The sequence below is a fragment of the Desemzia sp. FAM 23990 genome (assembly GCF_045528485.1).
GTDB lineage: Bacteria > Bacillota > Bacilli > Lactobacillales > Carnobacteriaceae > Desemzia.
In genome coordinates this window covers 1-57671 of sequence record NZ_JBGQQW010000021.1, presented here as the reverse complement: position 1 = coordinate 57671, position 57671 = coordinate 1, and the positions used below count along the sequence as shown (strand labels likewise).

At 32.8% G+C, this 57671-nt stretch carries 58 protein-coding genes and 2 pseudogenes (1 of these 60 running past the window's edge); 35 read left to right on the top strand and 25 right to left on the bottom strand.

The annotated features are described in order from the left end of the window. Window positions 1-97, top strand: the 3' end of a protein-coding gene (locus tag ACEN4I_RS09345) for an IS30 family transposase (RefSeq protein ID WP_400886959.1). It extends 905 nt beyond the left edge of the window; the window shows 97 of its 1002 coding nt (coding positions 906-1002); the start codon falls outside the window, past its left edge; the stop codon is at window positions 95-97. A gap of 34 nt (window positions 98-131) precedes the next feature. Here the strand turns inward: ACEN4I_RS09345 and ACEN4I_RS09340 are convergent, their stop codons facing one another. The 5 genes from ACEN4I_RS09340 to ACEN4I_RS09320 form a co-directional block, all read right to left on the bottom strand. Beyond that, window positions 132-689 (bottom strand): DUF6075 family protein, encoded by a 558-nt coding sequence (locus ACEN4I_RS09340; protein ID WP_407123643.1) that lies wholly within the window; start codon window positions 687-689, stop codon window positions 132-134. Window positions 690-771: 82 nt separating this feature from the next. Beyond that, window positions 772-954: a hypothetical protein gene (locus tag ACEN4I_RS09335; protein ID WP_407123645.1), complete on the bottom strand. Its 183-nt coding sequence runs from the start codon at window positions 952-954 to the stop codon at window positions 772-774. A gap of 73 nt (window positions 955-1027) precedes the next feature. Then, window positions 1028-1579: a tyrosine-type recombinase/integrase gene (locus tag ACEN4I_RS09330; RefSeq protein WP_079650528.1), complete on the bottom strand. Its 552-nt coding sequence runs from the start codon at window positions 1577-1579 to the stop codon at window positions 1028-1030. 312 nt (window positions 1580-1891) lie between these two features. Beyond that, a complete protein-coding gene (locus ACEN4I_RS09325) occupies window positions 1892-2938 on the bottom strand; it encodes a bifunctional transcriptional activator/DNA repair enzyme AdaA (protein WP_407123647.1) in 1047 nt (348 codons plus the stop codon). Window positions 2939-2956: 18 nt separating this feature from the next. Continuing rightward, window positions 2957-3748, bottom strand: coding sequence for an isocitrate lyase/phosphoenolpyruvate mutase family protein (locus ACEN4I_RS09320; protein WP_407127727.1), 792 nt, complete (start codon window positions 3746-3748; stop codon window positions 2957-2959). A 464-nt stretch (window positions 3749-4212) separates the two neighbouring features. Here ACEN4I_RS09320 and ACEN4I_RS09315 point away from each other — a divergent pair, with 464 nt between their 5' ends. From ACEN4I_RS09315 to ACEN4I_RS09290, 6 genes are all read left to right on the top strand, one after another. Beyond that, window positions 4213-4536: a type II toxin-antitoxin system Phd/YefM family antitoxin gene (locus ACEN4I_RS09315; RefSeq protein WP_192987817.1), complete on the top strand. Its 324-nt coding sequence runs from the start codon at window positions 4213-4215 to the stop codon at window positions 4534-4536. Further along, window positions 4536-4850: an addiction module toxin RelE gene (locus tag ACEN4I_RS09310; protein WP_131832565.1), complete on the top strand. Its 315-nt coding sequence runs from the start codon at window positions 4536-4538 to the stop codon at window positions 4848-4850. Before ACEN4I_RS09315 ends, ACEN4I_RS09310 begins: the two co-directional genes overlap by 1 nt. 274 nt (window positions 4851-5124) lie before the next feature. Next, complete coding sequence (locus ACEN4I_RS09305) at window positions 5125-5322, top strand: hypothetical protein (protein WP_092093158.1); 198 nt, start codon at window positions 5125-5127, stop codon at window positions 5320-5322. 296 nt (window positions 5323-5618) lie between these two features. Next, window positions 5619-6632, top strand: coding sequence for a replication initiator protein A (locus ACEN4I_RS09300; RefSeq protein WP_407097028.1), 1014 nt, complete (start codon window positions 5619-5621; stop codon window positions 6630-6632). Between the two features lie 122 nt (window positions 6633-6754). Continuing rightward, the gene (locus tag ACEN4I_RS09295) at window positions 6755-6967 is read left to right on the top strand and encodes a hypothetical protein (protein ID WP_131832539.1); all 213 of its coding nucleotides are present in this window, start codon (window positions 6755-6757) and stop codon (window positions 6965-6967) included. A gap of 3 nt (window positions 6968-6970) precedes the next feature. After that, the gene (locus tag ACEN4I_RS09290) at window positions 6971-8326 is read left to right on the top strand and encodes an ArdC-like ssDNA-binding domain-containing protein (RefSeq protein WP_079650421.1); all 1356 of its coding nucleotides are present in this window, start codon (window positions 6971-6973) and stop codon (window positions 8324-8326) included. 120 nt (window positions 8327-8446) lie between these two features. On the opposite strand, the gene ACEN4I_RS09285 is transcribed toward ACEN4I_RS09290, so the two are convergent. The 4 genes from ACEN4I_RS09285 to ACEN4I_RS09270 all read right to left on the bottom strand — a co-directional run bounded on the left by ACEN4I_RS09285 (window position 8447) and on the right by ACEN4I_RS09270 (window position 10181). After that, window positions 8447-8731 carry a hypothetical protein gene (locus ACEN4I_RS09285; protein WP_079650423.1) on the bottom strand — a complete coding sequence of 95 codons (285 nt, stop codon included), beginning with the start codon at window positions 8729-8731 and terminating at the stop codon, window positions 8447-8449. A 12-nt stretch (window positions 8732-8743) separates the two neighbouring features. Then, complete coding sequence (locus ACEN4I_RS09280) at window positions 8744-9523, bottom strand: hypothetical protein (protein ID WP_131832540.1); 780 nt, start codon at window positions 9521-9523, stop codon at window positions 8744-8746. A 123-nt stretch (window positions 9524-9646) separates the two neighbouring features. Further along, window positions 9647-9874 carry a hypothetical protein gene (locus ACEN4I_RS09275; protein ID WP_079650425.1) on the bottom strand — a complete coding sequence of 76 codons (228 nt, stop codon included), beginning with the start codon at window positions 9872-9874 and terminating at the stop codon, window positions 9647-9649. A gap of 25 nt (window positions 9875-9899) precedes the next feature. Next, window positions 9900-10181 (bottom strand): hypothetical protein, encoded by a 282-nt coding sequence (locus ACEN4I_RS09270; protein WP_131832541.1) that lies wholly within the window; start codon window positions 10179-10181, stop codon window positions 9900-9902. Window positions 10182-10432: 251 nt separating this feature from the next. On the opposite strand from ACEN4I_RS09270, the gene mobQ reads away from it, so the two are divergent. The 15 genes and pseudogenes from mobQ (at window position 10433) to ACEN4I_RS09195 (ending at window position 25464) form a co-directional block, all read left to right on the top strand. Next, window positions 10433-12424 (top strand): MobQ family relaxase, encoded by a 1992-nt coding sequence (mobQ, locus tag ACEN4I_RS09265; RefSeq protein ID WP_407123672.1) that lies wholly within the window; start codon window positions 10433-10435, stop codon window positions 12422-12424. A 19-nt stretch (window positions 12425-12443) separates the two neighbouring features. Next, window positions 12444-13061, top strand: coding sequence for a hypothetical protein (locus ACEN4I_RS09260; protein ID WP_131832573.1), 618 nt, complete (start codon window positions 12444-12446; stop codon window positions 13059-13061). Between the two features lie 138 nt (window positions 13062-13199). Further along, complete coding sequence (locus ACEN4I_RS09255; protein ID WP_407123674.1) at window positions 13200-13769, top strand: hypothetical protein; 570 nt, start codon at window positions 13200-13202, stop codon at window positions 13767-13769. Further along, window positions 13769-14098 carry a CagC family type IV secretion system protein gene (locus tag ACEN4I_RS09250; protein WP_079650757.1) on the top strand — a complete coding sequence of 110 codons (330 nt, stop codon included), beginning with the start codon at window positions 13769-13771 and terminating at the stop codon, window positions 14096-14098. Before ACEN4I_RS09255 ends, ACEN4I_RS09250 begins: the two co-directional genes overlap by 1 nt. 35 nt (window positions 14099-14133) lie before the next feature. Then, on the top strand, window positions 14134-14478 hold the full coding sequence (locus tag ACEN4I_RS09245) for a hypothetical protein (RefSeq protein ID WP_131832570.1): 345 nt from the start codon (window positions 14134-14136) through the stop codon (window positions 14476-14478). A 15-nt stretch (window positions 14479-14493) separates the two neighbouring features. Next, window positions 14494-15162: a TrsD/TraD family conjugative transfer protein gene (trsD, locus tag ACEN4I_RS09240; protein WP_079650575.1), complete on the top strand. Its 669-nt coding sequence runs from the start codon at window positions 14494-14496 to the stop codon at window positions 15160-15162. A gap of 16 nt (window positions 15163-15178) precedes the next feature. Further along, a pseudogene (locus ACEN4I_RS09235) lies at window positions 15179-17174 on the top strand (VirB4 family type IV secretion system protein). Further along, entirely contained in the window at window positions 17158-18495 is a 1338-nt protein-coding gene (locus ACEN4I_RS09230; RefSeq protein WP_407123650.1) for a hypothetical protein, read from the top strand. The pseudogene ACEN4I_RS09235 and the gene ACEN4I_RS09230 overlap by 17 nt, the downstream one beginning before the upstream one ends. Before the next feature lie 36 nt (window positions 18496-18531). Further along, window positions 18532-19506, top strand: coding sequence for a bifunctional lytic transglycosylase/C40 family peptidase (locus ACEN4I_RS09225; protein WP_079650451.1), 975 nt, complete (start codon window positions 18532-18534; stop codon window positions 19504-19506). Window positions 19507-19517: 11 nt separating this feature from the next. Continuing rightward, window positions 19518-20066, top strand: coding sequence for a hypothetical protein (locus ACEN4I_RS09220; RefSeq protein WP_131832546.1), 549 nt, complete (start codon window positions 19518-19520; stop codon window positions 20064-20066). A gap of 21 nt (window positions 20067-20087) precedes the next feature. After that, window positions 20088-20522, top strand: a complete 435-nt coding sequence (locus ACEN4I_RS09215) for a hypothetical protein (RefSeq protein WP_131832545.1) — start codon at window positions 20088-20090, stop codon at window positions 20520-20522. A 9-nt stretch (window positions 20523-20531) separates the two neighbouring features. Beyond that, a complete protein-coding gene (locus tag ACEN4I_RS09210) occupies window positions 20532-22091 on the top strand; it encodes a VirD4-like conjugal transfer protein, CD1115 family (protein WP_407123653.1) in 1560 nt (519 codons plus the stop codon). Window positions 22092-22107: 16 nt separating this feature from the next. Next, entirely contained in the window at window positions 22108-22947 is an 840-nt protein-coding gene (locus ACEN4I_RS09205) for a conjugal transfer protein TrbL family protein (RefSeq protein WP_092093205.1), read from the top strand. Between the two features lie 17 nt (window positions 22948-22964). Next, window positions 22965-23321 carry a hypothetical protein gene (locus tag ACEN4I_RS09200; RefSeq protein WP_092093208.1) on the top strand — a complete coding sequence of 119 codons (357 nt, stop codon included), beginning with the start codon at window positions 22965-22967 and terminating at the stop codon, window positions 23319-23321. A 22-nt stretch (window positions 23322-23343) separates the two neighbouring features. Further along, a complete protein-coding gene (locus tag ACEN4I_RS09195) occupies window positions 23344-25464 on the top strand; it encodes a DNA topoisomerase 3 (protein WP_407123656.1) in 2121 nt (706 codons plus the stop codon). Between the two features lie 207 nt (window positions 25465-25671). Here the strand turns inward: ACEN4I_RS09195 and ACEN4I_RS09190 are convergent, their stop codons facing one another. From ACEN4I_RS09190 to ACEN4I_RS09175, 4 genes and pseudogenes are all read right to left on the bottom strand, one after another. Beyond that, window positions 25672-25860 (bottom strand): hypothetical protein, encoded by a 189-nt coding sequence (locus tag ACEN4I_RS09190; RefSeq protein WP_407123657.1) that lies wholly within the window; start codon window positions 25858-25860, stop codon window positions 25672-25674. 191 nt (window positions 25861-26051) lie between these two features. Then, window positions 26052-27131 carry an IS30 family transposase gene (locus ACEN4I_RS09185; protein ID WP_079650439.1) on the bottom strand — a complete coding sequence of 360 codons (1080 nt, stop codon included), beginning with the start codon at window positions 27129-27131 and terminating at the stop codon, window positions 26052-26054. 223 nt (window positions 27132-27354) lie between these two features. Further along, window positions 27355-28315, bottom strand: a pseudogene (locus tag ACEN4I_RS09180) (IS30 family transposase). Window positions 28316-28798: 483 nt separating this feature from the next. After that, a complete protein-coding gene (locus ACEN4I_RS09175) occupies window positions 28799-29824 on the bottom strand; it encodes an AraC family transcriptional regulator (protein ID WP_407123658.1) in 1026 nt (341 codons plus the stop codon). 203 nt (window positions 29825-30027) lie between these two features. Between ACEN4I_RS09175 and ACEN4I_RS09170 the strand changes: the two genes are divergently transcribed. The 3 genes from ACEN4I_RS09170 to ACEN4I_RS09160 are packed head-to-tail and all read left to right on the top strand — an operon-like array spanning window position 30028 to window position 34788. Further along, window positions 30028-31401 carry a PTS transporter subunit EIIC gene (locus tag ACEN4I_RS09170; protein WP_079650441.1) on the top strand — a complete coding sequence of 458 codons (1374 nt, stop codon included), beginning with the start codon at window positions 30028-30030 and terminating at the stop codon, window positions 31399-31401. Between the two features lie 60 nt (window positions 31402-31461). Continuing rightward, complete coding sequence (locus tag ACEN4I_RS09165) at window positions 31462-34122, top strand: glycosylhydrolase-like jelly roll fold domain-containing protein (protein ID WP_407123661.1); 2661 nt, start codon at window positions 31462-31464, stop codon at window positions 34120-34122. A gap of 9 nt (window positions 34123-34131) precedes the next feature. Beyond that, window positions 34132-34788, top strand: a complete 657-nt coding sequence (locus ACEN4I_RS09160; protein WP_407123662.1) for a hypothetical protein — start codon at window positions 34132-34134, stop codon at window positions 34786-34788. 75 nt (window positions 34789-34863) lie between these two features. Here ACEN4I_RS09160 and ACEN4I_RS09155 read toward each other — a convergent pair whose 3' ends face one another. The 5 genes from ACEN4I_RS09155 to ACEN4I_RS09135 form a co-directional block, all read right to left on the bottom strand. After that, window positions 34864-35220, bottom strand: a complete 357-nt coding sequence (locus tag ACEN4I_RS09155) for a hypothetical protein (RefSeq protein WP_407123663.1) — start codon at window positions 35218-35220, stop codon at window positions 34864-34866. A 312-nt stretch (window positions 35221-35532) separates the two neighbouring features. Then, on the bottom strand, window positions 35533-36093 hold the full coding sequence (locus tag ACEN4I_RS09150) for a hypothetical protein (RefSeq protein WP_407123665.1): 561 nt from the start codon (window positions 36091-36093) through the stop codon (window positions 35533-35535). 57 nt (window positions 36094-36150) lie between these two features. After that, window positions 36151-37170 carry a hypothetical protein gene (locus tag ACEN4I_RS09145; protein WP_407123667.1) on the bottom strand — a complete coding sequence of 340 codons (1020 nt, stop codon included), beginning with the start codon at window positions 37168-37170 and terminating at the stop codon, window positions 36151-36153. 404 nt (window positions 37171-37574) lie between these two features. Further along, complete coding sequence (locus tag ACEN4I_RS09140; protein WP_407127724.1) at window positions 37575-38264, bottom strand: hypothetical protein; 690 nt, start codon at window positions 38262-38264, stop codon at window positions 37575-37577. A gap of 100 nt (window positions 38265-38364) precedes the next feature. Next, window positions 38365-38928, bottom strand: a complete 564-nt coding sequence (locus ACEN4I_RS09135; protein ID WP_407123617.1) for a recombinase family protein — start codon at window positions 38926-38928, stop codon at window positions 38365-38367. A gap of 345 nt (window positions 38929-39273) precedes the next feature. Here ACEN4I_RS09135 and ACEN4I_RS09130 point away from each other — a divergent pair, with 345 nt between their 5' ends. From ACEN4I_RS09130 to ACEN4I_RS09100, 7 genes are all read left to right on the top strand, one after another. Continuing rightward, window positions 39274-39387 (top strand): hypothetical protein, encoded by a 114-nt coding sequence (locus tag ACEN4I_RS09130; RefSeq protein WP_407123619.1) that lies wholly within the window; start codon window positions 39274-39276, stop codon window positions 39385-39387. A gap of 224 nt (window positions 39388-39611) precedes the next feature. Beyond that, window positions 39612-40433, top strand: coding sequence for a CBS domain-containing protein (locus ACEN4I_RS09125; RefSeq protein ID WP_407123621.1), 822 nt, complete (start codon window positions 39612-39614; stop codon window positions 40431-40433). A gap of 324 nt (window positions 40434-40757) precedes the next feature. Continuing rightward, entirely contained in the window at window positions 40758-40904 is a 147-nt protein-coding gene (locus tag ACEN4I_RS09120; RefSeq protein WP_407123623.1) for a hypothetical protein, read from the top strand. Between the two features lie 39 nt (window positions 40905-40943). Continuing rightward, a complete protein-coding gene (locus ACEN4I_RS09115) occupies window positions 40944-41759 on the top strand; it encodes a DNA/RNA non-specific endonuclease (RefSeq protein WP_407123624.1) in 816 nt (271 codons plus the stop codon). A gap of 338 nt (window positions 41760-42097) precedes the next feature. Further along, window positions 42098-44488: an EcoAI/FtnUII family type I restriction enzme subunit R gene (hsdR, locus tag ACEN4I_RS09110; RefSeq protein ID WP_407123626.1), complete on the top strand. Its 2391-nt coding sequence runs from the start codon at window positions 42098-42100 to the stop codon at window positions 44486-44488. Between the two features lie 110 nt (window positions 44489-44598). After that, on the top strand, window positions 44599-45945 hold the full coding sequence (locus tag ACEN4I_RS09105) for an N-6 DNA methylase (RefSeq protein ID WP_407127722.1): 1347 nt from the start codon (window positions 44599-44601) through the stop codon (window positions 45943-45945). Between the two features lie 105 nt (window positions 45946-46050). Then, window positions 46051-47502 carry a restriction endonuclease subunit S gene (locus tag ACEN4I_RS09100; protein ID WP_407123629.1) on the top strand — a complete coding sequence of 484 codons (1452 nt, stop codon included), beginning with the start codon at window positions 46051-46053 and terminating at the stop codon, window positions 47500-47502. Between the two features lie 1139 nt (window positions 47503-48641). Here ACEN4I_RS09100 and ACEN4I_RS09095 read toward each other — a convergent pair. The 7 genes from ACEN4I_RS09095 to ACEN4I_RS09065 all read right to left on the bottom strand — a co-directional run bounded on the left by ACEN4I_RS09095 (window position 48642) and on the right by ACEN4I_RS09065 (window position 54574). After that, window positions 48642-50159, bottom strand: a complete 1518-nt coding sequence (locus ACEN4I_RS09095; protein WP_407123630.1) for a reverse transcriptase domain-containing protein — start codon at window positions 50157-50159, stop codon at window positions 48642-48644. Continuing rightward, window positions 50159-50332 (bottom strand): hypothetical protein, encoded by a 174-nt coding sequence (locus ACEN4I_RS09090; RefSeq protein WP_407123632.1) that lies wholly within the window; start codon window positions 50330-50332, stop codon window positions 50159-50161. The genes ACEN4I_RS09095 and ACEN4I_RS09090 overlap by 1 nt, the downstream gene beginning before the upstream one ends. Window positions 50333-50757: 425 nt before the next feature. After that, window positions 50758-51753, bottom strand: a complete 996-nt coding sequence (locus tag ACEN4I_RS09085; protein ID WP_407123634.1) for a hypothetical protein — start codon at window positions 51751-51753, stop codon at window positions 50758-50760. Between the two features lie 123 nt (window positions 51754-51876). Next, window positions 51877-52596 carry a Fic family protein gene (locus ACEN4I_RS09080; protein WP_079650710.1) on the bottom strand — a complete coding sequence of 240 codons (720 nt, stop codon included), beginning with the start codon at window positions 52594-52596 and terminating at the stop codon, window positions 51877-51879. 172 nt (window positions 52597-52768) lie between these two features. Further along, a complete protein-coding gene (locus ACEN4I_RS09075) occupies window positions 52769-53284 on the bottom strand; it encodes a DNA-deoxyinosine glycosylase (protein ID WP_407123636.1) in 516 nt (171 codons plus the stop codon). 86 nt (window positions 53285-53370) lie between these two features. After that, the gene (locus tag ACEN4I_RS09070) at window positions 53371-53757 is read right to left on the bottom strand and encodes a DUF5388 domain-containing protein (RefSeq protein WP_131832569.1); all 387 of its coding nucleotides are present in this window, start codon (window positions 53755-53757) and stop codon (window positions 53371-53373) included. Between the two features lies 1 nt (window position 53758). Further along, complete coding sequence (locus ACEN4I_RS09065) at window positions 53759-54574, bottom strand: ParA family protein (RefSeq protein ID WP_407123638.1); 816 nt, start codon at window positions 54572-54574, stop codon at window positions 53759-53761. Window positions 54575-55972: 1398 nt separating this feature from the next. Here ACEN4I_RS09065 and ACEN4I_RS09060 point away from each other — a divergent pair. From ACEN4I_RS09060 to ACEN4I_RS09050, 3 genes are all read left to right on the top strand, one after another. Next, complete coding sequence (locus tag ACEN4I_RS09060) at window positions 55973-56335, top strand: GNAT family N-acetyltransferase (protein ID WP_079650659.1); 363 nt, start codon at window positions 55973-55975, stop codon at window positions 56333-56335. A gap of 147 nt (window positions 56336-56482) precedes the next feature. Then, window positions 56483-56692, top strand: coding sequence for a hypothetical protein (locus tag ACEN4I_RS09055; RefSeq protein WP_407123640.1), 210 nt, complete (start codon window positions 56483-56485; stop codon window positions 56690-56692). Between the two features lie 115 nt (window positions 56693-56807). After that, window positions 56808-57317: a ClbS/DfsB family four-helix bundle protein gene (locus ACEN4I_RS09050; protein ID WP_407123642.1), complete on the top strand. Its 510-nt coding sequence runs from the start codon at window positions 56808-56810 to the stop codon at window positions 57315-57317. Window positions 57318-57671 lie beyond the last annotated feature (354 nt).

Below are 57671 nucleotides of genomic sequence, written 5' to 3'. Positions count from 1 at the left end.
AGGTTGGGCAACGAAATTAAATACACGTCCCAAAAAATGTTTGAATTGGAAAACACCTTATGAAATCTTTTATAAAACTGTGTTGCACTTAATTTGACAATTTAAGGTACAAATTAAAATTTAAAGTTGCTTTATTTATTAAATCTAATATTAATAGCTTTCATTGCTAATCTATAATTATCATTATCAAGAGTGCTGAATAGCTCTAACGGTGCTAGTGCAGAAGAATTATTATATAAATTAAAAGCTAGGTCTACCATTTTTCTATCTCCACTACTAAAATCTACGTTTTCAAAATAGTTAGGTTTAATCCAATGCTCGTCAAAATCATATAAGCTATTAACTTTATTGTATAGGTCACTATTACCACTAATGATAAAAAATAAAGCTATTCGTTCCTTATCTGTAGCACGTGTATTATCTTTTGCAATTAATTTGAATAATCTATCTGTGTGTTCTTTATTTAAGCCTAACTGAATTTCACTTTTTTGTAACGTTGGCGTGTCAACTAACATGGTATTACTATCTTGCTTTATATCCACACGTCCAACTTCTGTACTAGCTCTACAACTATTACATGTTATTGAAATATTATTTTGTTCCATATTGCTACCATAACTAGAAGTAAAAGCTCTACTTCCACAACTACTGCAAATTAACTGGTGAATATTTTTATATTCCATTTCCATTTTATCATCCCCAATTTAGTTATTATTGTTACTGAAAACGATCTTTTAGTAGTGTTAAGTAAAAAAGATAAATATAAAGATATTATTTATTAAAGTAATTTATAATGATTCCTACTACAACTCCAAATCCCATACCTACTACCACATTTGTTACAATGTCTTTTGTTATTACACCGTAAATAAGCCCTATAATAATTCCAATACAAGGAAAAATTGACGAAATCATGGTTGACTGGTTAGATTTAATCTTTTTGTTTTTTGCCATTAAATTAATCTCCTAACTTTTGATTAAGTTTAAAACAATCATAACCTTATTATACTTGATTTAAACTGAAAATTTAAAAACCTAGTCTAAAATTTAATAATGTTTCGCTAATTTCATCTTCATTTATACCAATGTATCTTTTCGTAATTTTTTCACTGCTGTGACCGAATATTTCCATGAGTGTAGCCACGTCTTTTGTTTTCTTATAATAGTGATAGCCGAATGTCTTACGAAGGGTGTGGGTGCCTATATCGTCTCTTCCTAGTAGCTTAGAGACCTTTTGAAACATCTGATAGACCGTATTCACTTCTATATGTCCACCCTTGGTGCTTGGAAATAAATAGTCCTCTGGATCTAAGTCTTTCGTGTACTCCTGGATCAAGTCCTGCAGACTACTCAAATACAAAATACGAGTTTTTCCCGTTTTCTTTTCGATAATACGCGGATTTTTTGAGGAAATCAGGTCTTGTTTCTTCAATTTTACGATATCGGACATACGTAAACCGCTATTAATGCCGATCAAAAACAGAAAAACATCCCGATCTGCGTTTTTATTGCGCCTCAAACAGAATAAAAAGTCGTTTATTTCTTGCTGAGTCCGTAATGGTTGAACGTTGTAACTCATTTAAAAGCCCTCTCCTCTCACAAAAGTGATACATGATTTTGTTTAGTATACCATATAATCATGTGTTGGAAGGCAATGCAAAAAAAGAACCCTATTGGAATAGGATTCCCGATACACGTTTTTATACAATTTCATGTATTGCTAATCTAATATATATTTTTTTACTTATAAATTTATCTCTTTTTACTTATTACAATTACACATATTAGTTGTTGTTTTTGAAATACTTCAAAATGATCTACTAGTGATTTATATATTATCAAAACGTAATTTAATTTGCCAATTTTGAATTTATTGGTTTAATTTTCAAGTTTAATGATGTATTTTTTCTAAACTCAATAAATATTCTTTTCTTTCAAAACCTCCGCCATACCCACCTAAATCACCATTAGCATTTATTACTCTATGGCAAGGAATGAGTATAGAAATTTGATTTGCTCCATTTGCATTTCCAACGGCTCTTACTAAATTTTTGTTACCTAGTTTATTCGCAATTTCTTGATAAGATGTTGTTTTACCAGGTGGAATAGAAATAAGAATATCCCATACTTTTTTTTGAAAAGGAGAACCCTCTTTAAAAAGAGGTATTGTAAACTCTTTTAATTCTTTTTTAAAATAATATTCTAGCTGTTCTTCTAGTTTATCATTAATGCTAGTATTCCCAGGTATAATTCTAGCATTATGCTTGTTGCGGAGTTTTTCTATTTCTTTTTCAAGTCCTCTTCTATCCATAAATTCTAGTAGATATAGATAATTCGAGTCAGATAAACTGATCATTCTACCAATAGGAGTAGATAATATATTCGCATTAATAATAGAAATAGTTGTTTTTTTTGGAGGATTACCTAAAATTTTGGTAAATGCATCATTGAATGCACTGGCAGATTCATATCCTAATGAAAGTTGTTGATCAATAACTTTGGTGCCTGCCAATATTTCTTTGAAAGCCATACCCATTCTACGTGACCGGGCATATTGAACAAATGTCATATCATAAATTTCTTTAAATTTTCTTCTTGCTGTAGCAGAATGAATTCCTAAATTGTGAAAATCTGACTCTTTCCATCTCTTTTCAGGATTTTTTTCTACTTCCGCTATTAAAAGTTTCACTTCATCCGAAATACTATTAGGATAGGTTAATGGATGACATCTCTTACATGGACGAAAACCGGCAAGTAGAGCTTCTTCTGCTGTTAAGTAGAACTCACAATTTTCAAATTTTGGTTTTCTTGCTGTACAAGTCGCATGACAAAAAATTCCAGTTGTTTTTATTCCAGCAAAAAAAATACCATCATAATTAGAATTTTTTTCAATTAATGCTTTATAAAATTCTTCTTTTTTATACTCAGAAGTAATCATATTTAGGCTCCTCTTATGTTAAGCTAGCTTGATTTTACCTTGCTCTTGTAAATTATGAAATAATTCTATTATCTGAGAAAAGTACATTTCTTTTGAAAGACCACTTGTTGTCCAATCTAAATATAAAGAAGGTCCATAGCTAATTCTAGAGATACCAAGGTTTAAATAATCTTCTATTTTATCATTTTTTATATCTAGCATAATATTAAGAGGAATGTTAATTTGCTCAACTATTTTTTCTATAAATTTTTTATTTTTTAGTCCAGGGATAAAAATTCCATCTATTCCTGCGTTTGAATATTCTAAAATCAAAGCTATGGCATTGTCTAATGTTTTAGTAGAGATATTTTTCCCTTCAATATCATCGAAGAAAAAAATATCTGTCCGTGCGTTGATAAATAATTGGTTTAAAGTGTCCACTTTTTTTATAGCTTTTATTCTATCAACAAATAGTTCTTTATTCATTAGATTATGGGTATCTGGAAATTTATCTTCAATATTAATGCCTACTATGTTAGATTCTAAAAGAATCTTTGTATTAGTTTGAAGCTCTGAAATAGTTGAAGCATATCCTGATTCTATATCTACAGACAAAAATTTTCCTGGAATTTTCTTAGCGATTGTAAGTAACTTTTGAAAGCTCAAATTTTCTCCGTCTTCTATACCTATATTTTTTGCGATTGCATAACTACTTGTAGCTATAATATTTATATTATTTTGAACTAGCATATCTGCAGTTTCATTATCCCATATATTTAATAACACTACAGGTTGTTCTCTTTTGTGTAAATTTTTAAATTGTTGAATCATAAATAGCACCTCTTTCTAATTTATTATCTAATTATAGAAAAGTAAATAATAAATATCTTTCGAAAAATGAACAAGTATTTTTTTTAATTACTTAATACTTGTTAGGAGTAGTACTATTTATAATTTTATTAGTTTCAATAAAATAAAGACTATACTGTTTTTAGTTAGCTAATATATAGTAAAAATTAGTAGAGAAAATAGAATATATGAAAATTAAAGAAAGATATTCAAAATGAAATTCAAAAAAAAAACTTTGATTAATCAAGGTTCTCAATACATGAAATTAAGCAATTTCGTGTATTTATATATGAATTTAGCAACTATATAAAGTTACACAGGAATTTGAATAAAAGGTAATAAATCTCAATAGAAAATACAAAAGAATAAAAAGGTCTTTATTAAGGTTTTAATTAAGGTCTTTTTGTGTTATGGTTAAACAAATAATGAAAAGTGAGGTGCTTCGTATGTTGAAAATTTTAGATGTAAAAACAAAATCCATCACAGAAGCCAAAAAAGAGTTCTCAAAAATTATCAAAGACACTCATGAAACTGGGGAACCCACCTTTATTTTTAACCACAATAAACCGGAAGCCGTTATTCTTAGTAACGAAGTGTATGAAAAATTAGTGAAAGAGTACAACGAATTAGAAAACAAACTATTTTATAGTCAGTTGAATGAGCGCGTAGCAGCTGGACCAGGCAAACTCATCCCCGCTAAAGATGTCATCGAATCCAATCCAGAGCATAACCCATTTACTGCTTTCTCCGATGAGGATCTATTTGATTAATGGCTGACGTGTATTTTTGGAAAGAAGCAGAAAAAGACTATAAAAAGTTGGACGGCACGTTAAAAAAATGGGTAAACGCTGCTGAAGAACGGTTAAGAATCCGAGGTTCTGTAATTGGCAAAGACCTTGGAAATACCAGCTATTCAAAACTAGCTGGTTTTAAAGAATTAAAGAACCAAAAACTTGGTATTCGTCTGATCTTCAAACCAACAAAAGACAATCAAATAGAAATTATTGAGATCGTGGCCATTGGTAAAAGAGAAGATGAAAAAGTATTTGTGACCGCAGAAAAAAGAAGAAAAAAATATTGGTAAAGTTAATATACTACTGAGTATGTCAATGATCTCGTGCACGTATATACGTAGCGAAAAGGATTCTACTGCTTATAAGCGGTAGAATCCTTTTTGGTCTTCACCATGATGTTGCCTCTATTTGTGCAGCTACATCGCTTAAATATATAAGGCTAAAGTAAAAAAACGAGAGAAAAGGCGGAAAAGTTTAAAATAAACTCTTCTATTTACGTTTACACGTCGACGTAAAAGTGATATATTTACTCTAAATCATACTAAACACTGTGAGGGATAATAGATGAGAAAAAGAACTTTTGGTGAGATTTTGCCTGAAATTAAAGAAGAAACATTGTCTAAAGAAAAAGTGGAGTTGAAACAAATTCGAATCGGGATAGAAGCTCATGAATATTTGAAGAACGAAGCTTTTAAAAGAGGTGTTTCCATGAAAAATTTGTTAGATGAGATTGTGAAAGAATATAAAGAAAAGAATCAGTAAGAGAAATGATAAATAAATTGAATAGATTTTTATAAGCAGATTATTTTCCTTTTTTTAATTAAACGCTATAATAAATGTGTGTTATTTACAAATTATGTATACATAATAATAAATAGAAACCTGACTATTGGCGTAGTCAGGAAAGGAAATCATCTTGTTTAAACTTTTGGTTGGCGCCAAAAATTTGTTCTTCTCTAAATCTTATTTTATTAGGATTTAAAACAAAAGTAAAGTATTAAACAGCGTGATCTCCTTTCTTGTTGCATGGTCATACAGGTAGTAAAGGAGTTTTTGTAATGTCTGACTTTAATTTTTATAAAGCAGATAAAGCTTATGGAGAACTTTATTTTCAATTTCCTAAAGTTTTACTCTACAGTGAAGAATACTCGAAATTATCAGATAGTGCTAAATTAGCGTATGTTATTTTTCGTGATCGGTTGCAATATTCCATTCAAAACCATTGGATTGACGAAGAAAATAATGTCTATTTTATCTTTACCAATAAAGAGTTGTGCGAATTGTTAAATAAATCAGAAAATACCGTAACAAAAATAAAAAAAGAGTTAGAGAAAGCTGGATTGCTGCTGCAACAAAAAATGGGGTTTGATCCAGTGAAAAAGAAAAACTTTCCTAATCGCTTATATTTAGCGGATTTGGAAGTCAATGCAACGGATATTTATCAATTGCAACAACGAGAAGAAATTCTATCTAATCAAGGAATCGCAAAAAATGCGGCTCGAGAAGAAGTAGTAGAAAAGCCGTTAAATCAAGGAACCGCAAATTTTGAGAGTCGTGAGAATAAGAGTGAAAGTCGATTAAACCAAGGAACCGTAAAAAATGCGGTAAATCTATATCAATCTATTTCTAAAGATATTAAAGACAATAAAGATATCTCAGAACCAGATGAAAACATTCTTATCAACCAAGCCTTCAATCCTAAAATAAAAGATAACGAACAAGAGCAACAACTTATTGACGGTTATATTGATAAGTATGCACTGTATGAAGAGTATGGTGAAGAGTTGATTCATTATTTTAAAACCTATAGTTTTAATGATTTTCAGACCTTTACACTTTACTGTGAAAAAGTCATGTATGCTAAAAAATCAGTAGAAGATGAGAGTGGTATTTACATCTCTATCTTGTCATCTAGTAAATACAGTCCGTTTATTCGGGAAGAATTAAAGCGAACTTTCACTCGCTGCGTGCAGCAATCCAGATTTGGGAAAACCAAAAATATTTCCAGCTACCTATTTATTTCTTTCAAAAATGTCTTTGAAGATTTCGTGAGAAGCCAAGTAAGTAAATAAAGGGGATAAAGCGGTGAATTTACACCTTCAGAAGGGTTTCAAGGTGTAAATAAGGATAAAGTGAGTAAAGATTTTAAAATGCTTTAGAACCGTTTTTTGAGCTATTTAGAAAGGAGCATATTATGATAACTGTTTTATTGTTAGAAATTAGTCAACCTGATAAAGCTATTGTATATAATCCCAACACTAGAAAAGAATTTAGCGTTTCTGTAACACAGGAGCAATTAGACTATTACGAATTATTGCTAAATGAAACGGAAGAAGATATTTTTGTCATTTATAACGAAGAGGAGAACCAATTAAGTTACATTGACGACGAAAAGGAGTTGAGGTAATTGGTGAAACGTAGTAGGGAAGAAAAAAAGAAACAGATTGACGAACTGACAGACAAAATGAACCAGGCTGTTAAAAATTTCCAAGACGATCCTCAAGATGAATTGGAATTATTAAACAGCATGACGAAGTTCAAGAATTATTCCGCTCGAAATGTCTTACTGATTCAATCTCAGTATAAGGGAGCTTATGGCGTAGCTTCTTATAAAGAATTTCAAAAAATGGGTTACCAGGTACAAAAAGGTGAAAAATCTCTTTACCTTTTGGCACCAAAAATTGAAAAAACGTTCAAAAATGAAAAAGGCACTAAACAATTAGTGAAGTATGCAAATACAGAACAACAGGAAAAGATTAAATCTGGCCAAGTAAAAACAAAAAAAGAAATTGTTGGCTATCTAACTGTTCCTGTTTTTGACGTTACTCAAACCAATTGTCCTGTTGAAGATTATCCCAAGCTATATCCCAATCGACCTGAAAATTTTGACTTCAACAATACCGAGATGGAATTTAAAGATTTAAGCAAAGCCTTGAATGAGTATGCGAAAGAAAAAGAGATAACCGTTAAAATGGGGAAAACGGCAAGTGCTGCAAAAGGATTTTATGCTCCTTTCGAGAACGTAATAGTACTGAAGGATAGTTTAAATGATACGGAAAGAACAAAAGTGTTGTTACATGAGTTAGCACATGCTGAAATGCATAATGTTCCTAAAATGAAAGAGAAAGATCATACGCTCCATGCAACGAATGTTTTAGAATATCAAGCGGAAATGACGGCTTATGCTGTCAGTAATACATTTGGTTTGAATTCTGAAGAGTATACGCAATCTTACTTAGCAAACTGGACAAGAAGAGATGTCGAGAAAGAAGTTTATATTAAATCTTTGGAAGAAGTAAAGGAAGTAGCAGCTAATATGATTGAGAAGATAACCGATAAATATAACGAGAAATTACAGTCAAAAGAAAAAACACAAGATGTCTTGAATGCAGAGAAACTAAATTTTTTATCGGATAGTAATGGGAAAAATCATTATGTTGATTTAAAAGATGAACCGTTAATTTGTACTGGAATTGAAGATTTGAATACTTCAAAATTCTTTACCGATTTCAATATTCGATTAGAAGACAAAGAGCAAAATAAATATTATTATTGTATCCGATCAGATAAAAATAGAAAAGAGATTGCTAAAGAGTGGTCTGGTGCATTGACTGGAAAAGAATGGTTAAGTCAGGACATTAAAAATGAGGTTTTAAATCGTAAACCAACTTTAAATATTCAAAATAAGATTCCGGAAGATAAGGGTAACTTTAAGACTATATTAGAATACACTCAGCAGAGAAAAGTCAATGACTTAAGCATATAATAAAGCTAAGACTTAAAAACCAGCGTTTTTGTAAACTTAAAATGCTGGTATATTTTAGATACAAAAACACTTAGGATGACTAAATTCCTAAGTGTTTTTATAATTTACTTGTCTTTAGATTTAAAAAACTGCCTGTACAAATCCTTTATGTGTTTTAAAAATATCATCTAGACTCTTATCTTGCAGTTTTATATTTTTTAACACTTCTAGATTAAATGTAGTAAAATTAGCACTTAATTTTTGGTTCCCGCTCCAGAGAGCACGTCCTTCCTTCTTAGAATTTGAAATAAAGTATTCTACGCCTTCATAAGTAAACTCGATTTCTCTTCCTTGTTCTAAATAAAAAATGAGCTGATCGAAGTCTAGCGGTGTACCCGCAGGAATGTCAGTAAAGTTATCTTCCATAATACAACCTCCTTAATGTCCACTTCTTTTTCCGTTATTCCATGTATGTCTATGAGGAAATTTATACTTACCAGCATGTCTATAATCAATGTCTAAATCTGCATTCCCATTTTTGTCATAATACCTTCTTTGTTTAGTTCCTTTACTGTCTTTTAAATCTTTAGAGGATAATGGAGTTCCCTTGGTAGATAATGAAGTACCCTTAGAAGTAGATTGGTTTGAATGTTTTGCTGCTTTTGATCCATTTTTTTTAGCTGTTTCATATTTTTTTTCTGCAAAATATGCCTTCACTTTGTTGTAAACCCAAGTGCCACCTTTTATTGTTACTCCTGCTACGACAACAACTCCAGCCACCGTAACAACTACCTTTCCAATACCAGGAATCCACCAAGTTCCAGCTAATAATCCAGCAAGGTCAGCAGGATTAGCAGCCATAGGTGAAATGCCATTAGAAGGCGCTGTTTGGTTTAACTGGTATTCTGTTTCACTATAGGTGGCATTAATTAATAAGTCCTCAAACTCATCTTGAGAGTAAAATACACCTTGTACAAAAATACCATCTATGGTGACAACTACAGATTGATCATATTCTTCAATTGAAATTGAATCACCGACATCATCTACAATAAGCGCAGTTTCTTCAATTGAGAGTACATCTTCAGCGTTGATTGCGCTATCATTTTCATCAACTAGATTATCAGCACTGACTACAGAATTTGTTGTGAATCCGAAAATACCAAATATTAATGTAAATATTGTTACTATGGAAATACGATATGTAAATTTTTTCATAGAACAACTCTTTCTTTTTTATAGATATAACTTAGCATATATATCTATAAAAAAGAAAGTTATTTTTAATTTTTAATATTGTAAGATTTAATACAGTATGCTTAGTCTATTTAAATAATTACTTCAAGATGTTTTGTTTCTTATTTTTTTGACTTCAGAAGCAATAATACTTAATACTTTTTCTGTTTCTTCGATGCTCGAATCTCTCATATCAAAGTAAGCTTCTAAAAGAGCGCCTTTTTGAATCAATCGATGTGTTCGTTTTTTTCTTAACCTTTCTGAATCTCTTTGCATTTGTCGTTGTAGTCGTCTGATTTCTTGTTCCTTTTTTTTGATATCTAAATTACTCATAGGGAACACCTAACTTTTCAATTAATTATGAATTTTGCAACTCGTGATCCAATTCAGTAGACTCGTTCTCGTCATGTACATAATCATTGTTTAAATCAGTAAATAGATGATCTGGCAAGTTTTCAACCATTCTATTCACTACAGAATTTATGTCTTTTTTAGAAGAAAGCATTTCATAATCTAATCCTAGTGATTGAATGAACTTTTCTCCAAAGGTTGTATGGATTTCTTTCTTTGCTTCTTCGACTTCTATTTTTAATTTTTCAATCTGTTCCATTTTTGTTTGAATGCTTTTTAGTGAACTCATGTAATTAACCCCTTTCTTATTCAAAATAACCATAGCAAATAGTAAACAAATTGTAAAATAATACGATTACTGATAGAATGGAATTAAATAAAGGGCGCACTTATACACGATTAAATAAATCGTGTGTGCTAAGACCTAAACTGGATTAGGCCAGTTTCAAACAATGAATTGTTTGGGTTGTGAAAAACCGCTCCGCAGTTTTAAAAATTCGCTTCGCTTATGTAGAAATAAAAGAAAGGAGGATTCTCATAATGGCTATCTATCATTTTAATTGTAAGATTATTTCTCGAGGGAAAGGTCAATCAGCAATTGCTAGCGCTGCATACCGAAGTGGTGAAAAATTATATAGTGAACGTTATGGAGAATTCAACTTTTACAGAAGAGAAATTAAACCTGAAACCTTCATCTTGAAACCCAGTCATGCCCCCAAGTGGACTTTAAATCGTGAAAAATTGTGGAATGAAGTAGAGTCTATTGAGAAATCTAGTCGATCACAATTAGCACGCGAAATGAATATTGCTTTACCCATTGAACTCAATAATGAAGAACAAACTCATTTAACAAAAAAGTACGTTCAAACAAATTTTGTAGATGAAGGTATGGTAGCAGATGTGGCTATCCATCGAGATGATATTAATAATCCTCATTTTCATGTCATGGTGACGACTAGACCTTTTACTGAGAATGGAGAGTGGGGTAGTAAGTCAAAACGAATCATCTTAAAAGATAAAAATGGAAATCCACTCTACTATGAAAATGGTGATAAAAAAAGTAGAAAAGCCTACACAACAAATTGGGATAGCAAAGAAAAATTGGCTGAATGGAGAAAAAACTGGGCCGATTTAACGAATCAGTACTTAGAGAAAAATGGCTTCTCTCAACGAATAACTGAAAAAAGTTATGCTGAATTAGGCGAAGGTAGAAAACCAACTATTCATGAAGGATATGTCGCCAGAGAAATGGAGAATAGAGGAGAAACAAGTGATCGAGTTGAGCAAAATCGGGAAATCAAAAAGAGTAATTATGCTAGTGAAGAAAACCGAAAAGAAAAAGTTTCTCAACAAACCACAAATGAAATCTTACCTTTATTATCTCCTCAAGAAAAACAAGATTTAAAACGCCTTGCTAAAGACTTAAAAATATTTATTAATTACGATAATCTAATGGACAAAGAACGCATGGTAAACAATTGGAAAAACGCTGAAAAAGTAAATCAACTGATTAAACCAGATACTTTTGACAAAACCGTATTTGATAAAATTAACGAAACTGAAGAAAGTGTTCAAAGAGGAAAAGAAATATTAAACAAAGAATCTCTCCGTATTTTTAATAAATATTATCCTACTTTGAAGGACGCGAATTTCTCTGACTATGCCAAAATAAATATCGGTCAAGAAACTTTAGCGAAAGACAAAGTATTGGATAAAAAAGAATTGAAACAGATCTTATCGCATGCTCAAGATAATGAGTTAAAAGACATGATGAGAGCTATTATTAAGAAGCCGTATCTAAAAGATATCCAAACGTATCAAAAAGATTTCTATTTTGCTTCCAAAAAAATAGACCAGTTTCTTGACGATAATCAAGTAGATAAAGAAACCGTTCATACTTTAGCAGCTGACAAAAAAGAAACCTTTAAGCAATTAGATAGAACTCAAAAGTTACATTTCAATACGTTAAAAATTGCGGAAAAATATTACGAACAAACTATTCTCTCTAACTACCCAACAGCAAATATTAATGATTTAAACGCTGTTCAAAAAGAAGCTGTCTCGCAACTGCTGTCTTATTATGGCAGTACAATCTCCTACACTAAAATCACAGCTTTAGCACAAAAAGAAGTTGTCAGTAAGTATTCTACGGTCGAACAAAGAATGGGACTTCAGCTGTTAGATAAAATAGAAAAAGGTAAGCTAACAGATGAGGACTTAAAATCTATTGCTGAGGATTATCACAAAAAAGAACTGTTTGAAACTGTCTCTAATCCTGAAACGAGAGGATTATTTCTTAAAGAAGTGGAAGAAAATGGAATTCCTTTACCTTCAAATTGGTCCAGTTATTCCAAGCCTAGTTTATTTGGAACGCTTGCTAATAGTTTAAAAGTATACGATAATTTAATTAAATCAAGCGAAGACAATGCGAGACGAGAAATGCAACAGAAAAGTAAACGTAAGAAGAAAAGTAAATCTAGTCGATCCACAAAACCATCTATTCATAATCCGTCAAATGGGCCAAAAATATAAATGAAAAGGAGTTGAGGCAATGAAAGAACGAATCTATTTAAAAATGAGTGATTCGAATTATCAGAAGTTAATACGAAGAGTAAATTATCTAGGTTCCACTAGAACAAACGTCATATTAATGAGTTTGTTTCTGTACCAGGATTCAGATCTTACAGAGGAGCAAGTTTACGATAACTTAACCGAGATTGATTTTGATAAAGAACAGCACGAATTTTATTTTGAGATTAACAGTTATTTTTTAACTATTTTTAAGAATAAGCAACGATATTTATTTAGTTTAGATGAGTATCTTGCAGCATTCCTTAATGCGTTACTGAATGAAGATGATGATACCTGTAAAGAGACAGATACTAAACAACCTAAAATAAGACGTGTTTATCATATAGATGAATCATTAGAACAATGGCTAAGTAGCTTTTCAGAAGAAACTGGGATTGTTCAAACAACCTTATTAAATTATTCTTTTATGTATAGATTACCTCACTATCAAAAAAGGAGTAACGAGAGTAACAAGATAAAAAAAGGGCTATTTTTAACGCAACCTTCTTTAGATTATTTACAGAGTTTCGAAGATTATTCGGTTGCTGAAATTATAGAAAACCATATTAAAGCTTTAAAGGGAATAGCAGCGACGTAAGCTATCTGGAATTAAGAGAGAGTAGTAAGCACTATTCTTGATTCCAAATAGCTTTTTCCTTACACTTTATATATATAAAATGTATTTTTGTACACTTTATATATATAAAGTGTTTTTTGTGTTTAGGGAGGAGGTACTATGTTAGAGCGTTATAAAGAGGACATTAAAGTTCAGTACGAGAAAGAAGATAGCAAAGAAAAAAGAAATCAAAAACGAAATGAGGCTATTGAAGAGCACGTTAATGACCATTTTATTCTCGATAAGAAATTATTTAGTCACTATATTCAAAAGCACCACTTAGCTGATAAAGATCAAGCATTAACAGAGGAAATTAGGAGAATAGATTTTACAAAAGCCAATCCACGGAATAGTTTTTTTATAAATGAACTCGCTTTTGCAGGTGAGGCTATAACAGAAGGTTTTCTAGATTGTTTCAACATTGAACGTAGCAAAGCGATTGAAAAGTATAAAGCCCAATTACAGGTGATTGAAAGAAAAGAAAGTAGTAAAAAAACAGCCTATTTTATTGGCACATTCGATGAAAACAAATTACTTAGACTATCTCCTTACCAGGAAAGAATGGATAAACTCGCTGAAATTGTCAAAGAGAAAGAACAACAAAGATTAATCGATACTCGTCAAGAAGGTAAACAACAGAATAATGTTAAAAACATAGGATTGATCAGAAAAAGAGAGGAAGAAGAATAATGAAGTTAAAAAACAAACTAACGCAATTTACAGTAGGGGTTTCAGCATTAACAGCCTTAACGTATCCAACCGTTGCCTATGCAAGTGCAACTGAAGTTCAATCTCGCTTAACGGAAGCTGGGAATACTATTCAACAGCTGTTAACGGGGTTAATTGTTATTGTCGGCATTTGTGTGGCGCTATGGATCATTATCAAACGTATGCCCAGCGCTGATGATCCTCAAGAAAAAAGCGAAGTTTATAAAGCAGTTGGACGTGTTCTAGGATTAGTAGCCATAGGAGCTGCAATTGTTTGGGTTGTTCCATGGGTTTACAGTCTATTCCAATAATCACAGGAAAAAATAAAGTAAAGGGGTAACTAGATATGAATGAAACAAAGAAAAAAGACGAAAAGACTTTTTTCTTTCCTGAAAATGTTGAATCTTCATATGGAGTATTTTTAGGATTGTCTGTAAAAGAAATGCTGGTCTATATTTTACCAATGGTTATAGTCGGTCTTATTGTTCTCTTCTTGCCACCTCACACCTTCAAATTCATGCTTTTTAAGGGCATTGTGGTAATTTTCTCTATTACGGTGTTATTAGCTGTCTTGTCTTCTAGACCGGTCTCATATCGCAATAATGTGCGTTTAATGCCACATCTACAGATGAAATCAAAATATAAATCTCGCCAACACTTATTTTTTAAAAAAGCTATGAAAAGAAAGTAAAAAGGAGGTGCTTTTTTGAAATTATTTGGTTTAGCCGCGAAAGAAACTAAAGTCGAACAAGACTTAGAATTTACCTTCGTGCCGAAAAAAATCGGCAAAGGAAAACAAACGATTTTCGATATGAGTTTGATTCAATCGGTATATAGGGATTATTTAGTCACTAAGACAGGCTATTTAGTAGGGATTATTGAAATTTCTGGTGTGAACTTAGAGTTATTAAATGAAAGTGAACAAGCAGACGTTTTTGAGACGTACAATGCGTTTCTGATGACTACTTTAGGAGATGCTTCAGCAGAACAACAACAGTACTTAGATATGACAATTCCAGTGGATTTTGAAGAATTTTTGTTGAGTTACAAAAAGAGATATTTGCAAGAAATCGAAAAAAAAGAGCCAAATCAAGCTCGAGCAAGTTTGATCGCGTCCTATATTGACGATTTAGCCAGCAAAACTAGAACACAAGAAATGAGTACCAAGAAACACTTGCTCATTGTGCGGGAAAAAATTAAAGATAAAACCTTTACTGCATTAAATAAAAAAGTGACTGATTTAGATGAAAAAGCCACACAGTATATCAATCGATTAGAAGATAGTTTTGATAGTTATGACATGCAGGCTAAGAAATTGCATAGTAATGAGATATTAGCGGTGTTGAAAAATTTAATTAATTTTTCGGGACACTAAGAAAGGAGCTGCATTTATGCGTCTATTTTCCAAGAAGGAAGTAGAAGAACAAGATGATACAGATGAATTTGGCGTTGGTAATAGTCAAGATATAAGTAATCTAGATGACTTTCTTGATAGTGAGTCCATTAATGGTGTTTATCCATTCAGTTGGGAAGAATTTCCAGATCATATTGAAAGTGGAGATAACTATATTAGAGTATTAGCGATTGTTGATTATCCAAAAGTGAAAAGTGGAAATTGGTTGGCCCCTTTAAAGCGAAAAAAAGGGAATATCACCATTGTTCAAGACTTTGAAAGTAGTAACGCGCGAAAGATGGTTGAGTACTACAACAATACGATAAAAAATAAAGAAGCTGAAAAAGTGGATACGTATGATCCTTTGAAAAAGAAAAAAATAGTCCAAGCTATTGAAACCGCTAATATGCAGTTGAATAAGTATCTTGATAGCGAAGTCACCTATCTTTACCAACATATGTATGTATTCTTGCAGGCTGAAAGTCTAGAAGAATTAAACGCCCTAACAGATAGTGTCAATAATACGTTATCCAAATTACAGTTGAAATCTATGAACCCAATTAAAGCACAATATCAAGCGTTTTGGAGTGCAATGCCCATTGGAGAGAATCTTTTAAAAGATTATACCTTTAAACAATCGAATACAGAAGTAGCTAGTAGTGTCATTCCATTTGATGATGCAGAGATTTTAGACTTAAATCCTCATAGCGATATTGAAGGTATCAATAAAGATACGAATAGCTTAATTGCCATTGATTATATGGATAAACGCAATGTATTAAACCAAAATATGGTGGTCATCGGAACGAGTGGGGTAGGGAAAACCACTTATATGCAACAAAAGATTTTACGGTATATCGCTAAAGGGGTAAAAGTCTTTATTATCGATCCTGAAAATGAATATAGCGAAATTGTAGAACATTTTTGTGGCCAAGTCGTTCATTTAAGTAGTAACTCAGCGACTAAAATCAATCCTTTGGAGATATTTACAGAAGAATTGGACACTAGTCAAGAAGTAAACATAGATTTGTTGATCAAAGATAAAATTCAACGTGTAAAAGGCTTTTTCCAAGTTTTGAAACCCGATTTAACTCAAGTAGAAAAGAGTGTATTGGATTCTGTTTTACATGATTGTTATCGAAATAGTGGCGTTTTACATTACAAAAACATAAAGAGCATTCACCAAGATCAATGGCCTATCCTTTCAGACGTGTTCCAACAAATTGAACGGTTAAGAGATAGCAAAGAAGGAAAAGAGCGATATGAAATTATTAAAGACTTTTACTTTATTCTAGATAGCTACGTTAATGGATCAAATACCTTATTTAATGGTTTTACAAATATTGATATCAATACAAACTTGTTATCTTTTGATCTGAAGGCCTTACAGAATGATGAAGAGATTCAAGGAGCGGCATACTTGAATACCTTTAGTTTCTTGTGGGACGAAATTACGAAGAATAGAACAGAAAACATTAAATTGTTTGTAGATGAATTCCATTTTTTAACACAGAATCCTGACGCTTCAAGCTTTTTCTATCAAGCGTTCAAACGGTTTAGAAAATACAATGCTGGAGCAATCGCAGGCACTCAACAAATACAAGATGTGTTGGATGGAACGATGGGCAACGGGAAAAACGTTGGTGAAGCCATTATTGGAAATAGTTATACTAAATTATTTTTTGGACTTGATCCAAGTAGTTTAGACGATATTGAAAATAAATTGCGAGTGAATTTTTCAAAAAAAGAACGGAAATTACTAGAGAAGAAAAAACAAGGTGAGGGGTTAATAATCAACGGATCCAAACGAGCCTTTATGAAGGTTACTTTAACGGAAGAAGAATTAAGGTTAATCGATTTTGAACAATATCAAGAGAAATACCCAGAAGCCATTCCCAATTATGAAGAACGGATCAAAATGACCCCTATTGAACAAGAAGAAGCTCGGTCATTCCAGTTTTAAAGGAGGCAGTTGTAATGAACAAATCATTTAAAATTTACAATTTTGAATTTGGTACTCTAACAGATGAAAAAAGTACAGTCAAAATTGAAATGGAAAATAGTCAGTTTACGTACGATAACATTGACGAAATTAAAGAGTTACCAATAAAAAAAGACCCTCTTTTTCTTGATTTTAAAGGGATTAAAGAGTCCGAAACAACAGTCAGTTTTCTGTATGAAAAAGGGAGTGCGTTAAAGAACTTAAACACGATAAAAAAGGAAGCCTATCCTGTTAAAGTTTCTATTGTCGAAGAAATTTTAAAACAGGATATCCTTCAAAAATACAAACATACAGATTTATATATATCATTAAATCCAGCGACTCTCTATTACTATCCAATGAATACCGTCCGTTACACTTATACAGCAAATTGTTTTATGCCTAGAGATATGCGGACCACTTTAGAACGGTATAAAGCTTGTATTGTAAGCATCTTAAGCGGCATTGCTTATGAGAAGTGTTTGAACACGCCTGAAGAGGTTCGCAAGATTGGGAATGATTTTATCAAAGAGATCTATCAGCAAAGAAATGTATCTGAATTATTGACTCTTATCCAACAGAGCAATAACTTTGTGACCTATGATTATATTCGTTCCCAAACCAATAGAGAACGAAAAATACGTCAAAAATCACTAGTAGCTTTGGCAGGTACAAGTGTGATTTTTATTGGTATAAGTGGATTGTTACTTGTGAAACAATTGGATCAAGAAGAAGCCCTTGCTTCACAGTACGAAGAACAACTAGAACAAAAAGATACTTTGCTTTTAGCCAATGAAGAATTTGAAAAAGGGAATTATGATGAAGCTATCCAACTTTATCAAGAAGGGGATTACAAGGACGCTCAGCTATCAGAAAAACTACTCAGCAAGGAACAGTACCAAAAAGCCATAGACGTCCATAATGGATCTCTAGAAGCTATTATTCAACGTCTCTATGAGACCAAAGAGCAACAAACCCTTTTAGATTTGAACAGTGATTCGCTAGACGAAAATGGGGAAACGAAACTTGAAGAGGAAAAAGGAATTGTACAAGGCGATACTAATGCCATGGTTAATACACTCAACTTCTTAGATGACGAAAGTACAGGAATTCGTTTAGCCAGAAAATTCATTGATTTGAATGACGTTAATAATGCTCAAAAAGTATTGGATAAGTATCCTGAAAATGAAAATCTTCAAAAACTCCTAGGTATTGGGAAACAGATTCAAGAAAAAACTAAACAAATGAATGATAGCGATGATGAAAAACAAAAAGAAACCCTTCAAAAAGAAGTCGATGATTTGAAAGAGCAGTTGGGAGAGTTTAAAGGGTAAAGGAGTGATCTTTTGCATGTTTTAAAAGCTAGATCTATGAAAAAGTTCTTTTCGTTTATTCTACTACTTGTAGTCATTATGGTTGTCCTCTTCGTAATGTTCTTTAGTTTATTTCAGCAACAAGAAAATAGCAGCACAGGTACTTACGGAGCAGGTCAAGTGCCACAAGCTGTTTTGCAGTATAAACCAGCTATAGAGGTTGAACTTAAAAAACACGGAATGGAAGAGCATATCAATGTTCTTTTGGCCATTACAACGCAAGAAAGTGGCGGTACAGCTTCTTTAGATGTTATGCAAGCAAGCGAGAGTTTAGGACTTGCACCAAATACGATTCAAGACCCCTTATATTCCATTGAAGTAGGAGTAAATTACTTTGTGAATGTTGTGAACCAAGCTAATAAAGCAGGGGTTGATATGGATACGGCTATTCAAGCTTATAACATGGGCAATGGTTTCATAAATTTTGTTGCTGAAAATGGCGGTAAGTATTCTCAAAAACTGGCACAACAATTTTCAAACAATATGAAAACTAAGTTAGGTTGGGCAGTCTATGGAGATCCGAAATACGTAGATCATGTAAAAAGGTATATGGGTTCTTCTAACGAAGAAACAGTTGAAGTAACAGGAGAACTAGCCGATTTTCAAAAACAATTTGAACAATTCCAGGGTATGCCCTATGTCTTTGGTGGTTCAAGTCCAGCTACGTCCTTTGATTGTAGTGGCTTGTGGTATTTCTTGTTTAATCAAAATGGGATAAACGTACCAAGAACTGCACAACAACAATATGATTATTCCCAAAAAATCACTACAGATGAATTAAAGCCAGGTGATTTTGTGTTTTTCCATAGTACTTATGATACCGCTAATTACATTACTCATTTAGGAATGTATATGGGAAATGGAATGATGTTTCATGCAGGCGACCCTTTGCAATACACCAGTATTGAAACACCTTACTGGCAAGAACATCTTGCAGGATTTGGTAGAATGGTTGACTTTAAAGCAGAATAGAGGAAATGAATATGAAAACAAAGATCATTATGATGGTTGAATCAGTCTTGCTTCTTTTAGCGATTATCTCTATCTATGGTCTTTATCAAGATAATCAGCAAAAGGGAACTGATCTTCAAACCAATCAAGAAGAAATCGCACACTTAGAAGAACAGCTGAATGTACAAAACAGCGGAAATAATACTGCTGATATAGCTAAAAAAACGAAATTTGTTAATAGCGCGTTTGCGGATTACTTAAATTACAATACCGACAATTACCGATCTCGTTTTGAAGATATGGAAAACTATTTTTCGCCTAGCACTATTGAACAACTAAGTGGCGCAGGCGGAACGGAAGCTCCAACCATTTCTATTAACAGCAGTACTCAAAACTATAAAACCTATGTGAATCCATTAGAAGATAATTCGTTTGTATTTGTCACAGATATTCATTACCAAGTAGAAGATAACGAACCTACTGTATTTAAAAATGTTTACTTAATTCATCTAAGCGAAGAAAAAGGGCAGTACTTAATCGATCAAGTAGACGTCTTTAGTGGAACACCAACAAATAGCTAACCAGGAACGAGGAGACTAGATATGAACGATAAGAGCAAGATGAAAGGGATTCTTAAAAAAGTTTTATGGATAGTCGTTACTTTTCTCTTTTTAGAAGCTTTATTGATTGCAGCACTTGAAGTCATTTACACACTTTCAGAATATAAATTAGCGATCAATACTGAAATTATAGGAACTCATTTGAAAGAGACGTTTACCCATTTAGGAGATTATATTCAAACAAATTGGGCACAAAAAAATCCCTTCTTTATTCTAGGAACGGGTGTAGTGTTCATTTATTCCGTTTTTACTCATATGGGAAAGGTAAAAAAAGAGGGTTGGGATACCGAAGAAAGCAATGCTTATCATGGATCAGCACGTTGGGGCAGACCACAAGAAGTGGTGGATAATCAGAACTTTACTAAAAAAAGTAAAAAGCAAGTTCAGAGTGAATTTCAAAAATCGCTAGAAAGGTAGGTTTTCTGTATGACAGGCACTATTTTAGGGAAATTAAAAAGCGACTACATTATTCAACCAACAGAAAGCAAGCCAAACCGTAACATTATGGTAGTCGGCGGACCAGGTTCTTACAAAACACAAGGTTTCGTGATTACTAACGTATTGAACGAAACTAAAAATAGCATTGTGGTAACCGATCCTAAAGGCGAAGTTTACGAAAATACCGCAGATTTTAAAGAAAGACAAGGATATGACGTTCATGTTTTGAACTTTAGCAAAATGGAACATTCTGATCGTTACAATCCTATTGATTATGTGAATAGTGATGTCAATGCAACGAATGTAGCCACAAAAATCGTGGATAGCTCCAATAAAGATGGTAAAAAAGATGTGTGGTATTACTCGCAACGATCTTTGCTCTCAGCGTTAATTCTTTATGTAAAATATGAATTAGAACCTAAAAACCGTAATATGGCAGGACTGGTCAATTTCTTGCAAGAAAAAAATGAATCCGATACAGATGACGAAGAAAGTGATCTAGACAAGGCTTTTTCAGTTCTTGAATTAAATCATCCTGCACGGAAATTGTACGAGTTAGGGTATAAAAAATCTCGTGGGGATATGAAAGGAAGCATTATTGTTTCTTTGCTGACGTCTATTTCGGACTACATTAATAATACAGTGGCTGAATTTACAAGTTTTAGTGATTTCAACTTACAAGATATAGGCAAAAAGAAAACAATGCTTTATGTCATTATTCCAGTCATGGATACCAGTTGGGAAGGGCTAACCAATATTTTCTTTTCACAGCTGTTTGATCAGCTGTATGAGTTAGCGTCCAATCACCACTCAAAATTACCTGTTCCTGTTAATTTTATCCTGGATGAATTTGTTAACTTAGGGAAATTTACGAATTATGAAGAGTTTTTGGCCACTTGTCGTGGTTATGGCATTGGAGTATCAACAATTATTCAAACTCTTACACAATTACAAGACAAATATAATAAAGAGAAAGCAGAAAGTATTTTAGGGAATTGTTCGATTCAAATTTGTATGAACGCTGCGAATAACACTACAGCCAAATATTTTTCCGATTTACTAGGTAAGGCGACTGTTAAGGTAGCCACAAGTAACAAGAGTGCTTCAAAAAACTCTAAACAAGAGGGGAGCAGTACCAGTCATTCAGACAATGAGTCGTACACCGCTCGTGATTTAATGACCGCAGGCGAAGTAAAAAGTATGGCAGATGATACAGAGCTAATTATCTTTGCAAACCGGCCACCCATGAAGGTTAAAAAAGCCTATCAATTCGAACTATTTCCAAAGCCGGAACGATTGCTAAATCAAACTGAATATGAAAAAAATACAAATCCTGCACAGATTGAACGTTTAAATGAAAAGCAAGCTGAATTTGAACGTGAGCACATAGAACGAGAAGAAAATAAAAAGAATAGATTAGCTGAAAAAGCCAAAGAAAAAGAAGAAAAAGAGCATGCAAAAAAAGAAAGACGGAAACAAGAAGCAATGGAACAAACAATGGCAGAATTTAGTGACGGAGAAAGTTATTTTTCAGCATTTGAAGAGTAAAAGGAGTGATTAATATATGCCTAGTTTCGACAATATTGGCGATAAAATTACAGAGGTATTTGTAGACTGGTTAAAAGATTTAATTAACCTCTTTATTGAATTTTTACAAAATTCCTTATTTAATTATGATGGTTTAGCAGGATACGCTTTAGACGCTTATAATTTATTTGTCTTCTTTGGCGGTATTCTACTTGTATCCGTTTGTTTAGGAAAAGTTATTACTCAACTTTTATCGGAATCAGAGGGAAGCGAAGAAGCGAATATCTGGTGGACAATTGTCAGATCAGTTAAAGCGAGTGCTTTACTTGTCATTATGCCTTTAGTTATTTCATTAACTATGAATTATATTGTACAGCCAATAGGAAATTACTTTATTGGAAATATGGGTGAACTGACGACAAGTAGTTTAGTTAATACTTTACAAGCTGACAGTTTACCTGACGTTTTTAGTGCAGGTATTAGCCAAGTTGTTATTTGGCTTTTTATATTTGTTGTTATAGGTTTTTTCGTCATAAAACTGTTTATTGAACAAGCTCAACTCCTCATAGATGAAATTTTATCACCTCTATGCGCTATATCTGTTGTAACAGAAAATTATAATTTTATGGAGAATTGGTGGCGAGATATTTTATCTCATACCGTTACAATCATTGTGTTAACATTGTCCATGCTACTCTTTACAGAGGCAATCACTATGCAAACAGATACGGTTTGGGGTAAATTACCAGCCTTAATCGGTAGCGGTGCATTAGTCATTAGTGGTCCATCTATTGTGAAAAGTATTTGGTATTCAAGTGGAGCAGGTCGAGCAGGTTCAGGGATGGCAAGAGCCGTAGTTCACCGCATGTTACGTTAAAAAGGAGAGGAAATACTATGAAGAAAGTTTTATTTATTTTACTTACTCTAATAGCATTAATTACTTTAGAAGGGTGCGGTACAGACATTCAAAGTGATTTACAATCAAAAGAATGGAATGTTGTTTCAACCAATGGCGAAGCTTATACTGCTCAATTTGGAGAAGAAACTGTTACTTTTGAAATGTTAGGATTCCAACTTGGATATACTTATAAAATTGTAGATAACGTAATTACTTTTCAAGAAAATGGTGAAGAAGAATCATTTTCTTTCGAAGTAACAGAAAATGAAGATGATTATCAATTGAAAGCAGCTAATGAAGATGTTAAGAAAGAAAATGGAGATTTAACTCTTTCGCCACGAGTAAATAAATAAGCATTGAGAAGGGAGTGAGTTGATGGGCAATACAGTTATCTTAGCGGAAAAACCAAGCCAAGCAAAAGCTTATACAGACGCTTTTGCTAAAGTAGAGAAAAAAGACGGTTATTACAATGTAACAGATAACGATCTGCCAAACGCAACCATTACTTATGGTTACGGACATTTAGTATCTTTGTATGAACCTGAGAAATATAATTCTGATTGGAAAAAGTGGCAACTAGATATGCTGCCTATTTTCCCTGAACATTATCAATTTCAAGTTTCTAAGGGAAAATCAAAACAATACAAAATTGTAAAGGGATTGCTAGATAAGGCTGATAAGATCATTATCGCAACGGACAGTGATCGTGAGGGCGAAGCAATTGCTCGTTTGATTATCAATCTATCCGGGAACAGCCATAAGATAATTCAAAGACTTTGGATCAATTCCCTAGAAACAATTGAAATTAAAAAAGGTTTTCAGCACTTAAAAGATGGGGCAGACTTTTATTCTACCTATAAAGAAGCAGAAACAAGACAAATTGCCGATTGGTTGGTAGGGATAAATCTTTCTCGTTTGTACACCTTATACATGCAACGAAATGGCTTAAAAGGCGTTTTTAGTATTGGCCGTGTCCAGACACCAACCCTTTATTTGATCTACCAACGAAACCAAGAAATAAAGAGCTTTGTGAGCAAACCATTTTATGAATTATATGCTACGTTTACTGATCAAAATAGAGAATATCAAGGAAAGTATAGAGAACGATTTGATACTGTAGAGGAATTACAGCAATTTAAAGAAAATCATGAATTGACTAAAGACGTTACTGGTGTGATAGAAGATGTAAAAGTCGAAGAAAAGAAAACCTATGCACCAAAATTGTTTAGCTTATCAGACCTGCAAGCAGCAGCCAATAAAAAATACGGCTATGGAGCTTCAGAATCTTTAGCTATCGTTCAAAAACTTTACGAAAAGAAATATCTCTCTTATCCCAGAACCGACACGAATTATATTGGAACACCAGAATTTAATTACTTAAAAGATCACTTAACTTACTACTTAGATTTAGTAGGAGAAGCGATTAGACATCCGCAATTGAGTGAAAATAAACGCTATGTAAATGGGGAAAAGGTCCAAGAACATTTTGCTATTATTCCAACAAAGACACTCCCGAAATTAGAGAGTTTATCCGAAAAAGAACGGAATATTTATCAACTCGTTTTATATCGGACATTAGCCATTTTTGAAGAGCCTTATGTTTATAACGAAACAACCATTATAACAAAAGCAAATGACGTTTTATTCAAAACCACTGGTAAAGTAGAGAAAAATTTAGGGTGGAAACAATTATATAAAATAATAAGCAAAGAAAGTAAGGACAGCGAAAGTGAACAATTTTTGCCCTCAGTTGAAGCTGGGGAACTCTTTCGAACAGACCCATTTCATAAAAAAGGTGAAACAAAACCTCCAAGTTACTATACAGAAGGTACTCTCATCACGGCTATGAAAAACGTAGGGCGAACCATTGAAGATGAAGATAACAAGGAAATACTAAAAGAAACGGAGGGGATTGGAACAGAAGCCACCAGAGCCAATATCATTGAAACGCTAAAAAAACAAGAATATATCAAAACTCAAAAAAATAAGATTTATGTTACGCAAAAAGGTACGACTCTTTGCGAAGTTATTCAAAATGACGAAATAGCGAATTCTGAAATGACTGCTAAGTGGGAGAAATACCTCAAAAATATTCGGCATGGACAAGGTACACAAGAAGCTTTCTTAAAGAGTATTCAAAATTTTATTACTCACTTGGCCGAAAAAGTTCCTGAAACTTTCGAGCATAGCCATATCAAAGAACACGCTAAAAAGATTGATCAAAATGACGCCATAGGAAAGTGTCCTTCATGCAATAGTAACATTATTGATAAAGGAAAATTTTATGGTTGTACTGGGTATAGTAATGGCTGTAAGTTTTCTCTTCCTAAAAAATGGAGTAGCAAAACATTGACTAAGACAAATATAAAAGATCTTTTATCGAAAAAAGAGACAAGTTTGATAAAAGGATTTAAAAGCAAAAAAGGGTACATCTTTAATGCGAAATTGAAAATACACAATAACAAACTAGAATTTGATTTCTCAGACAGTAAATAAGAAAACAAGGGCACTACAATTCGTTATAAAGTTGTAGTGTCCTTTTTTAGATTAATTTTAATCATTTTAATAAAAAGAGCAGGAATTCCAATTGTATTATGAAATTCCTGCTCTTTTAACTATATATAATATTTTCAAAAGCAATTCTAATACGATTTCAAATTACAAACTAACTATAGGCAAAACGTGCCCAAAACATTTTAAAAATTAGTTTTTATCATTATGTGGTTGTTCATTTGCTTTTTTTAATTCTATTTGTAGGGCAACAATGGCATTTTCGATAATGTCTTGTTGAGTTGCTTGAATCTGTAATTCTGTTTTTAGATATTCTTGGACTTCTTCAACCACCATTAAAATACCGTAATTGATTGAAACATTCACATTTGATGATGACATATTATTCACCTCCTCCTTATTACACTTATAAAAACGAAAAGAAAAGAAAAACTGTTACTCTAATTCAAAAAAACACAAAAAAAAATAACTGTAAAATTCAAGTTTAAGTTAGCCACTTGTAGTTACTCAGTTTTACGTCATAATATCTAGCTATTGAACTGAAGGAGTCCTGCTTGTTAAGGTACCCAGAATCAAGCAGTTGTGAGTTCTTGCTGGAAAGCTTTTACGAAACAGTCATGTGGTGTTTGGTAATCTAAGACTCTTCTAGGATAGTCATTCATCCATTGTTGAATTCGTAGACATTGAGCTTCACTCACATCAGCTATTGACTTCCCTTTGGGAAGGAAGCGGCGGATCAGTTTATGTTGGTTCTCACTTGTCCCACGCTCCCATGAAGTATAAGGATGACTGAAATAAACATCCACTACATCTTGCAGGGCTTCGTTTAATCCTGAAAATTCAGAACCATTATCGGAAGTTACAGTCTTAAAAAACGTACTAAAGTGTTCTCCAGCGCGTTCTCGCAATCCATGGACGGCTTGATCAACTGAATGAGCATCTTTTCCATTCAATTTTAAGATGACTTCAAAACGCGTTTGCCTTTCGGCTAACGTCAGTAAAACGGCATCTGTTTTCATTTTGTTTCCTACGACAGTATCAATTTCCCAATGACCGAATGTTTCTCGCGTTCCAACGACTTCTGGACGTTCGTCTATGGATTTCCCGAATACTCGCTTATTAAGATTCGGTTTATGATCTCGTTTTTTTATTCTGCGAGACAGTTTTTCGAGCAAATCTAAGTTCGTTGTTTTCATAATACCTCGATCAATCCACTGGTATAATGTGGTCGTACAAGGAACAATCGTAGAATGGAACAAGCCTTGTTTCAGGGCAAAACCAACTACAACATCTGGGGACCACTTTTCATGAAGCATCTTGTCATCAGCCCAGTTTATAAAAGCATCTGTTTCGGCCCATTTGGGCCGTCTACCAGAGTTTAAGCGCTCTTTATCATAATGAGCTTGTCCCGCATCAGCACTATAAATAGGGTCATAATAATCATATACTTTGCCATTTTGTTTTTGGCGTTTTAATTGGGTAATGGTCCCTCTTTTGATTTCATTATGAATCGTTTGTGGAGCTCGCTCAAGAACTCCAGCTATCTGTCGGTTTGAATAGTCTTCTCTTTTTAGGACCTCTATTTGGCAGCGTTCGGCATAAGAAAGGTGTTTTCCCTTACGTGAATCTATGTTATTCTTAGTTTGCGTCATGTGAATTCATCCTTGTCTATTGAGAGTTAGTGGTAACTTCAATATAACAGGAAATTCACATGGCGTCTTTTAGTTAGCGGTGGCTAACTTCATTATAAAATCCACCAAAAAAGTTATTGCCAATAATGGTGAAGATTTATCTAATTGAGAATAAGTATTCTTATGAATAAGATTTAGGAGGAGGAACCAATTATCTGGTTTCTCTTTTTCTTCTTTTCGTTTGTCAAATTAAGTTAGACAATTCCCACTCATTAATGTAATTTAAAAATACTTCTAACGGTGTCTGATACTGTAAATATTTTCTTGGGATCTGATTTCTTACTGAAGCGACTGCAGAGACAAAAGATTGATCGACTTGGTTAAAATCCATTTCTTTCGGTAAACCGTCTTTTCGAAGCAGTCCATTAGAATGCTCGTTTAAAGCTCGCTGAGATGGAGTTCCTGGATCAGCAAAGTAAATAGCAACATCATTTAAATTACTAATGGTTTTCCAGTTGGAAAAATCTTTTCCACAATCAAATGTAATGGATTTTGAAGAGATTTCTTGGAATACATTGGAACCAGTTGTTTATAGCTTCTTCAACATCTTGTGCTTTACGCCCATTGGGCTTCAAAGTAATAATGGCTTTTGAAATCCGTTCAACCAATGTGATTACAGCACTTTTATGATGAACGCCAACAATAGTGTCTCCTTCTAAATGACCAAACTCGTCTTCAAATTGAGGATAATCCGTTAATCTTTCAGATATATTTCTTTTGAAAGCTTGTTTCCCTCGTTTTTCTTTATGACCGTTTGGTTTACGTTTTCCTTTCATAGGAAGAGTTGTTTGATCAAAGAACCCTTGTTTGAACTGTCGGTACAAGGTGCGTGAGGAACAAGCGATGAACCTTTCTGCACGACCAATAATCACATCTGGAGTCCATCCTTGAGCAACCATCTTTTGAATACATTCTTGTTGGTCATTGGGTAAGGTAATAGGATGTCTACCGCAGCGCTTCTTATTTTCTTTGTATTGTTTAAAGTAATCAAGAGCCGTGTAGCCTTTCCTTAGGAAAGTAACTACGTTATGAATCGTTTGACGTGAACGGCCAATGTAGATGGCAATTTTCAATACAGAAATTTTTTGATGAAAATAAGCTTCTATCATTACAAGTTCTTCAGTGGTAAGATGGGTGTAGGTCATTCGTGATCACTCCTATGTTTTCTTTGGTCGGAAATACATTTTGAGTGTACCACGAATGACTTTTTTATTTGTCTAGCTTAATTTTACAATCGGCGAATCAAAAAGCTGACAGAGAAGAAACTTGTGTAAATATCATATAGGTTTAATTTATATGTGCAAGAAATTTTTAAAAAGAATTGAATTGAGGCTGGGATAAAAGGTCTCTCAAAAAAATACACTCCCAAAACTGTGAACTATTTTGTTCAGTAGTGGGAGTGTTTTTTTCTATATCTCTATCAAAACAAACGAAAGTGGGACTACTTTTTTCACAAAAGTAGTCTTGTCCCATCCTCTAATTGAGAATAAATAGTCAAAATACGATGTATATTCAAATGACTTATTTGAGATCTTTTTAACTAAATTATATTTTTCTAATGTACAATATGTTACATAATTGGTAAATAATGAATAAAATATATATTCAATGTCAAAAACAAGAAGAATTTAAAACTCTCTAGATTCTTTAAATTTTTTTCTATAATTATTTGGTGTGAGTGAATAGCGTTCTTTGAAAATCTTATTGAAAAATCCGTAATTTTGGTATCCAACTTCACCAATAATTTCTTCAATTGTTAAATCAGTATTTAACAATAAAAAAACAGCCTTATTTAAACGTTGCTCTTGGACTAACTGTTTAAAAGTTTTACCAGTATGCTTAGGGATATAGCGACTTAAATAATTTGGATGGAAAGAAAAATGTTTTGCTGCGCTTTCTAATGTGCAGGACATATAATTTTCTTCTATATATTCAAGAATTTTTCTAGCATCATTTAAAGAATTTTCGTTATGCCTTTCTTGTTGATTTTTTTGGTAGTAATGAAGTAATTCCGAAAAGATTAACACCAAATAAGCATTAATAGTATCTTTCGAAGAAAAGGAAGGGTCATAATAATCACATAATAAGTTTTCTACAAAATAAGGTAGTTTTGTACTCTCTTGGCAATGAAATAAAATGTATCGATTATGTTTTTGACTTTTTGAAATAGCTTCTAACAAAAAATCAGACATGATGCTATTACTTGAAAGACGACTTAACATTGAAGCATTAAAATAACTTTTTTTCATAAGGAAATTTATAATAATATCATCTTTTTCCGCATTTATGATCGTATGTGGAACATTCGTGTCCATTATACAAATATCTCCTTGATTTAGTACAATCTCCTTTTCTTGGATAATTGCAGAACAAGACCCTGAGTAAATATAGTTCATTTCTACATAATCATGTATATGTATGGGAATAACAGAGTACCGAGAGTGTTTTACAATTTCCAATTTTGGATTAAAAGTATAAGGGTTAGGTTTGTCTTTAATTTGTTGATCAAATTTAAAGACATAAATCTCTTTGTCATCGATGAACGTTTTAGAAATCTTACTATAAAATAGAGAATCATCATTTGAATGGTTTTTATACTTCGATTCACTTATAGTCATTTCAAAAAGTTGTTGTTTAATAGTTTCGGTATTCAAATCGTGTCTCCTTAGTTAAGTTTGGTAACTATATTGGTTAATAAACATAATATCATATTACGTTAAAAATTTATATAATACAAATGAAAGCGCTAGTTTTTTTGATAATTCGCTTTTTATTATGAGGGAAGTGTTATAAAAGCGCTTTTAAAATAATAGTACATTTCTTTAAGTAGGTTAAAAAAAGAAAGGGAGGATTCGTTGTGGATTATAAAAAAATAGCAGCTGAAGTTGTTGGGAAAGTAGGAGGGAATTCAAATATTGTTAGTGTTACTCATTGTATGACAAGATTAAGATTTGTGCTAAAAGACAACAAGCAGGCAAATGACGAAGAAATAAAAAAAATTCCTGGCGTGTTGGGAGTAGCTGTATCCGGAGGTCAGTACCAAGTTATAATTGGAACAGAAGTATCGAGTGTTTATACTGAAATAGTCAATACAATGGATGTAACTGGTGGTGGCTCTATCGATGTAGACGAAGGCGATATACCAAAAGAAGATGGAAATTTATTTAATCGCTTTTTTAAATTAATTTCTGGAATCATTTTCCCAGTAATGGGAGTTATGACTGCTGGCGGTATCATAAAAGGAGTTTTAGCAGGTTTAACATCATTTAATGTTTTGTCAGAAGCAAGTGGAACTTATCAAATTTTGTATTCTTTTGCAGATGGATTTTTTTATTTCTTGCCAGTCATTTTAGGTTTTTCAGCTGCTAATAAGTTCAAGTCAAATCCCTATATTGGTGCGACAATAGGTGCGGCATTAGTTTATCCTAGCATTGTTAGTTTTTATAATGAAGGAATTGCACTTACATTTTTAAAAATTCCAGTGGTATTAACAAGTTATGGAAATTCAGTTTTTCCAATCATTGCTGGTGTAGCAGTGGCAGCTTATATTGAAAAGAAAATTGATCATAAAATGCCAACAACTGTTAAATTATTCGCAACCCCGTTAATTACACTAATAATTACAGTTCCGCTTACCTTTTTAGTAGTGGGACCAATTATGACAATTATTAGTGATTTCTTGGCTTCTGGCACTCAATCAATTTATAACTTCAGTCCAATACTAACTGGCGTTATTTTAGGAGCTTTTTGGCAATTAGTTGTTATCTTTGGTTTACATTATGCGTTTATCCCAATTTTGATTAATAATATTGCTACACTGGGAGCCGACCCAATAAATGCAATATTAAATGTTACTATTTTTGCTTTAGCCGGCTCTGCAATTGGGTTTGCCATGAAACAAAAAAATAAAGAAAAAAGAGCACTTGGTTTTTCTACAGGTATAACAGGATTATTTGGTGTTACAGAACCAATTATATATGGAGTAGCGCTCCCATATAAAAAACCTTTTATTGCTGCCTTTATTGGGGGAGGTATAGCTGGTGGTATTACGGCAGGAATGGGTGCAAAAATGTTTGGTTTTGGTGGAAATGCAATATTTGCTGCGCCACTATTCATTAACCCAGAAGGAATTGATAATAGTTTTACAGCGTACATTATTGCTTCTTTAATAGCGTTCTTTGTACCTTTAGTTATTTCTTACATTATAACTATTAAAGAAGAAGTTATATAAATATAAGGGGAAACAGGTAATCTTGTTTCCCCTGACAATTTTTAGATAGGTGGTCTTAAAATGAAAAAATTACAAAAGGTTTTAGAAAATAAAGAAGAGAATTATATTTTTCCTTTTTTGTGGATGCATGGTGAAAAAGAAGAGAAAATAAGAGAATATGTTCAAAAAATAAATGAAGCAGGAATAGGTGCACTGTGTGTAGAACCAAGACCTCATCCAGATTTTTTAGGAGAAGAATGGTGGCAAGATTTAAAGATTGTTCTTGATGAAGCAACGAAAAGAAAGATGAAGGTTTGGCTGTTTGATGATGCTCATTTTCCTACAGGCTATGCAAATGGCGCTATTACTAAAAAGCATCCTGAGTTACGAAAAAAGTATTTAAAAATTGCACAAGTAGACTATCACGGACCACAAGCAGAAGCTGGTATTATCGTAAAATGGCAAGCTGGTGGAGATCGAAATACAATTATAGCTGTTGGAACAGATAATAATCAGTTGAGTTCAACGTTAACTGAAAGTGACGAAAAAATCATTGCAGTACTTGCTGCAAAATTGATTGACTACGAAACAATTGATACAAAAACAATGATAAATATCTCTGATAAACTCCAAGACGGTGTAGTTTATTGGGATATCCCTGAAGATAATTGGCGTGTCTTTATCCTAGTTGAAACATTTAATGGAGGAGAAGAGTCTACTGAAGGGTACTTGAACCCTATAGATCCAGAGGCGACACAGGTGTTGATTGAGGAAGTGTACCAAGCTCATTTTGAACATATTGGGGAATATTTTGGTAATACTATTGCAGGATTTTTTACAGATGAACCAAGATTTGGAAATATCAAAGGACCTGATGCATCTATTGGACGAATGGAGATGGTTCTTCCATGGCGCTCTGATATGTTGGATATTCTGACAAAAAATTTAGCAACAGATCCATTACTTTTATTGCCGTTGCTTATGACCAATGGGAATGAACAGGAAAGTTTTATTCGTTATCATTATATGGATGTTATTTCAAAATTGTATTCAGAAAACTTCAGTGGGAAGTTGGCAGAATGGTGTGCCAATCATAATGTGGAATACATTGGACACTTGATTGAAGACAATAATGCTCATGCTCGTTTAGGATATGGCGCGGGGCATTTTTTTCGAGGAATTAAAGATCAAACACTTTCGGGAATTGATGTAGTATTGCACCAATTGTTACCAGGAATGGATCAAGGGTATTTTAAAACTTTCACATCAACTGGTTGGGATGGAGAATTTTTCCACTATGGCTTAGCCAAACTAGGATCATCACTAGGACACTTAGACGCAAAAAAACAAGGAAGAACAATGGTGGAATTATATGGTGCTTATGGATGGAGTGAAGGATTAAATTTAATGAAATGGATGACAGATCATATGCTTGTACGTGGCATAAATCATTTTGTTCCACATGCTTTCAATATGTCTCCATTCCCTGATGCAGATTGTCCACCACATTTTTACGCACATAATAAAAATCCACAATTTCCTTATTTAGGACTGTTAATGAACTATACAAACCGAGTTGCTGAGCTATTAAATGGTGGACATCACGCTAAAAGTGCCTTTATTTTATACCATGCAGAAGCTGAATGGTCGGGAGAATATATGTTATTTCAAAAGCCGGCTAAACAGTTGATACAGCACCAAATTGATTTTGACATCTTACCAATCGATTTCTTACCAGATTTGACAGTAACTGATGGAAAAATGGGAATGAATGGTGAACATGCAGATGTATTAATCGTTCCTTATGCTGAAAGATTACCAAAAACTTTTTTTGAACAAATCCGCTTGCTCTTATCTAAAGGAGCCTCTATCATTTTTATTGATAATTATCCAAAAGAAACTAGTGAAGAAACGTCCATTTCTACTGAAATTGAAAGGTATGAATTATCTGAAAAAGTAGAGATTGTATCTATTAAAGAATTGGTAACTGTTTTAAGAGAAAAAAAAATATATGATATCTTACCAAAAAATAACTATCAAAGCTTACGCTATTATCATTATCTACAGGAAAATAGCATTTACATGTTTTTCAATGAATCTCCCGATGATAAAGTACTAACGGAAATTGAATTAAGCGAAGAAGGATTTATTTACGAATACGATGCTATGGAAAATAAATTATGGTCCATAGGCACTCAAAAAGATAATAGGATTAGACTTTCTCTGGTGCCGCAAGAAGCAAAAATATATATTATTTCCGATAATAAATTATTAGAGCAAAGTTCCAGTAAATATTTTGATAAGAAGGTAGCTCTTGAAATTAAATCACCATGGAAAGTCTCTTTACACAGTACAAATGGTAATCAAGGTAGCCATGAAAACTTTGAATTAGAAAATTTAGCTAATATTACAGGTCCAAAATTATATCCACGTTTTTCTGGTATTATAAAATACAAAACAACAATGATTCTTGACGAATTTGAAGAACAGGTAAAATATGAATTAGATTTAGGTAATGTTTATGAAATTGCTACTGTTTCAATTAATGGAAAATCAGTAGGAACTAAGATTTCTAAACCATATGTTTTTGACATAACTGATTTTATCAAAGAAAAGAGAAATAATATTGAAATAGAAGTAGTAAATACCTTGGGTACACAACAACAAGACTTCTTGTCTCAATATAGAGCACTTCAACCTAGCGGATTGTTAGGGAATGTACATCTTATAAAAAAATATTAGATTAAATAAATGAAAGGATTGCCCTGTAGCGTTTCAGATTCGCGACAGGGTTTTATATACAATTTAAATCCTGACTTTTTTATTTCAATAGAAAATGATGATCTAACTCGTCATGAAGTAGAAGCTTTAAGTATCGATCAAATAAAAGTACGAATGGGATGGAACCAGTTAAAATTAAAATATAGAAACCTAACGATTAAGTCTCTATTTTTAGTATCCCTTGATGGAGCAAGATACCACACAACTGTTCCCGAGTACGCGTTTATTGCAAGCAGTACAGGTAAGCGACCATTTTTATCTTTATCTTATTATAGAATGCTAGAAGATTCCTTTGAGTACTTAGTCAATCATATGATCAACTTTGCTCCGAATTCATTTACTAGTTATGGTTCTGATTCTAGTGAACAAGCTAGAAATAATATTGTCATTTATCAAAGTAAGGAAGAAGAGTCAGGAGTACAAAATAAAATAGTAAATAAATACCCAGACTTAGCTGAATTAATTGAGCCGTCATCTGAAGAGGTAGACTTTTTTTCTCAAAAAGTAAAATCTGAAATTAACAAAAAAATGGAGTATGATAAAGAGAATATTCGATATATCCTTCGCAAAAGAAATTTAGCTCAATTAATTAACAAAGAGATGCTTACTTACTATAGTGATATTTAAATTTATTACATGAAATATTTGCTCAAAAAAAAGAACCTTGTTCGAAGGTTCTTTTTTGTATGTATGGAGAACAGACTATAAATACTTATGTTTCATACTTTCTACAAGCATTGATAGTACTTTTATTTTTACTTCCATTGGAATGATCGTTTCATCGTTGTCTTCATCATAATGTATATCAGACTCAAATAAGGCGTGGTAGATAAAATCATCACCAATTTTATCTACTACAGACAATAAGAGATCTTCAAGATCTTGTTCATATTTTTCGGTATCTTGGTCATACATGAATTTAGGCTCTAATTTAGAAATCAAAATATTAATGGACTCTATAATTAATTCTCTATTTTCCTTATCTTTTCCAGAGATACTAAGTTCAAGGTTAGCGCTACCATCGTTTAAATTGTGACTAGAATACTTAATTTTATTCATATTTTCCTCCTATATTATAAATCATAATGCATTATACCTTAATAAATTTTTTTTTGAAACTAAAGTTCTTTGTTATCTATCTAGGGTGCACCTAAAAACCAACATTGGATATACGCTAATAATAACAGTCGCATAGTGGAGAGTAAAAGTATCGGACAAAAAGAGAAAATATGAAATACGAGAATAGGCTCTCACTTTGGTGAATACTAGCGAAGACTAGACACTAAAAATAAAAAAAGTAAACATAAAATATAATAACTGGACGTTGACTCTTTTAGAGGTTTCTGTTTATCTAAGCTATACTCTGAGTACTTAAATAGTGCTTCTAAAATATAGATGTAAAAAACTATAGAGATCATGCTTTACCTTTTTATAATTTTTACTAGGAACTCCATATATACCATTGAACTCAAAATGAAATTTAACTAAATCTCCGTTTACACGGCAAGTTATCTTGTTTCCAGGAATAGTTTCTGCAGAATTACATTGTACTAGCAGATATTCGTCTGAATGTATTTGTTCGATTAGGTTTTCTTTCTTTTTATATATTAAACGATTAGTAATATATCCCATGCTCCGCCATTCATAGATCTTAATGTTTCGCATAACTTTTCCAGGAAACCCGATAACGAAAAATTCAGTGGCTGATTCGTCTAGAATAATTATTTTTCTAATTGGGTAATCGCTTTGGATCTCGTCAACGCTAATATTAGCATAATGTCTATAGATGCACTCTACGTATTGATCTTTCTCAGTGAAGTAAAAGAATAAGAAAATAATTGTTTTGATTAAGGCCCATCCACCGAAAATAGTAAGTGTTATATCTATATAGCTAATTATATCTATCCAAGTTGTTACTGTTGTATCAGTCATTTATATCTGCCCTTTTAGTAAAATTTTGGTAAAATGATTAGCTTTTTCTCAATTAAGTTAATCTCTAAAAATCATATATTTAAAGCAATTATCAATTTCTTCGTCTGTTTTAGAAAAAATGCCTGTATGGTGAGAGAAGATTGTTCTTAATACAAAATCAACTTTTTGACAAACTGCTTCTATTGATTCAAGCTTCTCATAATATTTTTTGATAGAATCTCCGTGTACGATTTTTGATCGATAATTGTATGCAGTTTTTATCGCTGCATAATACTGAAGACGTTCGTCAAGATTACCACCTAATAAAATAGCCACTCGTTCAGATATTTGATGTGCTAATTCGTTGGTTGATGTAGTAAATAAGCACTCTAGTGCTGAAATGTAATTAAGTAGTTTAGTAGGAATAATAGACGAAGCTCTAGCAGCCACTGTAAAATACTTTGCCCTGTCAACTCGATTAGAATCTTTTTCTTTGATAAAAATATCAGGAATGGGTAATTTACCACCTATAGTGTCCTCATCTTTCTTATCTATAGACATCCAGTAGTTATCAGAAAAATCTAATTCTGCAGAGTAATCGTTGTACGCTTTCTTAATTTCATAATCAGAAAAAACAACTGGTTCTATTTTTCCGTTCCTGTTTGTAATGACTTCGGATAATGATCCTTTAAAAGAGTGTGCGTTTATATATTCACTATTTATTTTTTTGTCATAGATTAAAAGAAATCCATCTCGAATGTATATGCTATTGTCTTTAACAAACCAAAGTTTATGTGTAAAAGCCTGAATCTCTCTCAGCATTTTAAATACTATTATTCCGTTTTTATTAATATTTATAAATTCTCTAGCCTCATTTATTTCTTCAAATGTTCCTTTGATATATAAGTATGTAGAGTTGTCGCTAAATTCAAGTAAAGAATGTTCCCCCATTGTTTCCATTAAAGGATTGGTATAGATAATATCGGCAAGCGGATCTTTACCATTAGAAATACGTATATTATTTCCTAACTTTATTCCTTTATTATATGTGCGCCCTAACTCTAGGTTATGTAATACAGTTATAAATAGGTATTTCATAAATAACCCCTCTTTATGATCTGGATTTTTGTAAAATAGTTATCTTAATGCGTAGTAACTATACTACTATAACAGAAGTATGACACTAAAAGAAAAGCAGTTTAAACTATATAAAATGCTATCTGATTAATATTTTTATTGTAATATGAACAAATATATATCAGATTCAATGAACATAAAAAAGTTTAGCGTTGTAGAATATAGTCATAACTTAAGACTAATGAACATGAATTAACAAGCGTTACCTAATAAGGTTTGGTTATACTCATTTCTTATAATCATAAGGTGTAAAATCAATCTTAACGAAAGATATGGATATAAAAAACGCATTTTAGTCCAGTTTCGTGGATAGTGATCCACTTTCAAATCTGAAACAGGCTTAAAATACGTTATTTTTCTCTTGATTACTGATTCATTTCATTTATACAGTAGCTTATTAAGCTTAAAATTCTAAAATACAAATATTCTCTAAAATCATCCGAATAAATAGGCTCTTTTCCGTTTTCGAAATGTCTAATATGGTAAGTATTGCCTATCTGTGTTAATTCCTGAAATTCTCTGCTTATCAACTCTTTTGTTACTGGTGATTCTTTACTAACTATATCAATTAGTCTAGTTACAGACTTCTTTTTATTTTCTCCATAAATAGTCTTTAATCTTTCGAAAGTATCCCAAATTTTCTCTAATGCAATTTGCTTCTGTTTAGATTCCTTAGATCTTATATATATCTTCGATTCTTCTATTTTTTCATTAATTATTTCATCTATAGATCGAGGTGTAGTTTGATTTAATTGTTCATTACCTTCATTCTCAATTTCCTCATTGGACTGTTGCTCCGCTGGATTAACAATCATATAAGCTAATATAGCTTCTTTTAATTGTTCAAGTTCTGGACGGTAATCAAATTCCGTTCCAGCGGAAGTCATTTTCCCTGATTCCCTAACATGTTTTGTTAGTCCAGATAATAAAATAGAATATTTACTTCTTAAGTTTCTCCATAACTTCTCGGATCCATTTCGTGAAGATAGACTTTCCTCTATTTTTGGAAGATCAATCTTTATTTGTTCATAGACTTCCTTTGTTATTTTGACCATATCAGCAGTCCTTCCTTAGTAAGTTTAATACTTGAAATCATAATTTGTTTCAGGATGAGTGCATTTCGATTGCAGCAACGTTCGGTACATGTTGCAATCGTTATTTTTGCTTACTCTTTAAATATCGATAGAGAGTAGCTTTACTAATGCCGGTCATTTCAGTAATTTCTTTGACACTGTATATCTGGCTCTCGTACAATTTCACGGCTCGTTCAATATCACGCGGGTTTACACGTGGGCGTCCTCCTTTGCGTCCTCTGGCACGTGCACTTTTCAATCCTTCTTTAGTGCGTTCGACAATTAGATCGCGCTCGAACTGGCTGAAGGCCTGAAAGACGGTCATCATGAGTCGTCCTTGTGGGATAGTCGTATCAAAGTTCTCCTTCAGGCTGACTAGCTTGACGTCGTGATCCTCGAAGTAAGTGACGAGATCAATCAGATCCTTGGTGCTCCGTCCCAAGCGGGAGAAGCTTTCCACCACTACCGTATCCCCTGGGCGCAGCTTGTCTTTTAATCGGTTTAATTCCGGACGGCTAGCCTTCGTTCCTGTCATCTTCTCCATCAGAATTTCGTTGCAGTTCTGTTTCTCTAGCAGATCTAGTTGACGGTTCAACTCTTGGTGCTGCGTGCTGACGCGCGCGTATCCGTAGACATACCCACTCATGGTCATCGGCCCCTTTTTTGCTTTTATTGTATCACAAAAGGTAGTTAAAGATCCATAGATAAAGATACAACTTTTGAAACGAAAAAACCCCCATTTACGGCCTGAAGAGGGAACTTTTTTATTTGTCTCATAATCGATTGTTTTTGATACACAAATAACAGAAAAAAATAGAACATCTTCTGATTTTACGACTCAGAAAGAAAATATCCAACTATCTTTAGCACCTTCGCGGATTTTGAGTGTGATCTAATCGTGGAACGAACTCAAGAAGGAAAAGAGATTGCCAAACAGCGATCAGGTTTTCGTTAAAGACGTCCGAAAAAGTTTTTTCAGCAGCAAATTAGTTTGGCGATCAGGCTTCTGAAAGATCATTCTTACACGGAAGTTGAAAAAATGACAGGAATTAGCAAAAGTACTTTAACTAGACATAAAAGAATATTGCAGACGACACAGGGGTAACAAGAAATATTATCTATCAAATTAAGAAGTAAATATTAAAATCACAAATAAAACGAATAAAGAGAAGATGGATCTAACATTGTATATACTAATAATAACGATGATTATCTAATACTAGTGCAGTAGTCACTCTTTAACCTAAGTAAGTGTTTTACGTCACGTCTGTGACTACACACGAGTTAAATGCTTTTTTAAGGAAGAATAAAATTACTAGGAGGATACTTTTGAATAAAGAAACAGAAAAATCAAGTAAGCAAGTAGAATTCATAAAGTTATTCAATGAATTACATAAATTTTTACAAACAGAACTATACGTAGATTTTATGAAGACAAAAAGAGGTAAAGAGAAAAAGAATAATAATAATCCAATGACCTTTGAAGAGTGCCTGTATACAATAAAGAATAGATACAAACACACAATTCTAAATAACTATATAGATCAGTTATATCTTATCAACAATTTTCGCAATACGATTGTACATGATTCTACAAATGAATTTTATGATATTGCTGAACCCTCAGATTATACGATAACAATATTAAAAGAGGTTTACAATTTTTTCTTGAAACCAATTACTGTTAAGAAATACTTGAATTCCAAAAAGTTTGGTAGTCCCTTAACCGTATCAGCGGAGCATAATCTCGAAGAAATACTAAGTTTAATCTCAGAATATAATTTTTCTCAATTTCCAGTTTTTGATAATGATGAGTTTTCAGGAATGGTAACAGATAATGGATTAATAAACTTCATCGCTAAGTTAAAAGATGACGGAGGAATAATATTCGAGGACAATAAAGTGAAAAACATTATAAAGGGTGAAAATGCGTATGAGGAGAATAAAGAATCATATGTAATACACTATCAGGAAAAAGAGTTGTATCGTGTATTAGATGCATTTACTGATGTAGAAAACGTAATACAGTATGTATTAATAAGTAAATCTGGAAAAGAAGGTTTTAGATCCAAAGAAGATTTAGTTGGTATATTTACAACAGCAGATATACCAGATGTCGTGAAGTATCTAAAAGAAAAATATATGGAATAAGTAAAGAGAGAGACTTTATATATATGATGGTTTAACTCTTAATAGCAAATTTATTTGTCTGGAATTAGAAAAGTAACCTGACCCGCTATAAACTAAAGAAGGTAACAATTTCCTAATAAGAGAGTAGAAATCCAAAAATTTTCTATTAGAACTGAATGTTATCTCTAAAATTTCAAACCTATATGTGTGTTGAAGTCTAGGAATATTAAAGGTTATATTAGTGTAGTTAATACTCATGTAGAGTTAATAGTTTGTCCAAAAGATGTATAACTATAAATCTACTGATACTTATTTTTGCATAAAATTGAAAGAGGAGCGAAAACATTGATAAAAAGAACATGGTTGTTATTGGTTGCAAGTAGTGCCTTACTAATTAGTGCCTGTACCCCAACAGGAGAAGCAACGGAAGAGGTAATTGAATCTGAATCGATCGAAACAGAATCAAAAGAAGAAGAATCGTCTAGTCAATAATTTAAGGAAAGTGAAGAGCAAGAAGAAAGATCTGCTTCTTTGGAAGAAATTTCAAGTGATGAATCACAACTAGCTGAAGAAAAACAATCATTTGTATTTCATGATGGTTATACGCTAATTGAAGTGGACGGAGGGGATTTATCTGGCTATCGTCAAGCGAACGTTGTCGTGGATATTGGCTTTGGCGATAGAGAATATTGGGGCTATACGAATGAATACGGTCAATTAGTTCGGGTGGTCGCAAATGAAATTGTTGTACAAGATGATTCTGCTGAGTCTGTTAATTCAAACGGACGCTATTACGGTGATGAAGCCAAAGTTCCAGGAACAGAAGATTCCATTCTGGATGAAGGACACATTATTGCTGATTCTTTAGGCGGTGTGGCCAATGCCTATAATATTACTCCACAAGACAGTGTATTGAATCGTCATGGGGATCAAGCCTATATGGAACGAACAATTCAACAAGCAGGTGGAGCAACTAACTTCGAAGCGATTATTACTTATCCAAATACAACTACTCAAATTCCAAGTAGTTATAAATATACTTATACTGTCAATGGGAACCAAGTAGTGGACGAATTTGATAATATTAACCCCGACGAATACAATGAGCAGCAAGGATTAACGGGAAGAAGCAATAAATCTTCATCATCTACTGAATCTTCAGGAGCAGAATCTGCGGCAGCAAGTACTCCTAATGGAGGAGACGTATCAACAGTAGACGTCAATGGTAATGGGATAGTTACAATCGATGAAGCAAAATCTGCAGGATATTCTATGCCGATTACAAGTGATCACTGGTTATACCAGTACATGAGAGATAATGACAATGATGGAATGGTCGGAGAGTAAAACCAGATAAAAAAACATGTATGATGATCTTAATTGAGAACATCATCCATGTTTTTTTGGTTCTATAATATTACTCTCCAAATGATATTATGTATTCGAATTTTTTCTTTAGACTTCTTTAAAAATTTCCTTTCTACTAAATAAGGTAAGCATTTTAAGTACATATATTTAAAATTACTAGTATTTAAGATAGTAAAAAAGATATCGCTAAAAGAATGTAGTTAAGCAAGCAGTTACTACTATATGTAGTTGTTAAATAAATTAATAGCATTATAATTAAATTATTGATGAGATCGTTTTATTCGTTGGAGAACGAGATGTTGAGAGGAGGAAAATAAGTGAGTCGTCTAAAAAAAGAGATGAATGAAACAGAAATACGTACAAATTTCATTACACCAGCTATTGTCCATTCAGGATGGGACAAATTGCAGCAAATCCGGGAAGAGTTTAGAATTACCGACGGCCGTATCATTACACGAGGAAAAGTGGTCACCCGTGCAAATCCTAAATTTGCCGACTATGTCTTAAACCATATATCAAATGTCCCTTTAGCCGTAGTAGAGGCTAAAGATAACAAACATACAGTGGCGGCAGGATTGCAACAAGGAATGGGATATGCCCGCCAGTTGGATATTCCTTTTGTATATTCAAGTAACGGAGACGGATTTGTAGAATATGATTTCTTTACTGGAGAAGAACGTGAATTACGACTACAGGACTTTCCGTCGCCAGATGAGTTGTGGCAACGGTACAGAGTAGGAAAAGGGTTTGCGGATAGTCCAGTTAAAGAGGCTCTTATAACGGAAAAATATCATTATGTAAAGGGAGACAAAACTCCACGCTATTACCAACGAATTGCGGTTAACCGTACAATTGAGGCGATAGCAGAAGGTGAAAAACGTATGTTACTGGTTATGGCAACCGGTACAGGTAAGACTTACACTGCTTTTCAAATTATTTGGCGAGCATGGAAAGCTGGTAAGGTGAAAAAGATTTTATATCTAGCGGATCGAAACATTCTAGTTGATCAAACTATGGCTAATGATTTTGGTCCTTTGGCAGATGTCATGACAAAGATTGAGAAACGGAAGATGGATAGTTCATTTGAAATTTATATGTCGTTGTATCAACAATTGTCTGGTGAAGATGGAACTGAAGCATTTAAAGAGTTCTCTCCAAACTTTTTTGACATGATCATTGTAGATGAAGCTCATCGTGGTAGCGCACGTGAAGAATCTAATTGGCGGAAAATATTAACTTATTTTAGTTCAGCAATCCAATTAGGGATGACAGCAACGCCTAAAAAGGATGACAACGTGAATACCTTTGATTACTTCGGAGGTCCGCTTTATACCTATTCTTTAAAACAAGGGATTGATGATGGGTTCTTAGCACCTTATAAAATTGTACGTGTGTCCATGGATAAAGATCTAGAAGGGTATCGTCCAGAAAAAGGAGAGACCGACGTTCATGGTTTAGAGATTGCAGACCGCATATACAATGGGAAAGATTTCGATCGAAATCTGATTTTAGAAGCACGAACTAAACTAGTAGCCAAACGCTTGACAGAATATTTGAAAAAAAATGATCGTATGGCCAAAACAATCATATTTTGTGTGGATATTGAACATGCTGAACGGATGCGTAAAGAGCTTGTTACACTTAATGAAGATATGATGCAAAAAGATTCGCGATACATCATGAAAATGACGGGTGATGATATTGAAGGATTAGCTCAATTAGATAATTTCATTGATGTAAACAGTCCTTATCCAACCATTGTGACAACTAGCAAACTTTTAACAACAGGTGTAGATGCAAAGACCGTTCAAATTATTGTATTGGATGCTAACATTGGTTCTGTGACCGAATTCAAACAAATAATTGGTAGAGGTACTCGTTTGCGGACCGATGTTGGAAAGTATTATTTCACTATAATGGATTTCCGTAATGCAACCAATCTATTTGCAGACCCAAATTTTGATGGACCTGCAGAATCAATTGTTGATGTGATTGATGGTGGCGAGATGCCTGACAACGACCATGATATGGGTAATGAGGGTGAAGTTGGTGAGAATGAAGTCCTTTTGACGGATGGTGAAGAGGGAGATAATGGTGAAAAAGGAAAACTTGGAATCGTTCCTCCTGCACCACCTGGAGAAAGAGAAGGTCAGATTAAATACTATGTGAACCATGTGCCTGTACGCGTTTTAAACGAGACAGTCTATTATTATGATAAAGACGGGAAAATTGTCGCGGAAGGTATGCGGGAATATAATAAGAAAGCCATCAAATCAGAATTTGCAACTATGGACGACTTCATCAAAAGATGGTCCAAAGAAGAACGAAAAGATGTTATTATTCAGGAACTTTTGGATAAAGGCGTTTTAATTGAAGAATTAGAAGAGGAATTTGGTTCAAATTATGATGCTTTTGATCTCATTCTTCACGTGGCTTATGGTCAAAAGATGATGACACGTTCGGAACGTGCACAACGCGTAAAGAAATCTGAAAAGTTAGCTCAATACTCCGGAATCTCCAGAGAAGTAATAGATGCGTTGATTCAAAAGTACCAGGATACGGGTTACGCTGATTTTGATGATGTTCATGTGTTAAAATTAGACCCATTGAATCAGTTTGGAAACCCAATGAGTATAGCGCAATCTTTTGGTGGCAAAGACTCTTTTATTAAAACAATGCGAGAATTAGAAGATTCTCTTTATGCTTAAAAAATTTGGAATAGCTTTAATAGAGTTATTCCGTTTCTTAATTGTTCGGGTACTACTTATAAAGTATGGTAGTCTTTAAAAAATATAGCAAGAGTTAAAGGAGTAGTAACATGACAATAGAAAATTTAGTAAAACGAATCCAGGATATTATGCGACAAGATGCGGGTGTGGATGGAGATGCTCAACGTGTCTCTCAATTAGTTTGGTTATTATTCTTAAAAGTCTATGATGCCAAAGAAGAAGAATGGGAATTTATGGATGAAAATTATGAATCCATTATTCCAGATGTGCTCAAATGGCGATCATGGGCACCAGATAACAAAGATGGGAAAGCACTAACAGGTACGTCCTTGTTGGATTTTGTAAATAATCAACTATTCCCAACTTTAAAGGATTTAGAAGTAGATGAATACACGCCACAACGTGCAGCAATTGTTAAGACTGTATTTGAAGATGCTTATAATTACATGCGTGAGGGAGTTTTGTTGCGCCAAGTGATAAATGTTCTAAACGAAGTTGACTTCAATGATTACCAAGAACGCCATGCGTTTAATGATGTCTATGAAACATTCCTAAAGAGTTTGCAAAGTGCTGGAAGTTCAGGTGAGTACTATACAAGTCGTGTATTAACTGACTTTATTATTGATATGTTGAATCCAAAAATAGGCGAAGTCGTAGCAGACTATGCTGCAGGAACCGGTGGATTCTTAACAAGTGCATTAGAGCATTTACGCCTACAAGAAGAAACACCGGAAGACCGTGAAATTATCAATAAAAGCATTGTCGGTATTGAGAAGAAAGGTCTACCATATATGTTGGCTATGACAAATCTCATTCTGCATGACATTGACGAACCCAGTATTAAACGTGGCAACTCACTAGCAGATAACGTGAGAGAAGTAGCTGATAAGGATAAAGTAGACATTTTTGCTATGAATCCGCCTTACGGTGGTGTTGAAGGTCCTGGTATCCAAGCAAATTTTCCAAGTGACATGCAGACAAAAGAAACGGCTGATTTATTTATGGCAATGATGATGTTCCACTTGAAAAAGAATGGTCGCGCAGGAGTTATCTTGCCGGATGGTTTTCTGTTTGGGACTGATGGGGCTAAGATTAACATCAAGAAAAAACTATTAAAAGAGTTTAATTTACACACCATTGTACGTTTACCGTCCGGAGTGTTTGCTCCTTATACAAGTATAAAAACAAACATTCTATTCTTTGAAAATAAAGGAACGACTGAGAAAATTGATTATTACGAAATTCTTTTACCAGAAGGCGTGAAAAACGGATTTACTAAAACACGTCCGTTTATGAATAAAAATATTGAAGGAGCACGAAAATGGTACTTGAACCGTGAAAACCGGGATGAGAATGCTTACTCCGTAACCATTGAAGAGATTGAAAAACGAAATTTTAACATTGATATTCGAAATCCTTTAAATATTAAAGAATAAGAGATCTTTACGTTAGATGAACTTATGACCGACCTCAAAGGAAAGGCATTGGAAATTGAAAGTCTCATTGAAGAACTTTCAGCTGTTTTGAAAGGGGGAGAGTAAATGGCTGATACAATCGCATTGATGAAGAAACGTGTTTTGAATATGGCCATACGTGGGGAGCTAGTGGATCAACATCTGGAAGAGGGTACTGCTCAAGAGTTGATTCTTAGAACACCGGAAGTTGGAATTTTATCTAAAATTCAGGAAGATAATAGTAATCTGTTATACAATATTCCGAAAAATTGGGAATGGGTAAAAGTTAAAGATATTGGTTTAACAAGGGGCGGGGATGGTTTTCCACTTAATATGCAAAATAAAAATGAAGGGAAATACCCACTTTTTAAAGTAGGCGATCTGTCTAAAGTAACTGGCAATTATGCAGTTAACTCAGAATATTGGCTCGATGAGGAAGATTTTAAGATTAAAAACTTTTTTGTCTTTCCTGCTAATACAATAGCGTTTCCAAAAATTGGAGCTGCACTGTTATTAAATAACAGAAAAATCCTACAGCAAAAATCTCTATTGGATAATAATTGCATGGGATTAATTCCGAATATGAGAGTTAATCATGAGTATCTATTTTATTTTCTTAAAACTATTGATTTAGGGATGCTCTCAAAAGGAACTTCAATCCCCTCTGTTTCTCAATCACAAATTAACAACATTGATTTTCCTCTTCCGCCACTCTCCGAACAGAGACGAATCGTCGCTATAATTGAAGAAATTTTCACGGTCATTGACCAAATTGGCATACGAAAAGAAGAATCTCTTGCAATCATTGAAAATATTCGCCAAACTTCTCTCCAAAATGCTATTATGGGGCAATTGGTGAAACAAAATGAAAATAACGAACGAGCGTCTGAATTATACGAAAAGATAAAGAATGAAAAAGAAAATTTAATAAAATTAGGAAAAATTAAGAAAGAGAAACAATTGCCAGAAATTGAACCGGAAGATGTTCCGTTTGAAATTCCAGAGAGCTGGAAATGGGTTCGACTTGGAGAAATCATCAGTTTGATATCTGGGAGAGACTTGGCAACAAAAGACTTCAATGTAACAGAACAAGGTCTACCGTATATAACTGGTGCGAGTAACTTCAATTTGGGAAGACTTACAGTAAGTCGCTGGACAGAGAATCCTAAAGTTATATCAAAGTGTGGTGATTTATTAATAACAGTTAAAGGTACTATTGGAGATATGCATTTTCAAGAAATTGAAGAAGCACATATTGCAAGACAAGTCATGGCTATAAGAAATGTATCTGAGATAAGTTTAAAATATATAGGGTGCTTTTTAGATGCTGAGCTAACGAAATTAAAAAATAAAGCAAAAAGTATGATACCAGGGATATCTCGCGACGACATTCTTAATTTTGAATTTCCCCTCCCACCACTTTTTGAACAAGAGCGTATCGTACGAAAGCTTGACCAAATCATGGCTATCTGCGATCAAATGGAAGCTCTCTTGTATGAATCTTCTCCGACAAATGTAACCTTAAAAGTAGTAGAATAACAAACAGCACCTCTACAAATGTAGAGGTGCTGTTTGTTAAATAATCCATACTCATATGGCGAGTATTATATAGTTTTTAAAGAAGTGTTAGAAGAATTAATCATACTGAATCTGCTTATACTCCATATTCTGAAATGCTTGCATTTATATTTGTTCTTTTTATAATTATGATATCCAAACCTCTTGCGTAGCATATCCGTTCCTATAAAACAGGTTAATGAAAATTTGAAACATCTGATAGACGGTATTGTTCACTAAAAGGACTTTCTGTTATAAAATAATACACAGTTTCATTCTTAATAGGAATAAATCATATATTTTAGAGGAAGATAAAAAATAACACTATTGGATAGGTTTCTGGATACACGATTTTACATAATTTCATGTGTATTTATTTTTAAAATAAATATTTCAAAAAAACTATGAATTATCCATGTATAGAATTAATCCTCTTAATTTGTAATAGTATTTAGTAATGATTATTGTAACGTATTTTAGTAAACTTGAAAAACCTGAATTTATAAGGATCTTTGTCGTTTTTATTTTTTTGTAAAAAACATTCCCAAAAACACTTGTATTTGGGAATGGATTAAGTCAATTAATTAATCTCATTTAAACACAACAAACTGCTGCACCAAGCACTTCTCCTGGAGGAGATGTTTCCTCTGTAGATACGAATAGAAATGGGAATGTAACCATTAAAGAAGCAAAAGATGCTGGCTATTCTATAACAATTACAAGCAACCATTGGTTATACCAGTACAGGAGAGATAATGATAACGACGGGATGGTTGGAGAATAAATATAAACCTAAAATAAAAGACCAGATTAATTTCTGGTCTTTTATTTTAGGTTTATAAGTAACTTTGAAGAGCAATAACTTAAAAAAGTAATTTAAAATTCAGCGACGTTTCGCTAATTTAATCTTTATTGATTCAGATGTAGCGTATGGTGATTTATTAAAGCGTCTTGAAACAGAATGAAAAACTGGTTGTTTCTTGCTGAGTATATCATGGTTGGCCGTTATAGCTCCTTTCAAAGAGACTATATTCTTTGTATAGCTCAATAAAAAAAGAATCCTATTATTATAGGATTTTCGGAATATATTATTTGGCCGTTTTTTATGTTCTTGTTAAAAATTACTCTATACTTTGTACTATTGAATCTTTATTTTCCACAATAAGTGTATTTATTTCTTTAATTGGAATTATTTGAGAGGGTACTGAAGTCCCCTTAACTGCAATTCCTACTACTTCATTTTCAAAGTTTACAACAGGACCACCACTATTTCCCTGAAAAATAGTTTGAGATATTTCATATCTTAAATTACTATTCTCATAAACTATTCTATCTATTTTTCCATCGGTAACTTTTAACTCATCATTATAAGAATATTGAGGGAATCCTAATAAACGAACAAAATCACCAGTCTTTAAAGGACTAACTGAAGCAAGTAGACCTTTATTCTCCATATCAAAACTTTCAGGTTCTAAGATAACAATATCTTTTTTTATATCATAGTAAATTATTTTTGCAAAGTACGAAACCTTATAGTCATTGCCTTTAAAATATCTAATATTATATGGTGGGGCAGCAATTTTATTTCCTGAATCAATAGCGTTTATGACGTACTCTAATACATGGTAATTAGTTATTAAACCGACTCCTTTTAAGTGAAAACCAGTACCTTGTCCATAGCCAATTGAAATCATGTCGTCTTCTTCTTTATCATAATATGTAAAATCACTTTCGCTCTCAATAATAAAAACGTTATCTTGGTAAAATTGATTAGGCACTAATATTTTAATAGCTGTGACATTAGTAATTGAAATAGTCTCCACTAAGTCATTAAACCTAGTTGCTAATTTTATAAAGACTGAATCATTGGTTCCCTTTACATGCCCTACGTGAGTTATCATACCTTTTAAAACCTTAAACAAATCTATTTCATCAGAATAATTTTTATTTCTGAATGGATATTCGTCTTCAAATTTTTTAATGGGTATATCCAAATTGCTTATATTTTGTTCAACAGAATGTAATATAGCTCTAATCCGACGTATGTATGTTCTTTTAACATTTAGTTTTTGATTTACTGTTATACCTGTAACTTCTTGGTGTTCTTTATTTCTTTGAAATCTAACTTTTTGGTTATTAATAATAAAACCGTTATCTGTTATTATTTTTATTAAGTTAGTTGATAACGCAGGAGCCTCATTTTTAATTTCCATAATTTGACTGGGAAGTGGAAGATTCGAGGAAAAAGTTATATCATCCGCATACCTAGAATATCGAACACTTCTCATCCTTCTTGCCATATTTGTTAGTTCTTTATCCATTGTCTTCGCTATAATATTAGAAATAATTGGAGAAGTTGGTGCTCCTTGAGGTAAAAAACCATCAGGATGACAACAGATATTAGCTAATGTATATGCTACTTTTGAATTTAATTTAAAATAACGAAGAAACATATTACTGACACGTCCATAAGAAATACTTTCAAAGAAATTTTCTAAATCTAAGTTTAGAATATATTTTTTTCCAACGTGAATTTCTGCATTCGTAACTATATCTTTCCCTGAGACAAAACCATGTGCATTTGTATGTGGAGAAAAATTATCGTAGAGTATATCTTTTAGTTTTCTTTGTATTTCCATTAAAGAATTTTTAGGTTTATTGATCTTTCTTTTAGACCCATTTTTTTAAAAATTTCAAATTCAGTGTACTGATTTCTTTTATTGTAAACAATTATGTTTTTCAATTGTTCTTTAGTTACACCTAACATAATCGCAACATCTTCAAAATCTTTTAACAAATTTAAACTATTCATATAATTTCCTCCAAAAAAAAGAGTAAGGCACTCTTCCTATCCTTTGACGCATATATACGATCAGCGTAAACTAGTAATCACAGTAACACGCTGATGCAGGGGTTGGATTATAACGTGATAAATAGATAGCAGTTACACCATCCTAAATTCAGTTTCCTTACTCAATACTCATTATATCTTTACATTTCTTACTTTACTAGTCTTTCATATCTAAAATGTCAGAAAGTAGCAGTATTTATACCAAGATTGTTAAATGTTTATATGAATAGAGATAATGAATATATTTATCATATGTAAGTTATTCTCTAATTCAAATGTACCTAAGCAAATGTATTTAAGTATACTTTAGCCAGATTATATTTTATTTGTTACTAGTAAAATTTTTTAAATAAATGCACATGTTTTTAAGGTTTTTAATTTGTAAATCAGAAAGGTAAATCACTCTCATATACTTCGCACATATGTAGCCTTTCAGTTACGTATGTTTTATGATCTTCTAAGATTTTACCTAGTCCATCATAAGTTTTTATATTTAATTTATAATTGAAGATTTCTTCTACTTCATAATTGTAGGGGTTAACAGATTCTTTTAGTTCTAAAAACTCTAAAATGTTTCGCTCAAAAAGTTTATCACAAGTATTCTCTAATAAACCTACATACTTGTCATTATATCCATTCTGCTTTAGGAAGGAGGAATAGACTTCGTATCTAAAGGAAGTGCTAGTATTTATTTTATTATATCCTTCCGTGTACATGAATTTCAGAAGTAGAAGCTCGTCAGGCTGCAATGTACCTCTTTCAATATTCTCAAGTATAATAGGAGAATTATCCTTCTCGACGTTTTCAGACTTTTGAGTTTCGTATTGTATTTCTAATCTAGTTGTGAATTTAGCAACTTGCCGCGTAAGAAAATTTTCCACACTTTTAGAACCATAAATATTATATATTCCTCGAGTTTCTTTTTGTAATTTTTCGCGAAAATAAACGACTTTTTGATACTCTTTAACATCTTGAGAATTAGTCGGTGCAGAAGTATCACAAAAAAATATTCCAATTCGATCCGCGTTTTCTTTGCTGAATACATCTAACTCTTCTAAAGTACCGGATTCAGCTCGACTGGTGGGGGAACCTAATTTAGATTTTAAAATCATTATTAGAATATCACTATCTAATAAAATCCTTTTATTTATCAACTCTTGTCCATCTTCCGTTAAACTATATTCAGAGCTAATAGATTTTTCCCATCTGATAGGTAGCAGAATTATCTTTTCCCTTTCTGAATTCAAGTCATTCCATTCATAAATAATGTCTTCCACTTGATTTCTCTCATCTGAAGTATCATTTGGAGAAGCAATAAATATTTTCAATACTGTCGCCTGAAATCCCAAACTTATTCCTCCTTCTGTATTATCTTGATTCATAATTTTATTTCTAGGTTTCGCATTCTCATTTTACAAAATTTAGTAGATTAAACTATTGTTTCAATTTTTTTAACTATTTAATTAACCTACGTAAAAGCATATGATTATACTTTTACGTAAATCTTAATCGTACTTAATTTGTTCCTCATCCATATTTTGAAATGCTTGCATTCGTTTCTGCTCTTTATTCAGTCTTTCTTTTGCGAATTGAAAGAAGCCATCTACATCTTGATTGGCCAAAAATTCGACATACTGAGCTTTGGTTTCTTTTTCAATAATAAGTGGTGGGAATCCTTCTTGCAACAACGAATACATCATTATCATCCGCCCAGTTCGGCCATTTCCGTCTGAGAATGGATGGATTCGTTCGAATTGGATATGGGTATCCAAAATCGCTAACAGTTTGTCATCGCTCGTTTTAGCGTTATCTAACCGATACTGCAGGTTATCCACTAGCTGTGCTACAAGCAAAGGCGTTTCAGCTGGAGAAGCCGTTTGGAACTCGGCACCTATAATAATGTTTTCACTCTTTTTAAACTGTCCTTTATCATACTGCAAGCGATCCGTTAAATCAGCATGAATCTCTTTAATGATCGTTACAGAGAGTAGTTCTTCATTAATTAAATGGCTGGTCATTCTTTCAAAAGCTTGCTTGTGATTTTCAATCTCATAAAATTCTCTAACTGTTGCCCCCGAACTATTCGGTAAAGTTCCATTAACAATAATAGAAACCGTAGCCGGTAAAGAAATCGTGTTTCCTTCTATCCCTGCTGAATGATGAGCCAAACGAACAAGAATATCATCGAGATATTCCTGCGTGAATTTTTTTAAAGCGTTCCTCATATGATCGCCTTCTCCCCTCGTTAACACTAATTTATGAGCACACTTAGGATAACTTGAACAACAACTCCCCCGAAGTGTTAAAGTGGTATAATGTTAAAATGGTACATAACATTACCAGAAATGTTTATGCTCTCTTTAGTAGGCTCTGATTTTCAAATCAATTCCTTAATGTTTATAAGCTATTTACTACCTTGCTCCACTGTACAACTTTTTCTTCAAACGATTTTACATTTTTACCTGGAACTGGGCTAGTAGAAGGTAACTTAATAAACTGAATCTCTGTAAAATGCTGGAAACCGATTTTTGTTTTAAATATTTGATAGGCTTTGTTCCCATTAAATCCGACAATTTTTAAGGATGAATGTTGCTTAAAAAAAGACATAAAGTCATTTAACACATCTTCTGTGATAGCAAAAACTAAACTCCCTACTCTTTTACAGCGATGGATCACGTCCCATAAAGCAATATGATGTTCTTTCAGAACATTAATTCGTTGTGGATATTCTTCAGGTAGTTGTAGTTTGAGGATTTCCTCCATTATTTTCCACAATTGATTCCTTTTATTAGCATAGTATTGCCCTCTTTTGAGAGATTCTGTTCCAGGCATGAATCCTAGAATCAAAATTTTAGCTTGATCGTCGATAATAGGAGCTAAACCAAATCTTTTGTCTGAGGTTAATAGAACCATATTTTTATCCCCCTTTGTCGTTCAGTCACATGAGAGTTGATTTTTGAAACGTTATGGTATCTAATCCTTGTATTACTGCTAGAATGTTAGTTTTTATTAGCTTTTTTTTGGTGTCTCTTGACGTCTTTATCTTCGTAGATTTGAACTAAATCCTCAAAACGTTTTGCATCGCTATCGTTTAAATTTTCAACGTATAAATTGACAAAAGTCTCTACCATTTCTTTTTGACTATCTGAATGTCCCATTGTAATCAGAGCCGCTATTTTATTGCGGATATGATTGTCGACGCGAATATTCACTGGTTCCGTTATAAAACTGGATACAATCGCTTTTTCTTTTGAGGATGGTTGTTTACTAGAATTGTTTTTATCAATATCAACACGGCTCACTTGGTTGTTTATCTCAATCTTTGGTCCACGGGTCAGTGTTTTTTTGTTTTTATTTTTTATTTGATCATGATTTAATAACGCCATTCTACACGCCTACTTTCTCTAAACGACTCAAAATTTCGGTAGATACGTTGGTAAATATCTCGTGAACTCTCCGATCATGAATGTCTTTGGGATTATCTGTAACGCCTTCCATGTCCATTCGCTTAATTCGTTCCATAATGGATATTTTATTTTCAAAAACATTATCAGGTCCAAAGCTTTCCAATGCTGCTTTGAGAATTTCTTTATCTACACGTGCACCCTTCTTACTTAATACCGGTAAAATGCCTAATATGTCTACGGAAGAATGAAATTCATTAATCAGAGTCTCTTGTAAGTAAGTTATAAACACCTCTGCACCAGATAAAGATCGCTCTTGTGTTTGTAGAACAACTATAATTTGGTCACAAGCATAGAAAGCAGTATCATTTAATAAACTCAGTGTAGGTGGCACATCTATAAAGATGAAGTCGTAATCCGATTTTAAAGGTTCAATGAGCTTTTTGAAAAACGAGACGCGATCTAATTCGTTGTCAAAATTTCTTTCCAGGTACCTAGCATACATAGAAAAATCAACCGCATTTGGAATTAAAGTAAGATTTTCTTTAATTTCTATTGTTACTTCCTTTAAAGGAAGTTGATCATTAATGGCTCCCATTAATGACTTATCAATGGTGATAATATCACTATCCGCTGATTTTGTTTTCAAAAGTAAGGATGTTAAGTTTGCTTGAGCGTCAAAATCAATAATAAGTACTTTGTGTCCCGATTTAGCTAGATTGTATCCTACTAGTGCTGTCGTGGAAGTCTTCCCTACTCCGCCTTTGAAGTTTGCAAAACTCATTACAGTTGCTGTCATATACTAACTCCCCCTAAATGTTATTTACCACTATCATACCTGAACTCATAAAAAAAGTATACCGAAACTCCACCTAAATGTTATAAAACACTGAGGCTGTCTTTGTAATTGAATTAAACTCCCCCGAAGTGTTAAAGTGTTACAATGGTAAAATGTTTAAATGTTAAAGTGTTAGAATGTTCAAATGTTAGAATGTACAAATGGTAAAATGTTAAAGTGTTATTTTAATAACTCCAAAAGGTTTTTATAGCAACGAATATAAGTAACTACCCCGAAGTGTTAAAATGTTAAAATGTTAAAGTGTTAAAGTGTTAAAATGTTAAAGTGTTAAAATGGTATTTAACATTTTAACACTTTAACACAACATTTTTTTTTAGCTAAAAACCGTTTACAAACCTTTGTTTAATCGATATCTTTAGTACATGAAAATAATTGAATACAAAAAAAGCCCCGTAGACGCCAATCTACGAGACACACAAAACTTATCCGGTTATATGTGTCTATTATACCAGCCTCTTTTTGAGTTGGCAATAATAGGTCTTTTTTAAAACTGTAGGGGACAAGCTGCAGCCATGAAAAACTGGGACCAAGGGGACAGGTTAGGCGCTAGCCACTTCAATAACTAGCGATAGGGGATCAAAAGAGATTACTGTATGCACTCTTTCCCTGAATGGTGTCCGCGACCGATTTAACGGCGGGGGTGGTAATCCTAGGCCAAAAGCCTGGTAGCCTAAAACAATGCTCTTTGGGAGGGTTTTAAGAGGGTTTTAGGTGTGTCTCAATAACACCAACGCATACAGATGTGATAGTGGCTCCAATCGTCTCGCCGACGTTAGAATGTAAAACACATAAATATTTAAAACGCATGTTGTACTCTAGCTAGTCATATATTTTATTTTTATATGGCAGTCTAGGGTACAACTATGCTCAACACCAAAACATCAACACCTCTGTTAGCAAAGTGACTAATAGAAAGCAAGTGTTTATTTAAAATTACGTTAGTTTTTAAATACGAGAAAGTAATTCAAGTAATTCACGATTCAAAACACTTTAGTACTAATATACAGAATCTTGAAAACAACATGTTGGAGATAATTAGGCGAAAGTAAGATTTAGACTAGTATCGATCCAGTATTAAGAAAGATGTTGATGAATTAAATTAAAGTATTTATAGTAATTTTGAAGAGAACAAAACTGAACGAAATTTTAATGATATTAATAATCAGCTTGATAATATAAATAATCAAATTAATATTCTTGATAAAGAAATAGAAATTTGATAAGAAGCTCTAAGGGAGGAAAATGGATACTTCATGAGAAGAAATGGAATTAGTAGTATACACATAATATTCCAGTTAGTCTCTCGTTTTCTTACCACATATTTTTTAAAAGCATTGTATGTTAAGTTTTGTAGACAGTTCTGTTGATTTGAGAAGTCAAATTAATTATTTCAAAATGAAAATCACTGGTGCAGCAAATGGAACGTATAAATTATCTTTCATAGTTGCAGATAATAAAATAATTGGGTGTATCGACTTACATAACATAGATTCCACCACTGGAAAGGCTGAAATTGGATACTGGATTCATTCAAGTTATTCTGGTCAAAATATAGTTTCTAAAGCAGTCAAAAGGTTATGTACGTATTCTTTTGAAGTGCTTGAATTAAATAAATTAAGTATTTTTGCTGATGTTGAGAATATAGGCAGTAACAAAGTAGCTATAAAAATAGGGTTCAAATTAGCGGGAATTAAGTTATAAGACGTGATTAGACACAACGAATACAGGGATTTGAACGAGTATTATTTGTTGAAACCTGATTCTGATAGTCACATGAAACTGACATTATGACATTACCACACTAATCATTGTCAACTTGAAACAGTAGAGGATATCTTTGAAAGTAACTTGAAATTATCAGAAAATTTAGAAGTGGCCATTGAGAGACTAGAAAATCATGACAAAAAAATATTAGAACTAGAACAAACCTTAATAGAAAAAAAGTATATTCAGTTAAATTTCAAAAAAACTTTATATTTTTCACAAATGAGCAATCGAAAACCCCTCCACTATAAGGATACCGGATTACTTGGCTTAATTGGAATTTATGTTAATTAGAAACTATTAAATTAGGTTTTTTTAATCTGCTATGCGTTGCAATATAAATGTTGCTTAGTTCTATTTTTTGTCTCAAAATATACTTAGATAAATCGAATATTTTAGGAGGTATTTTATGAAAGACTACAATAGCAAAAAAGAGCTAGTGGAGACCATTCAAGAAAAATATCAAAAATACATTTCAGAGTTTGTATCTATACCAGAAAACTTAAAGGAAAAAAGGATTGAGGAAGTGGATAAAACTCCTTCAGAGAATCTTTCTTATCAACTTGGCTGGATTAATCTTTTACTACAGTGGGAAAAAAACGAAAAGCAAGGTAAAAATGTGAAAACACCTGCTGAAGGCTACAAGTGGAATAATTTAGGTGGATTGTATGAATCATTTTACGATCAATATGGATCTTTTTCTTTGAAAGAACAGGAAGTTTTATTAACTAAATCCGTTATGGAGCTGTGTGAATGGATAAATTCATTATCTGATAAGGAATTATTCGAACCTGAACAACGAAAATGGGCTACTACAAAGGCAAAGTGGCCATTGTGGAAATGGATTCATATAAATACAGTTGCACCATTTACGAATTTTAGAACTAAAATTCGTAAATGGAAAAAGTTAACCTTATAGTTTTATACGAAATACCTTTATAGCTATTTCGTTAGAATCTCCAGGTCTTTTATTATAATAGTGAGTACTTTAGTAGAAAATATAAATATATTAGCAACATTCGAAAAAGCTATGTACATACTAACGTCAATTTCAATAGTTTTATACGTTTTTAGTTACTTTACTCTTTACTTCGGAACCTAAAAAACCTTGGACTAATTGATTAGTCCAAGGTTTTTTTATTAGGTGACGAATTTACAATTTAAGTGCAACAACAATAATAAAATAAAAAAAGATCCATAGTTTTCCTATAAAATAGATGTACCAACCAACTATTAGAAGGAGAAAGCTATGAATCCATACACACATCTTACC

Bases quoted from the DNA above. Each gene is read 5' to 3' on its own strand.
- ACEN4I_RS09340 (WP_407123643.1), bottom strand. From the start codon at position 689: ATGGAAATGGAATATAAAAATATTCACCAGTTAATTTGCAGTAGTTGT.
- ACEN4I_RS09335 (WP_407123645.1), bottom strand. From the start codon at position 954: ATGGCAAAAAACAAAAAGATTAAATCTAACCAGTCAACCATGATTTCG.
- ACEN4I_RS09330 (WP_079650528.1), bottom strand. From the start codon at position 1,579: ATGAGTTACAACGTTCAACCATTACGGACTCAGCAAGAAATAAACGAC.
- ACEN4I_RS09325 (WP_407123647.1), bottom strand. From the start codon at position 2,938: ATGATTACTTCTGAGTATAAAAAAGAAGAATTTTATAAAGCATTAATT.
- ACEN4I_RS09320 (WP_407127727.1), bottom strand. From the start codon at position 3,748: ATGATTCAACAATTTAAAAATTTACACAAAAGAGAACAACCTGTAGTG.
- ACEN4I_RS09315 (WP_192987817.1), top strand. From the start codon at position 4,213: ATGTTGAAAATTTTAGATGTAAAAACAAAATCCATCACAGAAGCCAAA.
- ACEN4I_RS09310 (WP_131832565.1), top strand. From the start codon at position 4,536: ATGGCTGACGTGTATTTTTGGAAAGAAGCAGAAAAAGACTATAAAAAG.
- ACEN4I_RS09305 (WP_092093158.1), top strand. From the start codon at position 5,125: ATGAGAAAAAGAACTTTTGGTGAGATTTTGCCTGAAATTAAAGAAGAA.
- ACEN4I_RS09300 (WP_407097028.1), top strand. From the start codon at position 5,619: ATGTCTGACTTTAATTTTTATAAAGCAGATAAAGCTTATGGAGAACTT.
- ACEN4I_RS09295 (WP_131832539.1), top strand. From the start codon at position 6,755: ATGATAACTGTTTTATTGTTAGAAATTAGTCAACCTGATAAAGCTATT.
- ACEN4I_RS09285 (WP_079650423.1), bottom strand. From the start codon at position 8,731: ATGGAAGATAACTTTACTGACATTCCTGCGGGTACACCGCTAGACTTC.
- ACEN4I_RS09280 (WP_131832540.1), bottom strand. From the start codon at position 9,523: ATGAAAAAATTTACATATCGTATTTCCATAGTAACAATATTTACATTA.
- ACEN4I_RS09275 (WP_079650425.1), bottom strand. From the start codon at position 9,874: ATGAGTAATTTAGATATCAAAAAAAAGGAACAAGAAATCAGACGACTA.
- ACEN4I_RS09270 (WP_131832541.1), bottom strand. From the start codon at position 10,181: ATGAGTTCACTAAAAAGCATTCAAACAAAAATGGAACAGATTGAAAAA.
- mobQ (WP_407123672.1), top strand. From the start codon at position 10,433: ATGGCTATCTATCATTTTAATTGTAAGATTATTTCTCGAGGGAAAGGT.
- ACEN4I_RS09260 (WP_131832573.1), top strand. From the start codon at position 12,444: ATGAAAGAACGAATCTATTTAAAAATGAGTGATTCGAATTATCAGAAG.
- ACEN4I_RS09255 (WP_407123674.1), top strand. From the start codon at position 13,200: ATGTTAGAGCGTTATAAAGAGGACATTAAAGTTCAGTACGAGAAAGAA.
- ACEN4I_RS09250 (WP_079650757.1), top strand. From the start codon at position 13,769: ATGAAGTTAAAAAACAAACTAACGCAATTTACAGTAGGGGTTTCAGCA.
- ACEN4I_RS09245 (WP_131832570.1), top strand. From the start codon at position 14,134: ATGAATGAAACAAAGAAAAAAGACGAAAAGACTTTTTTCTTTCCTGAA.
- ACEN4I_RS09230 (WP_407123650.1), top strand. From the start codon at position 17,158: ATGAACAAATCATTTAAAATTTACAATTTTGAATTTGGTACTCTAACA.
- ACEN4I_RS09225 (WP_079650451.1), top strand. From the start codon at position 18,532: ATGAAAAAGTTCTTTTCGTTTATTCTACTACTTGTAGTCATTATGGTT.
- ACEN4I_RS09220 (WP_131832546.1), top strand. From the start codon at position 19,518: ATGAAAACAAAGATCATTATGATGGTTGAATCAGTCTTGCTTCTTTTA.
- ACEN4I_RS09215 (WP_131832545.1), top strand. From the start codon at position 20,088: ATGAACGATAAGAGCAAGATGAAAGGGATTCTTAAAAAAGTTTTATGG.
- ACEN4I_RS09210 (WP_407123653.1), top strand. From the start codon at position 20,532: ATGACAGGCACTATTTTAGGGAAATTAAAAAGCGACTACATTATTCAA.
- ACEN4I_RS09205 (WP_092093205.1), top strand. From the start codon at position 22,108: ATGCCTAGTTTCGACAATATTGGCGATAAAATTACAGAGGTATTTGTA.
- ACEN4I_RS09200 (WP_092093208.1), top strand. From the start codon at position 22,965: ATGAAGAAAGTTTTATTTATTTTACTTACTCTAATAGCATTAATTACT.
- ACEN4I_RS09195 (WP_407123656.1), top strand. From the start codon at position 23,344: ATGGGCAATACAGTTATCTTAGCGGAAAAACCAAGCCAAGCAAAAGCT.
- ACEN4I_RS09190 (WP_407123657.1), bottom strand. From the start codon at position 25,860: ATGTCATCATCAAATGTGAATGTTTCAATCAATTACGGTATTTTAATG.
- ACEN4I_RS09185 (WP_079650439.1), bottom strand. From the start codon at position 27,131: ATGACGCAAACTAAGAATAACATAGATTCACGTAAGGGAAAACACCTT.
- ACEN4I_RS09165 (WP_407123661.1), top strand. From the start codon at position 31,462: ATGAAAAAATTACAAAAGGTTTTAGAAAATAAAGAAGAGAATTATATT.
- ACEN4I_RS09160 (WP_407123662.1), top strand. From the start codon at position 34,132: ATGAAAGGATTGCCCTGTAGCGTTTCAGATTCGCGACAGGGTTTTATA.
- ACEN4I_RS09155 (WP_407123663.1), bottom strand. From the start codon at position 35,220: ATGAATAAAATTAAGTATTCTAGTCACAATTTAAACGATGGTAGCGCT.
- ACEN4I_RS09150 (WP_407123665.1), bottom strand. From the start codon at position 36,093: ATGACTGATACAACAGTAACAACTTGGATAGATATAATTAGCTATATA.
- ACEN4I_RS09145 (WP_407123667.1), bottom strand. From the start codon at position 37,170: ATGAAATACCTATTTATAACTGTATTACATAACCTAGAGTTAGGGCGC.
- ACEN4I_RS09140 (WP_407127724.1), bottom strand. From the start codon at position 38,264: ATGGTCAAAATAACAAAGGAAGTCTATGAACAAATAAAGATTGATCTT.
- ACEN4I_RS09135 (WP_407123617.1), bottom strand. From the start codon at position 38,928: ATGAGTGGGTATGTCTACGGATACGCGCGCGTCAGCACGCAGCACCAA.
- ACEN4I_RS09105 (WP_407127722.1), top strand. From the start codon at position 44,599: ATGACAATAGAAAATTTAGTAAAACGAATCCAGGATATTATGCGACAA.
- ACEN4I_RS09100 (WP_407123629.1), top strand. From the start codon at position 46,051: ATGGCTGATACAATCGCATTGATGAAGAAACGTGTTTTGAATATGGCC.
- ACEN4I_RS09095 (WP_407123630.1), bottom strand. From the start codon at position 50,159: ATGGAAATACAAAGAAAACTAAAAGATATACTCTACGATAATTTTTCT.
- ACEN4I_RS09090 (WP_407123632.1), bottom strand. From the start codon at position 50,332: ATGAATAGTTTAAATTTGTTAAAAGATTTTGAAGATGTTGCGATTATG.
- ACEN4I_RS09085 (WP_407123634.1), bottom strand. From the start codon at position 51,753: ATGAATCAAGATAATACAGAAGGAGGAATAAGTTTGGGATTTCAGGCG.
- ACEN4I_RS09080 (WP_079650710.1), bottom strand. From the start codon at position 52,596: ATGAGGAACGCTTTAAAAAAATTCACGCAGGAATATCTCGATGATATT.
- ACEN4I_RS09075 (WP_407123636.1), bottom strand. From the start codon at position 53,284: ATGGTTCTATTAACCTCAGACAAAAGATTTGGTTTAGCTCCTATTATC.
- ACEN4I_RS09070 (WP_131832569.1), bottom strand. From the start codon at position 53,757: ATGGCGTTATTAAATCATGATCAAATAAAAAATAAAAACAAAAAAACA.
- ACEN4I_RS09065 (WP_407123638.1), bottom strand. From the start codon at position 54,574: ATGACAGCAACTGTAATGAGTTTTGCAAACTTCAAAGGCGGAGTAGGG.
- ACEN4I_RS09060 (WP_079650659.1), top strand. From the start codon at position 55,973: ATGTTAAGTTTTGTAGACAGTTCTGTTGATTTGAGAAGTCAAATTAAT.
- ACEN4I_RS09050 (WP_407123642.1), top strand. From the start codon at position 56,808: ATGAAAGACTACAATAGCAAAAAAGAGCTAGTGGAGACCATTCAAGAA.